This is a genomic window from Curtobacterium sp. MCPF17_046, assembly GCF_003224295.1.
In the GTDB taxonomy this organism is placed as follows: Bacteria; Actinomycetota; Actinomycetes; order Actinomycetales; family Microbacteriaceae; genus Curtobacterium.
The window spans coordinates 1-55,720 of sequence record NZ_QKLB01000015.1 but is presented as its reverse complement, the minus strand read 5'-3'; the positions used below and the strand labels follow the sequence as shown (position 1 = coordinate 55,720).

The window sequence follows — 55,720 nt, the reverse complement described above, 5'->3', positions numbered from 1 at the left end:
ACTCGTCGATCCGCTTCGCCAACGTCTACAAGGTGCTCGTGGTCATCCCCGTGGTGGTCGCGCCGGCCACCCTCGCGCCGGCGCAGCTGCAGGTCTGGCAGAGCGACGGCACCGTCAACCACGTCCTCGGATGGCTCGGCCTCTCCGGGCTCGAGCAGTCGTGGGTCGGTCAGTCGACCACGTCCCTGGTCGTCGTCGTCCTCGTCGGCTGCTGGGGCGCGGTGGGGTACGGCTTCATCCTGCTCTACGCGGGGATGGCGCAGGTCGACCCGGAGCTCGTCGAGGCCGGTCGACTGGACGGTGCGGGGAACCTCCGCGTCCTCTTCTCGATCGTCATGCCGAGCCTCCGACCCGTGATCGTGTCCCTCGCCATCCTCAACTTCATCACCGCCTTGAAGTTGTTCGACAACCCCTGGCTCATCACGCAGGGCGGACCGGCGCACTCGTCGGAGTTCCTCGGCACGATGATCTACGCCGAGACCGCGAGCAGCGACCGGAACCTCGGGTTCGCCTCCGCCCTGTCGATCCTCGTCCTCGTGATCGCCGTCGCGGTGTCCGTCCTCATGCAGATGCGCGGACGCGAACGCGTCGCGCGACCCGTGCGCCGTCGCAAGGAGACCTCCGGTGTTTGAGACCCGTTCCCGACGATCCAGGATCGTCCTCCAACTCGTCCTGACGCTCGCCGTCGTGCCGTTCGTGGTGCCCCTCATCGCGATGCTGCAGACGAGCTTCGAAGGCGCCGGCTGGCGGAACTACCTCGCCGTCGTGCAGGTCCCCGGCTTCCCGAAGTTCTTCCTCAACACGATCGTCATCGCCGCCGCGTCGATGGTGATCGTCTACCTCGCCACCCTCATGGCGGCGTTCGGCTTCTCGAAGTTGCGGGTCCGTGGCAAGGAGGTCTACTTCTGGCTCATGATGGCGGCGCTCACGTTGCCCGAGGTCGTCCTGATCGCTCCGCTCTACACGACGGCAGTACGGCTCGGGCTGTTGGGCACGTACTGGTCGGTGATCCTGCCGATCGCCGCGCTGCAGATCCCGTTCACGGTGCTCATCGCCCGTGGGTACGTCGACGGGATCCCGGACGCACTGTTCGAGGCGGCGCGGATCGACGGCGCGAGCACCTGGCGCGTGTTCTGGTCCATCCTCGTCCCGCTGTCCCGACCGATGGCGGTGGCACTGATGATGCTGGTGCTCATCTACGCCTGGAACTCGTACCTGCTGCCGAAGGTCTTCCTCGTCGACGACGGGCTGGGGGTGGTCACGCAGCTGCCCGAGTTCTTCCGACGGCAGTACAACGACGACACCCCGAAGATCCTCGCTGCGTCCGTGATCACCGCGATCCCGACGATCGTCGCCTACATCGCGCTCCAGCGGCAGTTCGAACGGGGGATGGCGGCCGGTGCGCTCAAGTAGGCGCACTCGTGCGCGCCTCGAGCCGGTGCACGATCCGGCAGACTGCTGTCCTGCGGTGCCGTCCCCGGTGCCCACGCATCGGACCGGACGACGGGAGGGACCCGCATGAGCCACCAGGGAGCCTCCATCGGGCTCGTCATCCGGGAGGGGCACGACCGTGACCCGGTCGCCGGAGCGGTCGTCCGAGCCATCGCCGGCCCGCTCGTCGCCGCGGGGAAGCGCTTCGTGACCCGGTCCGTGGCGGACGAGGACGCGGAGCTCCGGGCCTACCGCCTCTGGGCGCGGACCGGAGGGGTCGCCGGTGTGATCCTGCTCGAGGTGTCGCGCGACGACCCCCGTCCGGCGCTCCTCCGGCAGATCGACATGCCCTTCGTGGCGCTCGCTCCGTCGACGCTCCCGGTCGACTTCCCGGCGGTGGTCGTCGACCGTGCAGCGTCGTCCGCGGCCCTCGCGGCGTACCTCGACGGCTACCCCGCCGAGCGCCGCGTCTCGGTGACGGGCACGGCACCCGCCGAACCGTTCGGGGACGAGCTCGGACCGGACGACACCGTCACCGAGGTCGTCCGGACGGACGACGTCGTCGGGACCTGCCTCCGGATCGGCGCAGAAGCCGACGGGAGCAGTCGGACGGTCCTCGTCGTCGACGGCGACCACGACGCGGTCGCGGTGCTCACCGGTCTCCGGGAGGCGGGCATCCGCGTCCCGGAGGACGTCGCGCTCATCTGCCGGAGCGACTCGCTCGTCTGTCAGAGTGCGAGCCTTCCGATCACCGCGATCGACCGCCGTGGTCGGGAGATCGGCGCCGTGCTTGGTGAGGCGGCCGTGCGAGCCGTCGACGACGCGGTCCTGCCAGCGGTCGCGATGCCCGCTCCGGTCGTCGTGCCCCGGGAGACGACGTGACCGGCCGGCGGCTCGGGCCGTCCTCGGCGGCCACCCGGAGCGCCGTGCTCGACATGGTGCGCTCGGGCCGGACCGTCACCCGCGCAGAACTCGCAGCACGGTCCGGCTTGACGCCGACGTCCATCACGCGCATCGTGAAGACCCTCCTGGACGAGGGACTCGTCGTGGAGGTCGGTTTCCTCGACTCCACCGGCGGCAAACGGAGCAGCCTGCTCGAGCTCAACACCACCGGACGGTTCGCCGTCGGGGTGTCCCTCGACGCCGGCCGACTGACCTACGTGGTCACGGACCTGGCCGGTGCGGTCGTCGGTCGTCTGGTGTCGCCGGGCATCGAGCAGGACGCGCCCGGTGAGGACGTCGTGCGCATCGCCCGCGAACTCGGGCAGCTCCTCGTGCAGCTGGACATCCCCCTCGAGTCCGTCGTCGGCGTCGGGGTCGCCGGAGCTGGCCTCGACCTCGGCGCCGGAGCGGAACGGCACTCCCTCACGGCGACGGAGTGGGAGTCCTTCGCGTTGCCCGAGGCGCTCGAGCCCCGCATCGGCCTCCCCGTCGTGCGTGACAACGACGCTGCGTGCGCCGCCCTCGGCCAGTACTGGGCCGGGCGGGTGCCGTCCACGCAGGACTTCGCGACGCTCTACATGTCGAACGGCTTCGGTCTCGGCATCATGGTCGGCGGCAGCATCGCCCGGGGAGCGTCGTCGAACGTGGGCGAGATCGGTCACACGATCGTCGACATCGACGGGCCGGAGTGCTGGTGCGGCGCACGCGGGTGTCTCGAGATGCTCGCGGCGCCGCGGGCCGTCGTGGCCGCAGCAGACGCGGACCTCGCCGCGCGCCTCGGCCTGACGGGTGACGCCCAGCGCTTCCGTGTCGACTTCGACCGGATCGCCCAGGCAGCCGCGCAGGGCGACGTCGACTGCCACGCACTGATCCAGCGATCAGCGCGCTACCTCGCTGCGGCGGCGCTGTCGGTCGTGAACGTCCTCGACCTCGACCGCATCGTGCTCGCCGGCCCCGGCTTCGCGGAGGCCGGCGCGATCTACGTCCGGGAGATCCGACAGCAGGTCGAGCGGTTCGCCCGCACCCGGGGCATCCACGGGGTCCTGGTCGAACTCGCCGACCCCGGACTCGACGCCGCCGCTGGCGGCGCTGCGAGCCTGGCCCTGCAACACGCACTCACACCGCACGCGGTCCGGTCCGGCGGCTGGTAGCCAGGGCCACCGCACGACGGACGGGAGGCGCGGTGCCAGCCGGCACCGCGCCTCCCGTCCGTCACCGGACCGAGTCGGTCAGCGACGCCACTTGTCGAGGATGCCGGCCTTCGACCGCTGCTGCTCCCCCTGCTGCGCACCCATGACGAGGAGCACGGCGGTGAGGGCCGGGGTCGCCCACTGCAGGATCTTCTGCTGCCGCTGCGCCGCCTTGAGCGTGCCCGACGCGTCGGCGCTCGGCTCGGTGGTGCCCTCGGCGCCCTCGCGGGCGTGCTCGGCCATCTTCTTGCCGACCGAGGCCGACCAGAAGGTCGTGACGAGGGCCGCACCGGTCAGCACGAGCTTGATGCCCGTGTTCGTGCGCGCGCCCTGCTGCACGCCGAGGCGGTCGCGGTTGGCGACGATGAGGCCGATGCCGCCGATGCCGTGCACCGCGAGCGCGGCGAGCTGCACCGGTGCCCACTTGCCCCAGCCGACGCTCGACAGGGTGAGGCGCTCGACGGGGTCCTTCGCGCCGGCGGCGGCGCCGTTCAGCCCGGTGGCACCCATGAGGTTGCCGCCGAACCAGGCGGCGAGGCCGAGGTCGTGCATGCTGCGGATGAGGGTGTTGTTCTGGGACATGGGAGTCGCTTCCTGGTCGGTGGCGCTGGCGCGGCGAGGCGGTCGGCCGCGCGGGGGCGGGCAGCAGCGCGAGGCCGTGCCCGCGGCGGGGTCCGGGTGCAGATCGCGTTCCGGGTCGCTCCGTCGTGTGTCCGCGACGGTACGCGTCGGCGGTCCGGTGTCGGCTCAGGTCCGCGGCGTGCGTGGCCGGTTCACGACGGACGGGAGGCACGGTGCCGGCCCGCCATCGAGCCTCCCGTCCTGATGCGGCAGCCGGTCAGGCGCCGTGTGCCGCTTCGGCGACGGGCTGCCACTCGCGCCACGTCGCGAGGCGCGACTCGTAGTCACGCTCCGCGATGCCGAGCGGGGCCTTGCCGAAGAACACCCGGAGCGGGGGCTGCTCGGCGTCGACGACCTTCAGGATCGCGGCTCGCGTGGCCTCCGGCTTGCCCGGGTCGGCCGCCGAGGGGCGCTTCGCCGCGGCCTCGCGGACCTCGGCGTAGGCCGGGTTCTCCTCGCTGTGCTTCGACGACGGGCCGGACCAGTCGGTGGAGAACCCGCCGGGCTCGATGAGGGTGACGGAGATGCCGAAGCCCGCGACCTCCTGGGCGAGCGACTGCGACAGGCCCTCGAGTGCCCACTTCGACGCGTGGTAGGCGCCGACCGTCGGGAACGCGCTGATGCCGCCGATGCTCGACACCTGGATGACGTGCCCGGAGCCCTGCTCGCGCATGATCGGCAGTGCCGCCTGGGTGACCCACACGGCGCCGAACAGGTTGGTCTCGAGCTGGGCGCGGAGCTCGTCCTCGCTGAGTTCCTCGACCATGCCGAAGTGGCCGAAGCCGGCGTTGTTGACGACGACGTCGAGCGACCCGAAGTGCTCCGCGGCACGGGCGACGGCATCGCGGTCGGCGTCCCGGTCGGTCACGTCGAGCCGGAGCGCGAGGAACGTGTCCGGGTACTGGTCGACGAGGTCCTGCACGTCGTCGAGGTTGCGGGCCGTGCCGGTGACGGAGTCGCCGCGTTCGAGTGCTGCTTCCGCCCACTCGCGGCCGAAGCCCTTGGATGCTCCGGTGATGAACCAGGTCTTGCTCATGTGTCCTCCAGTCGTGTGACCGGGCCAGTCAACGCCGTGGCCGGTCGGTGCGCGTCGATGTCCGGATCCGGATGCAGTGTGCGCGGCGTCAGACCGACGCCTCGGTGCCGTGTCGCTTCCCGACGACCACGTCGACGATCCCGGCGACCAGCGCCACCGCGACGAACCCGAGCGACACCGCGAGCCCGAGCGGCAGGCCCTGCGCGTAGTCGCCGCGCGAACTCGCGAGCGTGGAGTAGAACACGCTGCCGACCGCCGCGATGCCGATCGCGGAGCCGACGCGGGCGCCGACCTGGATCAGCCCGCCCGCCGATCCGCCCTGCTCGACCGGCACCTCGGAGAGCGTGAGGGTCTGGTTCGGCGAGATGGTGAGACCGGACCCGATGCCGGCGACGAGCAGCGGCAGGACGAGCCACCACCCCAGGTCCGACTCGAAGTGGTTCGCGACCACCCAGACGACCGCACCGAGCCCGATGAGGACGAGGATCGTCCCGATGACGATGAGCTGCCGACCGAAGCGGTGCACGACGCGGCCGCCGACGGTCGAGGCGATGCCCGAGCCGATGGCGAACGGGATCGACGCCAGTCCGGCCATCAGCGCGGAGTAGTGCAGGCCGGACTGCAGCGCGAGCGTCAGGACGAAGAACAGCGGGGTGAAACCGGCGAAGTACACCGTCGCCAGACCGACGCCGAGCGAGAACGACCGGCGGCGGAACAGCCGCAGGTCGACCACGGGCTCCTTCGTCCGCCCGTAGTGCCGCTCCCACAGGACGAACAGCACGCCGAACACGACGGCGACGACGATGAGCCACCACTTCGCGTTCCCCTTCCACTCCTGCGACTGCACGAACGGCAGCAGCAGGGCGACCACGGCGGCGCCGAGGAGCACGATGCCGACGGGGTCGAAGTCGTGCTTCTTCCCCCGCTCTTCCCCGTTCGGTGCGGGCAGGTACCGGAAGGCCAGGAGGATCGTGACGAGTCCGACGGGCAGGTTCACGAAGAAGACGAACCGCCAGCCGTTCTCGGTGCCGAACGCCGTGATGAGCAGACCGCCGATCAGGGGGCCGATCGCGGTCGCGATGCCGACGGTGGCGCCGAAGAGTCCGAACGCGGTGCCGCGCTCCTTGCCGCGGAACAGCTGCTGGATGAGCGCGGTGACCTGCGGCGTGAGCAGGCCGCCGGCCAGGCCCTGCAGCAGACGGGCGACGACCAGGACGATGCCGTTCGGTGCGAAGCCGCAGAGGGCGCTCGCCAGGGTGAACAGGCCGACCCCGATGACGAACATCCGACGTCGGCCGGTGGCGTCACCGAGTCGTCCACCGGGCACGAGCAGCAGGCCGAAGGACAGCGCGTACCCGGACAGGATCCACTGGACCGCCTCGGGCGTGGTGCCGGGCAACCCCGTCGAGATGGACTGCAGCGCGACGTTGACGATCGAGACGTCGAGTAGGACGATGCCCCCGCCGAGCAGGCAGATGACGAGCGCCTTCCAGCGGTTCGGGTCCGGCTGGTCGCCGGAGCTGCGGTCGTCGGTCTGCGCGGGCTTCGACGCATCAGCGGGCGCAGCGTGGTGCGCCGTGTGGTGGGCGACGGACGGAGCCGCATCGGGCTCGGCGGGTCTGCGGTGTTCGGCTGTCATGACGCCCTCACGGTAGGCGCGTCACGGTGCGGGGTCCGCAGGGAGGACGTTTCCTGTCCACACCCCGGCGCTGTCACAGCCGTCCGTGAACGAGCGCTCAGCCCCACCGGTGTGACGACGGGCGGGAAGCGCCCCCCAATGGCCGCTTCCGCGCGATCCTGACGAGCAGTTCCGAGCTCCGGCGTGTCGGTGCCGTCACGGTGGTGCTGCCGAGGTTGCTGTTCGGTCTCGTTCCGGCGGATCGCGGCCGATCCGCGGGCGCTGCACCGCAGAGTGAGGTGCATGGACACCTGGGACGTCCGCGACACCGTCGGACTCATCGGCCGGAGCTTCCTCTGGATGGCCGCGGTGACCGTCCCTGTCGGCACAGCGGCCGTCCCCGCGATCGTCGCCGTCACCAGTGGCACCGCTCCCGACGCTCTCTCATGGGTGTGGTGGAGCCTCCTGTTCGTCGTCGTCACCGACGCGCTGGCTCTCCTCGGCGCCGTCCTGTCCGCGCCGTTCACGCACCTGCTCGGCCGGGCACTGCAGCGGGTGCGCTCCCGCGCGGTCCACACGGCAGCACACGCAGCACTGGCCGGCGTGCTCGGCGCGGTGACGTCGTCGCTCGCCATGGCGTGGTGGATGTCGGGCGCCGACCCGTCGCTCTCCCTCGGCATCGCGATCGCTGCCGGAGCCGCTGCAGCGATCGCGACGTGGCGTCGGATCGGGCCGCGTCGCGACCGGTCCGTCGACGACACCGACGCCCTCGCCGACGCGCACGCGGTGGTGGTCGACCGATGACGACACGTGTGGACGCGCATCGGAGGCAACCCGACGTCGGCGCGCTGATCGCGATCCTCCTGGTCGTCGCATGGTGTGCCGTCCTCGTCACCACCGGCGCCCTCGGCCCGCAGCGCGACACCCCGCCGTCCCCGTTCGACCAGGCCGGCGGGCAGCTGTCGACAGCGGCGGCCGGCGCCAGCGCGACCCTGCAGGCCCTCGTGTTGATCGGCTCGCTGCCCGTCTCCGTCGTCGCACTGTGGATCTCGGGGCGATCGCTGCGGAGGTGGAGGCAGCCGGTGACGGCCGTCGTCGCGACCGGCGTCTCGAGCCTCGCGACCCTGGTCGGCATCGGTCTCGCGTGGATCGGGTTCGGGACGGTCGCCTTCTCCTCGTGACGCTGTCCGGCGCCGAGCCCGCCCCGGTCCCCCGCTAGCCTCGGCGCATGGCTCCGAGGAACACCGAACTGACGCTGACGACCGCCCGCCTGAGCATCGAGCCGCTCGCGGAACGTGACATCGACGCCTTCACGGAGTACCGACGCGACCCCGATGTGGCTCGGTTCCAGTCGTGGGACACCGACTACTCCCGGGCGGACGCCGAGCGCCTGGTCGCCGACCAGCCCGACGGGCGGCTCCCGTCGTCCGGGTCCTGGCTGCAGCTCGCCGTCCGCGAGACCGGGTCCGACGTGCTCCTCGGCGACCTCGCGCTGCACCGCCTCGAGGAACAGCCGGACACCTTCGAGGTCGGCGTGACCCTGGCACGGTTATCGCAGGGCCGCGGGATTGCAACCGAAGCACTGGCGGCTCTGCTCGACCACCTCTTCGACGACGAGCACGCCCACCGGGTCGTCGCGTTCTGCGATCTGCGCAACGACGCGGTCGCACGGCTGTTGACCCACTCGGGATTCCGACAGGAGTCGAGGCAGGTCGACGCCGACTGGTTCAAGGGCGCGTGGACCACGCTCGACGGCTACGCGCTGCTCGCCCGCGAGCGCAGCGGGGTGGCACGGAGCGGCACCCGCCCCTGAGGGGCGCTGGCCCCGCCTGCCGCACCCGCGCCTCCCGGCCGAGCACCCCGTCTCACGGTGGCCTGCTCCAGCGCGGCCTCCGCGCGCTCCTCACTGCCCGCCGCCAGCCCGCGGTCGATCCGGCCGCGCGACGCCAGCCAGATGCCGACCCCGGCCAGGAAGACCAGGACCTCGGTGCGGGTCAGCGCCCACATGATGCCCGCGAGTCCGAACCACAGGTCGCCGAGCAGGACGATCGGGACGAACAGGATCCCCTGCGCCATCGACAGTGCGATCGCCGGGGTCACGAGTCCGGCGGCCTGGAACAGCGAGGTGAACAGCCCGGTGAACCCGTTCACCACGGTCGCGACGAGCTGGGCGACCAGGACCGTCAGACCGATGGCCGGCACCGATCCGTGAGGTCCCGTGGCTGCGAGGACCCACATGCGCAACCCGTGGTCCCACGGATGTCCCCGGATCGTCCCGATGTGAGACTGCTCCTCCTGCCACCGAACACGATCGAGGGAACCCGATGCCCACCGAACCCCGCGCCACCGCCCTCGGCGGCCCTGTCCGGCACGGGCGGCAGCGCCGCCGTCGTCTCGTCCTGCCGACCATCGGTGGTGCCCTCACGATGGCGCTGCTCCTGACCGGTGGCTACGCGGCGTGGTCGTACGAACAGCTCGACTCGAGTCTCACCAAGGTGCACGTCGCGCAGTCCGCTCCCGACGGCTCCACGGGCGAGGACGCGGCCAACGACGCCGACGGGAAGGCCCAGAACATCCTGCTCATCGGGGACGACCACCGCCCGGCCGATGCCACGCCCCAGGAACTCGCCGAGCTCAGCACCCAGCTCGACGACGGCGCGACCAACACCGACACCATGATCGTGCTGCACATCCCCGCGGACGGTGGCAGCGCGACGATGATCTCGTTCCCCCGCGACTCCTGGGTCCCCATCCCCGGCCACGGCACCTTCAAGCTGAACAGCGCGTTCTCCGACGGAGCCGCGGACGGCGGCGGTGACGCCGGCGGGATGAAGCTCCTCATCCAGACCATCGAGAACACCAGCGGCCTCACCATCGACCACTTCGTGCGGGTGTCGCTCCTGGGCTTCTACCAGCTCGTCAAGGCGCTGGGGCCGATCGACGTCTGTCTGAACCAGGCAGCCCACGACACGAACTCCGGCGTCGACCTGCCCGCGGGACGATCGACCCTGAACGCGTCCCAGGCCCTGTCCTTCGTCCGGCAGCGTGACGGGCTGCCGCGCGGTGACCTGGACCGCGAGGTCCGACAGCAGTACTTCCTCTCCCAGGAGGCCCGGGAGGCGTTGTCGGCGCGCACGCTCCTGAACCCGGTGAAGGTCGCGGACCTGCTGCACGGCGTCGGCGACGCGGTGCAGGTCGACGACACACTGAGCATCCCCGACCTGGTCTCGACGTTCAGCCACATCGACCTGTCCGCCATCCGCTCGACCACGATCCCCACGGCCGGCACCCCGACGATCGACGGGTACGCGACGGTGGCCGTCGACTTCGCCGCCATGCCCGCCTTCATCCAGGACATCGTCGGGCCGCCTGCCGCGTACACCGCGGCGTCGGCAGCTGACCCCTCGACCGTGCACGTCTCCGTCCTGAACGGCGCCGGGACCCCGGGCGGTGCCACGACGGCGTCGAACGCGCTGACCGCGAAGGGGTTCGTCGTCGGAGCGCCCGGCGACGCCCCGAGCACCACCACGACCGTCGTCGAGTACCCCGCGGGAGCGGAAGCGCAGGCGAAAGCGGTCGCAGCGGTCGCGCCCGGCGCCACGCCGGTCGTGTCGACGACGGTGAGCGGGGTGACGCTCGTCCTCGGCACCGACGGGCACACCGTCTCGACACCTGCACCGGCACCGGCTGGCGGAGCGAGCAGCGCGCCGGCAGCAGCACCCTCCGCTGCGAGCCACGCAGCCGAACCCGCACCCGCACCGTCGAAGCCGGTCGGCGACGCGTACGGGGCGAAGGGCACCTGCATCAACTGACCGGCACGGGTCGACGCGGAGGGACCACCGCCTCCCGTCCGGCCGTTCCTCGGCGCCGGCCGTTCCTCGGTGCCGGCCGTTCCTCGGTGCCGGCCGTTCCTGGGTGCCGGGCGTTCCTGGGCTCCGGCCGGGGTCGGCCGGGCAGGATCGGCACCGGCGCGGTAGGAGCCGCGCCGCGTTCGCGACCCGACAGGAGCAGCACCATGGCCGACGGATCCCCCGCCTCCGGGACACCAGCCGACGACAGCGACGCGGTCCTCGTCGTCGGGGCCGGCGGCGTCGTCGGGCGCAGCGTCGTGGAGCACTTCGCCCGCAGTGGTGTCCGCACGCGAGGTGCCAGTCGCCGCGCTCCGCAGGGCCCCGTGTCCGGCTGGGACCACCTGCCCGTCGACCTGTCCGACGCGGACGCAGCGGTCGACGGACTCCGGCTGGCCGCCGACACCACGCGCCTCGCGTTCGCCGCCTACGTGGAGCACGCCGACCTCGCCGAGCAGATCGCCCCGAACGTCGCGCTCCTCGAGAACACGCTCGACGCCCTGGATCGGCTCGATGCACCACTCCGCCACGTCACCCTCTACCAGGGCATGAAGTACTACGGCGCACACCTCGGCCGGTTCAGGACACCGGCGAAGGAGGACGACCCGCGACTCATGGTCCCGAACTTCTACTACGACCAGGAGGACCTGCTCCGCGAGCGCGCGGCGTCCCGAGGGTTCGCGATGACCGTGCTCCGCCCCGAGGCCGTGATCGGGTACGCGCAGGGCACGCCCATGAACCTGCTCATGGCGATCGGGACGTACGTCAGCATGACGAAGGAACTCGGGCTGCCGCTGCGGTTCCCCGGTGCCCGCACCACGTACGACGGCATCTTCTACCAGATGACCGACGCCGAGCTCCTCGCTCGTGCCACCGACTGGGCAGGGACGTCCCCCGTCGCGGCCGGGGAGGCGTTCAACGTCACGAACGGCGACGTGGTGCGCTGGAGCCACCTGTTCGAGCGCCTCGCCGAGCACCACGGCCTCGACCTGGCCGAACCCCAGTCGATGGAGCTCGCGCAGGTGATGCCCTCCCGCGAGGACCTGTGGCAGCGCATGGTGGAGCGCCACGGACTCGTCGCCACCCCGTACGCCGACCTGGTCGACTGGCGGTTCGCGGACATGATCCTCAATTCGACGTGGGACAACGTCTCGTCCCTGATCAAGATCCGGCAGGCAGGGTTCGCGGAGTGCCACGACTCGGCGGACCGGCTCGTCGAGCTGCTGAACGACCTCGGCCGGCGGCGGATCCTGCCCGTTCCCGAGTGAGGCCGGACCGAGCTCACCGGCCCTCGGGGCCTCGACGACGAGGCCCGGCGAGAGCACCAGCGTCATCGACCGCCCCACCGGAACTCGACACGCTTGCCCTGCAGCTACGTCCTGACCCGTCCGTCGGAGAGCGACCGGCTTCACACGGCAGAGGTCAGCGCCGCAGCGATGCGCTCTGCCATCGTGCTCTGCACGATGATCGTGCCACGGGTCGTCTCGACCCGGACCCCTCGACCCGCGGACATCGCGAGCACGCGTGCACCTCGGGAACGTCGGATCCCCACACCGCCGAGGCGTACGGGATCGATCCTCACGACGGTCGCACGCCGTACCTGCGCGAGGTCGTACGCGACCCTGAGGAACGGGAAGAACGAGAACCGGATCGTTCCGCCGGTCAGAGTGATCGTGATCCGCGCGAACACCGCAGACAGCCCGGCCAGGAGACCGACCAGCGTGGCAACGAAGGTTTCGGCGTCGAAGCCGGTGACCGCATTGGTGATGATGATCGCCCCAGCAAGAGCGCCAACCGCACTCCCAAGTGCGCGCACAGCCAGCGGTGCTGGGACTTGATCACGTAACTCGGTAGGCGTGCTTTCGAGTGACAAACCAGTCTCGCTTTCTCGGGAAGATCTCGTCGTAGGTGGCGTTGACAGGAGTCAGATGCAGGAGGAGCGCGGCCGCCATCACCAGTGAGAACGAGGTGATGCCCATGAAGATCGCGATGGCACCGTGGAGGATCAGCCCGAGCACGAGAAGGAAGCGCCGCACTCGGGGAGTCAAGAGCGGTCCTATGGCGAGAGCGAACTCGAGTGCGATGGTCGAGAACGTCGCGAGCGCTGTGATGAGTGGTGCGGTGGTCATTGTCTGGACCATCGGAGCGAGCAGCGGTCCCGGCCCGAAGGTCGGACTGCGGAGCCAGTAGTAGAGGGCAGTTCCGTTCGCCCACTCCGGTACCGCGAGCTTCCCGACGGACGCCTCGAGATAGACGACGAAGATCTGCACCCGGATGAGCGCCCAACCAACGAACGCCAAGCTGCCGCGTACTGAAGCGCACCGATCAGAGGTCCGGTCCGACCACGAGCTTCGGCGCCAGTCGGTGCAGCTGAGCGGGATCAGCAGAAGACCGAGGATCCCGTACAGCTGGTCACCACCATCACCCAACGTCATCGTCACGCTGGCGCTGAGGATGAGGTAGGCGGCGGGTAGGGCCGTGAGCCAGGGAAGGGCTCCGCTGGCGAAGACCAGCAGGACTGACCCGGCCAGTATGCGCGCGGTATCGAGGTGTTGACCGAGGAGGCAGAAGAACGCCCAGCCGTTGTACGCGTCGCAGAGCGGTGCCTCCTGCTGAACAGCGCTGGTCGTGAACAGAACCCATGCAGGATTCGTCAGCAGAGTCAGAGCCATGCCGGCGTAGAGCACACTCCGGGCAACACCGAGCCCCGCTCCCCACGGGTACGCGATCATCGACCCGCCGCGATCAGCCATTCCGGCAACTCACCTCGAGCGCGATCGCCTCACCGACGTAGGTGCGGTCGCGAGACAGATGCCGCCACTCCCAGGGAGTCGGCTTCGTCGCTGCCAGAAGAACGTCGCCGCAGAGCGTGGGATGCGGAAGCGGGTTCACGACGAAGCGCCGTCGCTGATCGCTCACACAACGCGCAACGTCCCCGCCGTGGCACTTCCGCCACGCTCCCCTCGGGATCCCGGCGAGGACGGACGCCATCTCCACCCCTTGCCGACGCCCCTCCCGGCTCAGGCCGCCGAGGAAGCGGAATTGCGCGTTCGAGAGTCCCGCGACCTGGATCCACCGGCCGCCATGCTGGACGTACGCGGTCGGGGTCGCGGAGCGAGCGGGTTTCGTGAAGAAGGCCCATCCCTGCGGAGCGACCCGGGAGAGCACCGCTCCGACGTCCCCCTGTCCGGGCAACTGCACGGCAGCGGTCCCGCCAAGCCGATCGGCCAGTGAGTAGCTCGCGAACACAACCGCGAGCAAGAGACCACAGACCGTTACAGCCGGAGAAGCTCTCCAACTACGGCCTCGTTCACCGGCCACGGAACGCTTCGATCGCCTTGGCGGTCAGCAGAGCTTTGAGAGCCCGCCCGGTCGATCCTGTGGCTCGTCGGATCGCGTTCTCGCCGGCGATCTTCGTCGACCCCACGGCCACAGTCGACGCGAGTGCCAGGACGCCGACGCCCACAGCCGCGACCGTGACCACGAGCACCGCGCCAGCGACCACCCAGACCAGCACGCCGCAATCTGTTCCGATCTCACCGGGTACGTACGTCGACGCGGAGGGTGAGGCATGCGCCCGCAGCCGCTGCAACGTCGGCGTGCGTGGCACTTCCGCTCCGAGCTCCGACATCGCCGCCTGAACAGCGATCGGATCACTCGCTTGCAAGTCTCTCATCAGGGCCGCCGTCTGCCCTGGCACCCGTTGCTCCAACTCCGAGACCACAGAATGAGCGACCGCGGCGGCATCGGGGTCGGCCAAGGCTTCCCGAAGGGCGGAGGACTGCTCAGTCGAGAGCGGCCCGAGCGCCCCACGGCGAAGCAAGTCCTCGCCGAAGTCGCCCTGCATGAAGAGCAGCCCCTCGAGCACTTCTGTTTCCGACCAGGCCGGAGCAGTTGTCGAAGCAACAGCGGGAGCATCGTGAACGGGAGGCGCTACAAGTGCCGTCACACCCGTGCTGAGAGCCCCGACGACCACAGCAGCGGTTCCCAGGTGAGCAAGTCCGGAATGCAGTCTCATGCCGCTGACATATTAGTACCTGGTCACTTGTCAAGGTCACGATGCATGCCTGCGTCAGCAGAGACGTCTCCGACCCACTCGGCCGTGTACCGCTGACACCGACCTCGCAGACGGTCATTTCTTCGACCGACAACCGGTACCAGCACCGGCGACTGCCGATCAGCGACCGCGTCGAGAGGTCCCTGTCCCGGCGAGACCGACGCTGCAGGGGCTGCCTCAGCCGCTTCCATCGCGCTACGCTCCGCACGTGGGGAGTCGGGGCATCTACGTCGAGATGGTCATCGACGCGCCACTCGAGCGGGTCTGGGACGCCACGCAGGACCCGGAACAGCATGTCCGGTGGGACGTCCGCTTCTCGGAGATCCTGCCCGAGCCCGCCGACCACGAGGGCGTGACGCGGTTCACCTACGTCCGCGAGTCCGCTCTGCATGATGTGCACGGCACCGGCGTCAGCCTCGGCGAGCGCCGCCGACCCGACGGCTCGCGCACGTCCGCCCTCCGCTTCGCGACCGTCGACCGCCTCTCCCCGATCCGCTCCGGCCGGGGCTACTGGCGGTACGTCCCCACCACGGACGGACGGACACGCTTCCTCACCGGGTACGACTACGACTCCGGCTGGGGCGTCCTCGACGTCCTCGTGCGGCCGCTCCTCGGCTGGGCGACCGCCTGGAGCTTCGACCGTCTCCGCATCTGGCTCGAGGGCGGGCCCGAACCGGAGGCCTGGCCGCTCACGAGCGCCCTGCAGGTCTGGCGGCCGGACCGGCCACGGGCCTCCAGGACGCTCCGCGCGCCCGTCGGCGGCAGCCGACGCGACGACCACCTGCAGGATGCGCCAGCCACCGTGGCGGCCCTGCCCGAGCCAGGAGGCCCGGCATGACGTCCGTCTTCGAGGAAGCGCTGGGTGCCGACTTCCGTCGCCTGCACCCGATGATGCAGCGCCGCTTCGGTGTCGGCCTCGACGCCGCGGAGGCCTGTGTTGGCCGGGGCAGGATGACCATCCGCCGCGGGCCGTGGTGGACCGTGCCGTTCCTGCAGATCGGGCGGCTGCGGAACATCCTCGTGCCCGACGTCGGCACCGACGTGCCGTTCACGATCGAGAACTACCCCTACCGGGACGCCCTCGGGCGGGAGACGGTGACGTTCGTCCGCACCTACGCCACCCGCCCCGGCCGACCGGCACGGTTCGACGCGACGATGGTCCTGTCGGAGGGCCGCGTCCTCGACTACCTCGGGACGCACCAGCACCTCGCGGTCGACCTCGACCTGCGGGTGGACGAGCGCGGCGGGCTCGTGCTGACCTCCGACGAGCAACGCTTCCACGAGGGGCCGGTCTCGTTCCGCTTCCCGATGCTGTTCAGCGGCCGCGCGGCCCTGCATGAATGGTGGTCGGAGGACGACGGCGCCTTCCACGTCGACCTCGCGGTGCGCAACCGGGTGTTCGGCTTCCTGTTCGGCTACCGCGGCACGTTCACGTGCGAGTGGGTGCCAGCGAGCGATGCCCCCGAGCGGTTGAAGCCGCGGCGGACGGAAGCGCGGACCTGACGCCTGGAGCGATCCGGTGGGTGGTCAGGCGGGTGGTCCGGCGGTCTGCCTACCCGAGCGGCTCCACGCCGTAGCTGGTGACCACGGCCCGCAGCTCCTCCAGGTACGTCTGCGCCTGCACGGTGAGCGGGACCGAGGCGTGCGCGATCCACCCGATCTCGATGCGTTCGTCGACGTCGAGGGGGATGGCGACGATCTCGGGGTCGAGGTCGTCACTGATGAGTCCCGTCGAGATCGTGTACCCGCCGAGGCCGATCATGAGGTTGAAGATCGTCGCACGGTCCGAGACGCGGATCTCCCGCTTGCTCGACATCGTCGACAGGATCTCCTCCGCCAGGTAGAAGGAGTTGTTCGCGCCCTGGTCGAACGTGAGCCGAGGGAGCTCCGCGAGGTCGGCGAGGGTCGCCCGCTCCTGGGACGCCAACGGGTTCCGCCGGGCGACGAAGATGTGCGGCTGCGCGACGAACAGCGGCGTGAACACGACCCCGGCGTCCCGCATCAGCTTGCCGAGGACCTGCCGGTTGAAGTCGTTGCGGTAGAGGATGCCCACCTCACTGCGCAGCGTGCGGACGTCCTCGATGATGTCCCACGTGCGGGTCTCCCGGAGCGAGAACTCGTACTCCTCCGCGTCGGCCCCCTCGACCATGCGGACGAAGGCCTCGACCGCGAACGAGTAGTGCTGCGCCGACACCCCGAGCAGTCGGCGTGACGCCTGCCGCCCGACGTAGCGCTGCTCGAGGAGGGAGACCTGCTCGACGACCTGTCGCGCGTACCCGAGGAACTCGACGCCGTCGACGGTGAGCACGACACCGCGCGCGGATCGGGTGAACAGCGGTCGGCCGATCCGTGTCTCGAGGTCCTTCATCGCGGCCGACATCGTCGGCTGCGAGACGTAGAGCAGGTCGGCGGCGGCACTGATCGATCCTTCGGACGCGACCTCGATGAAGTACCGGAGTTGCTGCAGGGTGATGTCGTTCGAGACGCGCGCCATAGCCGCAGGCTATACCCGCGCATAGTGATTCCGGATTACCTGATGACCCGTGCCCCGCGTCATGATCGAGCAACACCTCCCATAGTGCCGCCAGGCGCTCGACGTACGGACTACCGACCATGGCGAACGACCTCACCTTCAGCATCACCAGGACCCGCTTCAACGAGGACTACTCCCCCGCGGAGAGCTCCCGGCTGACCACGAACTTCGCCAACCTGGCACGCGGCGAGCGCCGCCAGCAGAACCTCCGCAACGCGCTCGCCATGATCAACGCGCGCTGCAACGACCTCACGGGCGAAGCGGGCAACGCCGACGGCGGTCGGTACCGCCTCGAACTCGACATCGTCTCGGTCACGCTGCACTTCGAGGACGGCGGTCGCGCCGAGCAGTTCCCGCTGATCGAGGTGCTCGACGTCGCGATCCTCGATCAGCACACCGGGGAACGGCACCAGGGGATCCCGGGCAACAACTTCTCCTCGTACCTCCGGGACTACGACTTCGCGGTCCTGCTGCCGTCCCTGGACAAGAGCGTCGGCATCCCCGACGACTTCGGCCAGCTCCACGGGGCGCTGTTCCAGCGGTTCCTGGAGTCGGACGCGTACCGCGACCACTTCGCCGCCGAGCCCGTCGTCTGCATCAGCGTCTCCACGAGCCAGACGTACCGGCAGACGGGGTACGTCCACCCCGTGCTCGGCGCCGAGTACGAGCACGAGCACTCCTCGCTCACGGACGACTACTTCGGCCGGATGGGCATGCAGGTCCGCTACTTCATGCCGCCGGGTGCGAAGGCGCCGCTCGCGTTCTACACGCGCGGTGACCTCACCGGCGACTACTCGGACCTCCAGCTCATCGGCACGATCAGCACCATGGAGACGTTCCAGAAGATCTACCGACCGGAGATCTACAACGCGAACACGGTCGCCCCGAGCACGTACCGCCCGACCCTCGAACACACGGACTTCTCGACGCCTCCCGTCACGTACGACCGGGAGGAGCGCAGCCGCCTCGGAGTCACACAGGGGCGGTACACGGAGGAGCACCTCGTCCAGCCGCACCGAGCACTCCTCGAGCGCTGGGCCTCCAGTCACACCGCTCTGACGCACTGACCTTCTGGCCCGCTGGACCCCTGCCCCGCCGCCCGCCTGCCCCACCGACCGACAGGAACCACCCGCGCATGACCACCCTCCTGCCCACCGCGATCGTCGGCAGCCTGCCGAAGCCGTCCTGGCTCGCCGAGCCCGAGCGGCTCTGGTCCCCCTGGCTCCTGCAGGGCGACGCACTGACCGAGGGCAAGCAGGACGCGCTCCGGTCCGCCGTCCACGAGCAGGAGCACCGCGGCATCGACATCGTCAGCGACGGTGAGCAGACCCGGCAGCACTTCGTGACGACGTTCATCGAGCACCTCGACGGCATCGACCAGGAGCGCAAGGAGACCGTCCGCATCCGCGACCGGTACGACGCCGCCGTGCCGACCGTCATCGGTGCTGTGAGCCGTCCCTCCCCGGTGTTCGTCGACGACGCGAAGTTCCTCCGGGCCCAGACCGACCGCCCGATCAAGTGGGCGCTCCCCGGCCCGATGACCATGATCGACACCCTCTCCGACCAGCACTACAAGAGCCGCGAGAAGCTGGCGTGGGAGTTCGCCACGATCCTCAACCAGGAGGCTCGGGAGCTGCAGGACGCCGGCGTCGATGTCATCCAGTTCGACGAGCCCGCCTTCACCGTCTTCCACGACGAGGTGCAGGACTGGGGCGTCGCCGCACTCGAGCGCGCTGCCGAGGGCCTGCACGCCGAGACCGCCGTGCACATCTGTTACGGCTACGGCATCGAGGCGAACAACCGGTGGAAGGAGACGCTCGGCGCCGAGTGGCGCCAGTACGAGCAGTCCTTCCCGCTCCTGCAGCAGTCGTCGATCGACATCGTCTCGCTGGAGTGCATCCACTCGCACGTGCCGCTCGAACTCGTCGAGCTCATCCGCGGGAAGAAGGTCATGCTCGGAGCGATCGACGTCGCGACCGAGACCGTCGAGACGCCGGACGAAGTCGCCGCGGTCCTGCGTCGGGCGCTCGAGTTCGTCGACGCTGACAAGCTCATCCCGAGCACCAACTGCGGGATGGCCCCGCTGGCACGCGGCGCAGCGCTGGACAAGCTCGGCGCGTTGACAGCGGGAGCGGACATCGTCCGAGCCGAGCTCGCCAACGTCGCCGTGCCGGCAGCGCGCTAGTTGTACCCGGCCGCACACACCTTGTCCGCCGTAGAAGCGAACGCCGTCCGGAAGCACTACGGACTGTCCCCCACCGGCAGCGCGACCGGCGACGTGGGCGACCCGCACGAGAACCTCAACCAGGCCGGTACCGGTCCTGCGGGCGCAGACGACACCGAGGGCGCGGGCACGACGCCGCCGGCGTGAGCGGATCTGGAGCGACGACGTTCGCGTCCCGTCCCTTCGGAGACCACGCTGAAACATTGCCGTTCCCCTCCTGGAACACTACCGTCGTCGGTATGGACGGAGCGATGGTGTTCTCGATGGCACTCGAGGTCGGCGCAGCCGCCCTCGTCACCTGGTTGACCTGGAGGGCCGCCAGCGGATCGCTGCCACGGAACAGCCTCGCCGGCGTCAGGACGTCTGTCACCCTGTCAAGCGACGCGGCTTGGCGGATCGGCCATCGCGCGGCGCTGCGTCCGACGATCATCTCCGGGATCGCCACGGTGTCGTGGTGCACCGTCAGCATCGGTGTCGCGCCACTCCGCACTCCGATCGCCGTGCTCGTGGCCGCGGGCCTCCTCGTCGGCGGTGCGCTCCTGTCCATCCCGGCCGCCCACCGCGCCGTACGTCGATCGTTGCATGAGTCATGATCCGACCGACTCGCAAGAGCGGATCCCGTCGACAGCCTGATGTCCGTGACACCGCGGCCGCGTGCCCTCGTCACGCTCGGAGGCGTCGCGGCCACGGCGGGCGCGATCGCATTGTTCGGTGTCGTGCCAGCAGGCATGCTGACACTCGCCACCCTCTAGTTCGCAGCCTCCGGCCCTGGCGTCATCGGCATGCCCCTCCCCGCGTCGGGTATCACCGACGTCGACCCGAAGGCAGTCCGCCGACACCGAGAGGACACCCGGAAACCACCATCAGCGAGGCCGTGGCAGCTGTCCTCCGCCGGTGAGTGTGGTCCCGTCAACGCTCATCCAGTTGGGCATGAGGAACGCCCCGCCGGCCGAAGCCAGCGGGGCGCCCCCACGAGTCAGACCAGGATCAGAAGTCCCAGTCCTCGTCCTCCGTGTTCACGGCCTTGCCGATGACGTACGACGACCCCGACCCCGAGAAGAAGTCGTGGTTCTCGTCCGCGTTCGGCGACAGGGCGGACAGGATCGCCGGGTTCACGTCGGTGATGTTCTTCGGGAACATCGCCTCGTAGCCCAGGTTCATCAGCGCCTTGTTGGCGTTGTAGTGCAGGAACTTCTTGACGTCCTCGGTCAGCCCGACCTCGTCGTAGAGGTCCTGCGTGTACTGCGCCTCGTTGTCGTAGAGCTCGTAGAGCAGCGAGAACGTGTAGTCCTTGAGCTCGTCGCGCTCCTGCTGCGTGACGCGCTCCAGGCCCTTCTGGAACTTGTAGCCGATGTAGTACCCGTGCACGGCTTCGTCGCGGATGATGAGTCGGATCAGGTCGGCGGTGTTCGTGAGCTTCGCGCGGCTGGACCAGTGCATCGGCAGGTAGAAGCCGGAGTAGAACAGGAACGACTCGAGCAGCGTCGACGCGATCTTGCGCTTCAGCGGGTTGTCGCCCTGGTAGTAGTCCATCACGATGGACGCCTTCTTCTGCAGGTTCGGGTTCTCCTCGGACCAGCGGAAGGCCTCGTCGATCTCCGGCGTCGATGCGAGGGTCGAGAAGATCGACGAGTACGACTTCGCGTGCACCGACTCCATGAACGCGATGTTCGTGTAGACGGCTTCCTCGTGCGGGGTGATCGCGTCCGGGATGAGCGAGACGGCGCCGACGGTGCCCTGGATGGTGTCCAGGAGCGTCAGGCCGGTGAACACGCGCATGGTCAGCTTCTGCTCGGCCGGCGTGAGCGTGTTCCACGACTGCACGTCGTTCGACAGCGGCACCTTCTCGGGCAGCCAGAAGTTGTTGACGAGACGGTTCCAGACCTCGACGTCCTTGTCGTCCTGGATTCGGTTCCAGTTGATTGCCTGGACCCGATCGATGAGCTTGAGCTTCTCGACCAACGTGTGTTCCTCGTTCAGCAGTAGATGGTGACCAGTGATGCGGACTGGAGGCGCGGTGCGGGATGGCACCGCGCCTCCAGTCCGGTGGGCAGTCGCGTCAGCGACCGGCCGCTACAGCATGCAGCTGACGCAGCCCTCGACCTCGGTGCCCTCGAGCGCGAGCTGGCGGAGACGGATGTAGTAGATCGTCTTGATGCCCTTGCGCCATGCGTAGATCTGCGCCTTGTTGATGTCGCGCGTGGTTGCGGTGTCCTTGAAGAACAGCGTCAGCGACAGGCCCTGGTCGACGTGCTGGGTGGCAGCGGCGTAGGTGTCGATGATCTTCTCGGGGCCGATCTCGTACGCGTCCTGGTAGTAGTCCAGGTTGTCGTTCGTCATGAACGGCGCCGGGTAGTAGACGCGGCCGAGCTTGCCTTCCTTGCGGATCTCGATCTTCGACGCGATCGGGTGGATCGACGACGTCGAGTGGTTGATGTACGAGATCGAACCGGTCGGCGGGACGGCCTGCAGGTTCTGGTTGTAGATGCCGTGCTGCTGGATGGACGCCTTCAGCGCCTTCCAGTCGTCCTGCGTCGGGATGGTGATGTTCGCGTTGTCGAACAGCGACGCGACGCGGGGGGTGGCCGGCGTCCAGACCTGGTCGGTGTACTTGTCGAAGAACTCACCCGACGCGTACTTCGAGTCGCGGAAGCCGTCGAAGGTCTCCCCGGTCTCGATCGCGATGTTGTTCGAGGCGCGCAGGGCGTGGAACAGCACCGTGTAGAAGTAGATGTTCGTGAAGTCGATGCCCTCTTCGGAGCCGTAGTACACGCGCTCACGAGCGAGGTAGCCGTGCAGGTTCATCTGGCCGAGGCCGATGGCGTGCGACTTGTCGTTGCCGTCCTCGACCGAGCGGACCGACGAGATGTGCGACATCTGCGAGACCGAGGTCAGGCCGCGGATGGCGGTCTCGATGGTCTTGCCGAAGTCCGGCGAGTCCATCGTCAGCGCGATGTTCAGCGAGCCGAGGTTGCAGGAGATGTCCTTGCCGATCTCCTTGTAGGACAGGTCCTCGTTGAAGGTGGTCGGGGTGTTGACCTGCAGGATCTCCGAGCACAGGTTGGACATGTTGATCCGACCCTTGATCGGGTTCGCCTTGTTCACCGTGTCCTCGAACACGATGTACGGGTAGCCCGACTCGAACTGGATCTCGGCGATGGTCGTGAAGAAGTCACGCGCCTTGATCTTCGTCTTCTTGATACGCGAGTCGTCGACCATCGCGCGGTAGTTCTCGGAGATCGGGACGTCACCGAACGGAACGCCGTAGACCTTCTCGACGTCGTACGGCGAGAACAGGTACATGTCCTCGTTGTTCTTCGCGAGCTCGAACGTGATGTCCGGCACGACGACACCGAGCGACAGCGTCTTGATGCGGATCTTCTCGTCCGCGTTCTCGCGCTTGGTGTCGAGGAACTTCATGATGTCGGGGTGGTGGGCCGACAGGTAGACGGCACCGGCACCCTGACGCGCACCGAGCTGGTTCGCGTAGGAGAACGAGTCTTCCAGCAGCTTCATCACGGGGATGATGCCCGAGGACTGGTTCTCGATCTGCTTGATCGGGGCGCCGGCCTCGCGGATGTTCGACAGGAGCAGGGCCACGCCGCCGCCGCGCTTCGAGAGCTGCAGCGAGGAGTTGATGCCGCGCGAGATCGACTCCATGTTGTCCTCGATGCGGAGGAGGAAGCAGGAGACGAGCTCGCCGCGCTGGGCCTTCGCGGTGTTGAGGAACGTCGGGGTGGCGGGCTGGAAGCGGCCGGCGATGATCTCCTCGACGAGGTCGATCGCGAGCTGCTCGTTGCCCTGCGCCAGGCCGAGCGCGGTCATCACGACACGGTCCTCGAAGCGCTCGAGGTAGCGCTTGCCGTCGAACGTCTTGAGCGTGTAGCTCGTGTAGTACTTGAACGCGCCGAGGAACGTCTGGAACCGGAACTTCTTCGAGTACGCCAGGTCGTTGAGCTTCTGGATGAACTCGAGCGAGTACTGGTCGATCGTCGCCTGCTCGTAGTACTCGTTCTCGACCAGGTAGTCCAGCCGCTCCTTCAGGTTGTGGAAGAAGACGGTGTTCTGGTTGACGTGCTGCAGGAAGAACTGCTTGGCCGCCTCACGATCCTTGTCGAACTGGATGTTCCCGTCCGCGTCGTAGAGGTTGAGCATCGCGTTGAGGGAGTGGTAGTCCATCCCCGTCTGCGGCGACGTCAGATCGACGTCTGCAACTGCTGCGTCCAAAATGCTTCCAATCCTGAGTTGACCGCCGACACGTCGTCAGGGGTCCCGAAGAGTTCGAATCTGTAGAGAACGGGCACGTGGCACTTCTGTGCGATCACGTCGCCCGCGAGACCGTAGGCCTCGCCGAAGTTCGTGTTGCCGGCGGCGATCACGCCCCGGATCAGTGCCCGGTTGTGTTCGTCGTTGAGGAACTTGATGACCTGCTTGGGGACCGCTCCGTGGCCGTTGCCGCCGCCGTAGGTGGGCAGGACGAGCACGTACGGGCCGTCCGCGTGGAGGAACGGCTCGCTCGGGAGGAGCGGGATCCGGTCGGCGTCCTGGCCGAGCTTCTCCACGAACCGGGCGGTGTTGCCCGAGACACTCGAGAAGTAGACGAGGCGGCTCATGGTGCGCTCCCTGGCGAGGTGCGGACTGCGGACCGGAGGGGTGTGGCGGGGGCGGGACGAGCCTCCAGGCTGTCTGCCCGCCACCGGGCGACGCGGGCCGGACGGCCCGCGCGGCGTCAGGCCAGTTCGGCGCTGAGGGTGGCGATCTTGTCGGGGCGGAAGCCCGACCAGTGGTCGTCGTCGGTCACGACGACGGGGGCCTGCATGTAGCCGAGGCTCTTGACGTGCTCGAGTGCGGCTTCGTCCGTGGAGACGTCGTGCACCTCGTACTGGATGCCCTTGTTGTCGAGGGCGCGGTACGTCGCAGTGCACTGGACGCAGGACGGCTTGGTGTACACGGTGACGGCCATGATCTCCCCTGGTTCTGGGCCCGGTGGGGGCCCGACGTTCTGGTGCTGTGTTGTGGACGACGCTACTACATGTAGTGCCCGATGGCCGGTTGGACCACTAGAGGAAGTGTTACACCCCTGTAGTTCTCCACAACGCCCTCCACAGACTGTGGATTCCCGCGAGGCCCGGTTTTCCGCCACTCTCGCACCCACCACCGACACTTCCCACACCCCGTTGAGGGGCCCTCTCCACGGGTGTGGAAACCGTCGGACGCACCTGCCACTCGGCGTGTCTGAGAACGCTGCGCGGACAGCCACCGATCGTCCTTCCCCCGGACAGGGGACACGGTCCTCCACAGCCCCTGCGGGGCGGTCCGTCCGGTCCGTACACTCGTCACGTGAGCGCGTACGGGTCCCTGTTGAAGACGCCCGGTGTCGGCCGGGTCATCGCCGCGCAGCTGACCGCTCGCTTCCCGTTCGGCATGCTGTCGCTGGCCTACCTGCTGCACGTCGAGCACATCTTCCACTCCTACGGCGCCGCCGGACTCGTGCTCGCGACCACCAGCGTCGGACAGGCCCTCGCCGGGCCGCTGACGAGCCGGTGGATGGGCAGCTGGGGCATGCGCCCCGTCCTGGTCCTCACGAGCATCGTGGCGTTCGTCACCATGGGCGTCATCGCCTTCTTCGTGATGCCGCTCTGGGCGTACGTGGTCATCGGGTTCGTCGGCGGCCTGGCCGTCCCGCCCGTGCAGCCCGCGGTGCGCACCATCTACCCGAAGATGGTGACGTCGAAGCAGCTCACCCCGCTCTTCTCCCTCGACGCCAGTGCGCAGGAGCTCATCTGGGTCGCCGGCCCGGTCATCACGACGTTCGTCGCGACGCAGATCGGCACGGTCGAGGCGATCGTCGTCGCGATGGCGTTCCTGCTCGTCGGCGGCGCGTGGTTCATCGCCTCCCCCGAGCTCGGCCGCGTCCGGATCCCCCGCTCGAAGCGCGCCTTCGGTGTCGTCATGAAGCGTCCGTCGGTCGTCGTGGCGACCCTGACCGGTCTGCTCCTGATCGGGGCGTGCGCCGCGGTCGAGGCCAGCGTCACGAGCGTCTTCGGCGAGGGCAGCCCGAACGCCGGCATCGTCCTCGCGGTCTTCGCCATCGGGTCGCTCATCGGCGGCCTCGCGCTCGGCCACCGCCCGATCTCGAAGAACACGCTCTGGTTGCGGATGACGATCGTCTTCGTCGGCCTGGTCCTCGCCGTGGGCAACCCGACGTTCTGGTGGCTCTGCATCGCCCTCGTCATCGCCGGCGCCGGCATCGCGCCTGCCCTCGCGGTCATGTTCGGGTCGGTGTCGGCGACGGTCAAGTTCTCCGACACCGCCGAGGCGTACGGCTGGATGGGCACCGGTCAGCTCATCGGTGCCGCTGGTGGGTCCGCGGTCGCGGGCTTCCTCATCGACAGCAACGGCCCGAGCGGCGGGCTCATGGTCGGTGCGGTGATGGCCGCGGCCGGCGTCGTGCTGCCGCTGGCGATGCGGAGCTGGCTGCCCGACCTCCGCGGTCGCGACGTCAGCCCCATCCCGGACACCGAGCCGGTCAGGATCCCCAGCTGACCTCGGTGGCGGCGCCTCTGCACAGCGCCGCTCGAGATGCCGGTCCGGGAGGCCCGGGGCGGCAGGATGGGGGCATGGTCACCACGATCCCCCTCCGCGACGGCCGGAGCATCCCCGCCGTCGGCTTCGGCGTCTACAAGGTCGACGACGCGGAGGCCGAGACGGCCGTCGGCCTGGCGCTCGACGCCGGGTACCGCCACGTCGACACCGCCGAGATGTACGGGAACGAGCGCGGCGTCGGGAAGGCGATCCGGGCCTCCCGGCTCGACCGCGACGAGGTGTTCGTGACCACCAAGGTGTGGAACGACCACCAGGGGCGTGACGCGACCCTGCGCGCCTTCGACGCCAGCCTCGACCGACTGGGACTCGACGCCGTCGACCTGTACCTCATCCACTGGCCCGCCGCGGCGAACGACCGCTACGTCGAGACGTGGCGCACGCTCGTCGAGCTGCGCGAGTCCGGCCGCGCGCGGAGCGTGGGGGTGTCGAACTTCCAGGTCCCCCACCTCGAGCGGATCATCGCCGAGACCGGCGAGGTGCCGGCACTCAACCAGGTCGAGCGGCACCCGTGGTTGCCACAGCGCGAGCTCATCGCCTTCCACGCGCAGCACGACATCGTCACCGGGGCGTGGTCGCCTCTCGGCCGTGGACGCCTCGTCGAGGACCCGGTCCTCACCGGCATCGCCGCCGCGTACGGGGTGAGCGTCGCCCAGGTGCTCGTGCGGTGGAACGTGCAGCAGGGCATCGTCGTCCTGCCGAAGTCGGTCACGCCGGCGCGCATCCGGTCGAACCTCGACGTCGACGGGTTCGTGCTGGGCGACGAGGAACTCGCCGCCATCGCCGGCCTCGAGTCCGGGCAGCGGACGGGCTCCCACCCGGACTCGGTGTCCTGAGGGACGGACCCGGGTCCTGACGGGCCGGCTCACATCCTGAGGGACCGGCCGATGGTCAGCCCTGGCGGTCCTCCTCGGACTGCCACGGCAGGTTGAGGTCGCCCGGCTCCGGCTCGACGTCACCGGCGTCGTCGGCGCCACCGGTCCCCGGAGCAGCGACGACCCGCGACGGGTCGATGCCGTCCTCGCGCAGGTCGTCGTCGTCACGCTGCTCGGTCTGGGACGCGTCCATCTCCCGCTCACTCGAGGGGCTGTACGAGGTGTCGGCGGCCCGCTGTTCGCTGCCGCTGACACCGTCGACGTCGCCGCTGTGCGCGGCCGAGGTCAGGGCGTCCGAGCGGTCCCGGTCGTCGGAGTGCTCGGGGCCTGCGATGTCGTTGCTCATGGTGGTTCCTCCCGTTTCCCCGAACGGTAGGCGGCGGAGGGTGGCCGGCTCCCAGGGCGTCGGCCCGATCGGGGCACAACGGCGCCGTGCCCGCGTCGGTACCGTCGAAGGGTGATCGGTCCTCGTGCCCTGGCTTCCGACGAGCTCCGCCCCGGCGAGCACCTGCTGTGGGTGGGGCAGAGCGAGCCGGGCCGCCTGTTCGGCGGGCGTGACGCCTTCCTCGTGCCGTTCAGCCTCCTGTGGGGCGGCTTCGCGATCTCCTGGGAGGTCGGCGTCCTCACCAGCGGAGCGCCGTGGTTCTTCGCCCTGTTCGGCAGCGTCTTCGCCCTCATCGGGCTGCATCTGATCGTGGGCCGGTTCTTCGTGAAGCGCCACCGGAAGCGCACGGAGGCCTTCGCCGTGACAGACAAGCGGGCCTTCATCACGAACGGCCGCAGCAGCCGCGAGACCGATGTCCGACGGATGGACCGGAGCATCACCTGGACGCGCGGTCGTACCCACTGCTCGGTCGAATGGGGCGGATCGGGCGGCGGCCTGTTCTCCGGTGGCGGCGTGCAGCACGTGTACGCGAACACCGGGATGGACGGCTTGTTCGGCCCCCGTCAAATGGCGTTCTTCGACGTCGCCGACGGCACGGCCATGGTCCAGGCGCTCGATGACGCAGCAGGACGCTGAGGGCGGGAGCGACGCCCTCGTCGCCGCACTCCGCCAGGTGAGCGGCCGCTGACCCGCGATCCGGTCGCGCCCCGCGGCGGACGACGCGCCCCGTCGCGACAGGGTGCGATGAGCGCAGCTGGGCGCGACCCCGGCGCCGTCCCCCGCCGACGGCCGGGAGGCACACCCCGCCCGACAGGTCCGTTACGCTCGTCGGGCACTCGCCACCACCAGGAGGTCCCACCGTGACGATCGTCGCCGCCGCAGACGGCTCAGCCCTCGGCAACCCCGGCCCGGCCGGCTGGGCCTGGTACGTGGACGACGACCGGTGGGCAGCCGGCGGATGGCCCCGCGGAACGAACAACCAGGGCGAACTGACCGCGGTCCTGCAGCTGCTCCGTGCGACCAAGGACACCGGCGAACCCCTGCACATCCTCTGCGACAGCCAGTACGCCATCAAGGCCTGCACCGAGTGGCTCGCCGGGTGGAAGCGGAAGGGCTGGCGGAAGGCCGACGGCAAGCCCGTGCTGAACGTCGAGATCATCAAGGAGCTCGACGCCGAGCTGCAGGGCCGCAAGGTCACCTTCGAGTGGGTCCGGGGACACATGGGCCACGAGATGAACGAGGCCGCCGACGTCCGGGCCCGGGGCGCCGCGACCGCGTACCAGAACCGCACCGAGGTGCCGACGGGGCCGGGCTGGCCGGGCGTCGACGTCCCGGAGCCGGAAGCGCTGCCCGAGGCCGTCCCGCCCGCGACGCTCTTCTGAGCCGAGCACGCAGCCGCACACACCACCCGGGCACACGACGAGGGCGGGACCGACCGGTCCCGCCCTCGTCGTTCGCGCTTGCGGTGTCAGTAGGTGCCGTCGCGGCGGTCCTGCCGCGTGATCTGCTCACCGGAGGTCGGGTCGACCCCGGAACGGGTCGTGGTGGTGGTCCGACGCCCGCCGAAGCCGACCGCCAGGCTGATGATGAGCAGGATGACCCCCGCTGCGATGAGGATGTAGCCGATGAGCTTCAGGTCGATGCCCGCGACCTGGAAGTCGACCGCGAACGCGACGATTGCGCCGATCACGATCAGGGCGATGCTGGAGCCGATACGCATGGGCGTTCCTTCCGTGGGAACCCCGACCGTACCGGACGGTGCCCGCTCGTGTTCCGCCCTCGGTCGATCCGCCCTCGGTCGATCCACCCTCAGTCGACGTCGACCTCGGCCCACCCGTCGAACCGGCCGATCTCGGTGACCCGGACGACGGCCTCCCCCGCCTCGTCGGACGCGTCGAGGTCGATCGTGGCGGAGAAGCCGAAGTCCTTGTCGCCCTCCGGGTCGGCGAAGATCTGCCGTGCGCGCCAGGTCCGGCCTTCCTCGGTGAGGACGAGGTACTGCATGGACCGGGCCTCGGCGTCGATGCCGACGGTGTCGTGCTCGTCGTAGTACTCCTCGAGCACGGTGTCCCACGCGGACCGGTCGAACCCCTGCTGCGCGTCGAGTTCACCGAGCCCGTCGATGTCGTCGCGAGCGGCGAGCAGCACGCGCTGGAACAGGGCGTTCCGCACGAGCACCCGGAAGGCCCGCACGTTGCCGGTGAGGCGGGCGGGCTGCGGCGGGGCGATCTCCTCGTGTTCGGCCTCGGCGAGCGCGATGTCCCCGTTCAGCAGGGCCTCCCACTCGTCGACGAGCGAGGAGTCGACCTGGCGCACGAGTTCGCCGAGCCACTCGATGACGTCGTCGAGCTCCTGCGTCCGGTGCTCGTCGGCGATGGTCTGCCGCATGGTCCGGTACGCGTCCGACAGGTACCGGAGGACGAGCCCTTCGGACCGGGTGAGCTGGTAGTACCGCACGTAGTCACCGAAGGTCATCGCCCGCTCGTACATGTCGCGGACCACGGACTTCGGCGAGAGGGTGAAGTCGAGCACCCAGGGCTGCTCGTCCGCGTAGCTCTCGTACGCGGCGGTCAGGAGCTCGTCGAGCGGCTTCGGCCAGGTCACTTCTTCGAGCAGCTCCATGCGCTCCTCGTACTCGATGCCCTCCTGCTTCATCCGGGCGACCGCTTCCCCACGCTCCTTGAACTGCTGCTGCGACAGGATCGCGCGCGGGTCGTCGAGGGTCGCCTCGACGATGGAGACCATGTCGAGCGCGAAGGTCGGGGAGTCGGGGTCGAGCAGCTCGAAGGCGGCGAGTGCGAAGGGTGACAGCGGCTGGTTCAGCGCGAAGTTCGCCTGCAGGTCGACGGTGAGGCGGTAGCGCCCGTCGACCTTCTCGATCACCCGCGCGTTGATCAGGGTCCGGGCGATGGTGAGCGCCCGCCTGGCCATCGCGAGCTGACGCGCTCGGGGTTCGTGGTTGTCGAACACCAGAGAGCGGACGTCCTGGAACGCGTCTCCCCCGCGCGCGACGACGGAGAGCACCATCGCGTGCGTGATGCGCATGCGCGACACCATCGGCTCGGGCTCGGCGGCGATCAGGCGCTCGAAGGACGCCTGGCCCCAGGACACGAAGCCCTCGGGCGCCTTCTTCCGCTTGATCTTGTTCTTCTTCTTCGGGTCGTCCCCGGCCTTGGCGACGGCCCGCGCGTTCTCGATGTCGTGCTCGGGGGCCTCCGCCACGACGTCGCCCTCGGTGTCGTAGCCGGCGCGACCGGCACGGCCGGCGATCTGGTGGAACTCGCGCGCGGAGAGCTGCCGCATCTTCGTGCCGTCGAACTTCGTCAGCCCGGTGAAGAGCACCGCTCGGATGGGGACGTTGATGCCGACGCCCAGGGTGTCGGTCCCGCAGATCACGGGCAGGAGCCCGCGTTGCGCGAGCTGTTCGACGAGCCGCCGGTACTTCGGCAGCATGCCAGCGTGGTGCACCCCGATGCCGGCACGGATGAGCCGGGACAGCGTCTGCCCGAACCCGGCGCTGAAGCGGAAGCCGGCGATGGCCTCCGCGATCTCGTCGCGGCGCTCCCGGCTGGCGACCTTGGCGGACATGAGCGACTGCGCCCGTTCGAGCGCCGCTGCCTGGGCGAAGTGGACGATGTAGACCGGCGCCTTGCGCTCTTCGAGCAGGCGCTCCACCGTCTCCTGCACGGGCGTCATGACGTACTCGTACGCGAGCGGGACGGGCCGCGAGACGCCGGTCACCCGTGCGGTGGCGCGGCCGGTCCGTCGGGAGAGGTCGTCCGCGATCGTGGTGACGTCGCCGAGGGTCGCCGACATGAGCAGGAACTGCGCCCGCTCGAGCACGAGCAGCGGCACCTGCCACGCCCACCCGCGGTCGGCGTCGCCGTAGAAGTGGAACTCGTCCATCACGACGACGTCCACGTCGGCGTCGGGGCCCTGGCGGAGCGCGAGGTTCGCGAGGATCTCTGCGGTGCAGCAGACGATCGGGGCATCCGCGTTGACGGCCGAGTCGCCCGTGACCATGCCGACGTTCTGCGCGCCGAACAGGTCGACGAGCTGGAAGAACTTCTCCGAGACGAGCGCCTTGATCGGTGCCGTGTAGTAGCTCCGCTTGCCCTCGGCGAGCGCGGCGAAGTGCGCGCCGGCCGCGACGAGCGACTTGCCGGTGCCGGTCGGGGTGCTCAGGACGACGTTGGCGCCGGAGACGAGTTCGATGAGCGCTTCGTCCTGCGCCGGGTAGAGCGGGCGACCGCCGGAAGCGGCCCACTCCGCGAAGGCGAGGTAGACGGCGTCGGGATCGACGACAACGCCCTCTGCCGCCGGCAGTGCGGCGACGAGCGGAGGGACGGTGGTGACATCGGTCATGTCCCCATCCTCCCAGCACCACGCGTCACCGGTCCCGGGAGGCCCGGATCCGTGGACAGGTCCCGCACCTTCCACAGATCCATACGCCCGCATAGACTGCCTCCGTGCGCGAACTCGGCTTCCTCTCCTTCGTCCCGAACCACGGTGGCACCCCCGGCGCCGCGAGCGCGCTCGAGGACGGCCTCCGGCTGTTCGAGGCCGCCGAGGCGCTCGGCTACGGCACCGGATGGGTGCGCGGCCGCCACTTCGAGCCCTTCCTGACGAGCCCGATGACCTTCTTCGCCGCCGCCGCCCAGCGGACGAGCACGATCGGCTTCGGCACCGCCGTCCTCGGGATGCGGTACGAGGACCCGGTCCGGCTCGCCGAGGACGCCAGCACGGTCGACCTGCTCAGCGGCGGTCGGGTGCAACTCGGCATCAGCACCGGGATCGCCGGCTACGGCCCGATCCTCGACCCCGTGTTCGGCACCTCCGAGCGCTCGTTCCGCGACGAGGCCGAGGCCCGTGCCGCCCGCCTGCTCGAGGTCCTGCGCGGCGACGCCCTCGGTTCCGCCGGAACGGGCTACGAGTCCATCCCCGCCGGCGCCGAACTCACCCTGCAGCCGCAGAGCCCCGACCTGCTCGACCGGGTCTGGTGGGGCGGCGGCAGCATGGGCACCGCGGTGAAGACGGCCGAGAAGGGCCTGCTGCTGCACTGCTCGACGCTGAACACCGAGGACACCGGCGCCCCGTTCGCCGAGGCCCAGGCCGACCAGATCGCCGCGTACCGCTCCCGGTTCGCCGAACTGCACCCCGAGCGCACGCCGAAGGTCGCCGTCGGGCGGATCATCGTCCCGCTCCTCGACGACTCCGACCGCGCCGTGCACGAGGAGTTCCTCACCGGGTACGCGTCCGGCATGGACGACGAGGGCCGGCCGCTCTCCGGCCCGCCGTTCCGCTTCAGCCGCGTGCTCTCCGGCGAACCGGCCGCCATCGTCGACGCGCTGCTCGCGGACCCGGCGGTGGCGGTGACCGACGAACTCGTCGTGACCCTCCCGGCCAACGGGGACCGCGCCTCCCACGAGCGGATCCTGCGGACCGTCGCCGAGGAGATCGCACCGGCGGTGCGCACGGTCTGAACCGGCGGAGCGGACAGACGTCCGGCGGGGCCCACGGTGTGGTGAGTACCGAGGGCCCTCCCGCCGGACGACCATCCCGTCCCTGATCCACACGGGATGGTGTACCCATCGTTCCACCACCTGGGTGGTTTGTCACACCGGTCACGGACACGAGGATGCGCCCCCGCACGGAGTGCGGGGGCGCATCGGGACGCATCCGGCCCGGCGGGGCGCCGACGACCGGATCAGGAGGCCGCGGCGCACGCTCGACGGACCGTCGGTGATGCGCGCGTCGCCGGTAACCAGCCGGCTGACGCATCACCGATCGTACTTGCCCGCCGTTGCCCGGTGCGGAAACCGGACGGGTCGAGCGGGCAACGGGTTCACGCCAGTTCGACCGACACCCGTCCGGCCTCGTCGACCACGGACGCGCCGACGTGCAGGGTGAACCGCCCGTGCTCGTACGCCCAGTTCCCGTCGCGCCCGCCGTCCCAGTGCGCGAACGCGCGGGCCGGGACCTCGATCGCGACCTCGGTCGACGCACCCGCGTCGAGCCGCACCGGGGCGAAGCCGACGAGCCAGCGCACCGGCCGGTCCACCGAGGACCTCGCACGGGACGCGTAGACCTGCACGACGTGCTTGCCCGCGCGGTCCCCGGTGTTCGCGACGGTCGCGGTCACGATGACGGCGTCGCCCTCGGTGACCGTCGGGGTCGCCGCGACGCCGTCGATCGACCACGTGGTGTAGCCGAGCCCGTGCCCGAACGGGTAGGCCGGCTCGGTGCCGGCGCGGAGCCATGCACGGTACCCGATGTGCACGCCCTCGTCGTAGGTGACCGCGCCGTCGACCGGGGTGACGTCGAGCACCGGGACGTCGGACATCACGGCCGGCCAGGTGGTCGGGAGCCGGCCGCCCGGCTCCCGCGCACCGGTGAGCACGTCGGCGAGTGCGTTCCCGTACTCCTGGCCGCCGAACCAGGTGAGCAGGACCGCGGCGACCTCGTCCCGCCAGGGCATCTCGATGGGCGAGCCGGCGTTCACGACGACGACCGTGGCCGGGTTGGCCGCGGCGACCGCACGGACCAGGTCGTCCTGGTGCCCGGGCAGTGCGAGGGACCTCCGGTCGTGGCCCTCCGACTCGACCCGGCTGTTCGTCCCGACGACCACGACGGCGACGTCGGCCCGCGACGCGGCGGACACGGCCGCGGCGACCAGGTCGGCCGGGTCGTCGTCCGAGGGCTCGGTGCCGAACTGGTAGGCGAGGACCCCGCCGAGCGTCTCGTCCTGCACGACGTCGTGTTCGATGCGGATCGCGAGCCGCTGCCCGGCCGTCACCGGGACGGGGACCGAGCGCGCCGGCGGGTCGAGGAATGCGGCGCCGAGCTGGTCGCCCGCGAACGGCACGTCCTCGTCGAGCAGGAGGGCGCCGTCGACCCACATCCGGGAGCGTCCCGCGGCACCGATCCCGATCCGCACGGTGCCGTCCTGCTGCGCCGTGTAGGTGGTCGTGATGTCCAGCCGGTCGGCCTCGCGGGTGGGAGCGTCCCCGCCGAACCAGAACAGCGCGGTGGCGCGACGGTCCTCCGTGTACAGCTCCGCCCCGTCACGCACGAAGGCGACCCGCGCACCGGGCTCCCCGGTGACCGGGTTCGTGATGGTGTCGAGGGGGAACTCGGCGATGCCCTCCTGGACGACGGCACCGATCGCGTACTCGACCGACGCGGCCGGGAACGCGGCACGGATGCCGTCGAGCGGGGAGACGACCGACTCGGGCACGACGGTGGCGGAACCGCCGCCCTGCGTCCGGGCCTGGTCGGCGTTGTGCCCGATGACCGCGATGCGGGACACCGCGGCGGGGTCCAGGGGCAGGACCCCGGTGTTGCGGGCGAGGACCGTGCCCTCCGCCTCGGCCTCGCGCACGAAGGCGACGCCGTCCTCGACCGAGGGAATCCGTGCCGGCGCGGCGCCAGCGGCAGCAGCACCGGCCGGCCCCGCGGCGTCCACCCCGGACAGCGCCCCCACCCGGGCGGCGAGCAGCAGGATCCGACGCACCTTCCGGTCGATGGCCGCCATCGGCACAGCCCCGGACTCGACCGCGGCCAGCAGCGGCCCCTCGCTCCACCACGGGTTCGGCCCGGGCATCGCGAGGTCCTGCGACGCCGTCGCCGCCTCGACGGAGCGGACCCCGGTCCAGTCGGACACGACGACGCCGTCGAAGCCCCACTCGGCGTTGAGCGGCGTCTCGAGCAGGTCGTTCTCCGACGCGGTCACGCCGTTGACGGCGTTGTAGGACGACATCACGGCCCACGCGTGCGCCTCGGTCACGGCCTTCTCGAACGCCAGCAGGTACAGCTCGCGCAGGGCACGCTCGGACACCTCGGTGGACGCGGTGAAGCGGTCGGTCTCGTAGTCGTTCGCGATGTAGTGCTTCGGGGTCGCCGCGACGCCGTGCTCCTGCACGCCGGCGACGTAGGAGGCCGCCAGGTCGCCGGTGAGCACCGGGTCCTCGCTGAACGCCTCGAAGTGGCGACCGCCGAGCGGTGAGCGGTGCAGGTTGATCGTCGGACCGAGGACGACGTCGACGCCCTTGCGACGGGCCTCCACGGCGGCCACCCCGCCGTAGCGCTTCGCGATCGCGCGGTCCCACGACGCGCTCAGCGCGGTCGCGGACGGCAGGTTGAGCGACGGCTCGCGCTCGTCCCAGACCTCGCCGCGCACGCCGGACGGCCCGTCGGACATGAGCACGCGACGGAGCCCGATCTCCTCGATCGGCCAGGTGGTCCAGAAGTCCCGGCCGGTGAGCAGTTGCACCTTCTGCTCGGTGGAGAGCCGGTCGAGGAGCGCGTCGATGCGCTCGCCGAGCCGATCGGTGTCTGCGGGGGTCGCGGTCACGGGGGTCGTTCCTTCCGTCGGAGACGTACCGCCGAGCGCCGTCGTCGGCAGTGCCCTCACGCTAGCACCAATCCCTACCGCTACTTGGTTTCTGCCCGGGCCAGCGAGCGGTACTCTCTCGCCATGGCACGACGGGGTTCGTACGCGAAGGGCATCGCCAAGCGCGAGGAGATCCTGTCCGTCGCGCTCGAGCTCGTCGCCACGCAGGGGTTCCGACGCACGAGCATCAAGGACATCGCCGACGCCGTGGGCCTCACGCAGGCCGGGCTCCTGCACTACTTCGACTCGAAGGACGAGCTCTGGGTCGCGATCCTCCGCCGCCGTGACGACCTGGACAACGCCGCACAGTGGGACGCCCCGGACTTCGCCGCACTCCTCGCCGCGGTCGTCCGGCACAACGCCGAGGTCCCGGGCCTCGTGCAGATGTTCGTCAACCTGTCGGCAGCGGCGGCGACCGACCCGGACCACCCCGCGCACGCCTACTTCCGCGAGCGCTACGAGACCACGCGCGCCCGCATGACGGACGACTTCCGCCGGATGCAGCAGGACGGCCGGCTCCGCACCGACCTCGACCCGGAGGAACTGGCCAGCGTCCTGCTCGCCACCTCGGACGGCATGCAGATCCAGTGGTTGTACGACCCGACCCGGGACATGGCCGAGCACGTCGAGCTCGTCACTCGCCTCGCGATGGCGCAGGTCACGACCGGCTCCTGACGTCCGGCCAGGAGGCCCGCCCCGCGCCCCGGCACAGGCACCGCCCGTCCCTGGTCGCGTCCACCACCCGCGGTGCAGGATGGACGCGACCCGACCCGGGGTCTCGACGACGAGGTGGAGTGACGCGATGACGCGTGTAGTGGTGACCGGTGGCAGCGGCAAGCTCGGACGGGCGGTCGTCCGCGACCTCGACGAACACGGCTACGACGTCGTGCTGATCGACCGGGTGCCCTCGCCGGACAAGCCCGAGCGCGTGCAGTTCGTCCGCACCGACCTGACCGACTACGGCCAGGTCCTCAACACCCTGATCGGCGTCGACGACCGCTACGACTCGGTCGACGCCGTCGTGCACCTCGGTGCGGTGCCGGCGCCGGGCCAGGTGCCGGACGTCGCACTCATCACGAACAACGTGACCGCGTCCATCAACGTGTTCCACGCTGCCCGCGCAGCCCGCATCCGCAACGTCGTGTGGGCCTCCAGTGAGACGCTCCTGGGGATCCCGATGGGCGAGCACCACCCGCCCTACCTGCCGGTCGACGAGGAGTTCGCGGTGCGGCCGCAGTCCTCGTACTCGCTCGGCAAGGCCGTCGAGGAGGAAATGGCGCGTCACTTCACCCGCTGGGACCCGCAGCTGAAGATGATCGGGCTGCGCTTCTCGAACGTGATGGACGAGACGGACTACCCGGCGTTCCCGTGGGACGCGACCCCGGAGGCGAAGACCTTCAACCTGTGGTCGTACATCGACTCCCGTGACGGCGCCCAGGCGGTGCGCAAGGCCGTCGAGAGTGAGCTGACCGGCTTCGAGGCGTTCATCATCGCCAGCCCGGACACGGTCATGGACACCCCGACGCTCGAGCTCGTCGAGCAGTACCTGCCGGACATCGAGCGCCGGGCGGACATCGACGGCGTCAGCTCACTGTTGTCCTCCGACAAGGCCCGCGAGCTCCTCGGCTACGCCCCGGAGCACACCTGGCGCCGCTGACCGCCGGGGTCAGGCGGGGAGCAGCAGGCCGTCGAGCACCAGGTCCCGGAGGCGCGGCACGAGGTCGGCGCTGAGCGCCGCCTCGTCCACGCCGGTGAGCTGGGCGATCGCCCCGACGATCTGGCCGACGGCCAGCTCCCCGTCGGCCGCACCGACGAACGCGGCCAGGGCGGTGTCGGCGTCGACCCGGCGGCCGAACCCGCCGCCCTGCACGAGCGCCATCACCGTGGGGTCGTCGTTGCCCGGCCAGTAGTGGCGCTCCTCGGTGACGTCCCCGGCGACACGGAGGTGTGCGTCCGCGAAGGCCCGGTCGTCGTGGGCGGCGAGCCAGCTGACGGCGTCGAGGGCCCGTGCCACGGTCGCGCCGAGGCCCGCCGGGTTCGAGCCGAGCACCTGCGGGAGTCGTTCGAAGCGCCGGAGCGGTGCCGGGCTGCTCCCCCGGGGACCGGACGGCGAGCGGACCACGACGTAGCCGAAGCCGACCCCGGTGACGTGCCGGTCGCGGAAGTCGTCGAGCCAGGCGTCCACCAGGTCGTCGAACTCCGGCGAGCCGGGCTTCGTGCCGCCGTCGCGGATCCAGGTCTCGGCGTAGGCGGGCGGGTCCTCGCGCTCGCGTTCGACCACCCACACGTCCAGGTCGGTGTCCGCGAACCAGGACGCGACGCGGTCGAGGCCGTCCGTGCCCCAGCGGTGCTCCCAGTTGCCGAGCAACTGCGCCGTCCCGCCGGGCTCGAGGTGGTCTGCGAGACCCCGGAGCACGGTCTCGACCAGGGCGTCACCGACCATCCCGCCGTCGCGGTACTCGTAGGCGGGGACGCCCTCGCGGCGGGGCGTGATGACGAACGGCGGGTTCGAGACGATCCGGTCGAACCGCTCCCCCGCGACCGGCTCGAACAGGGAGCCGAGGCGGAAGTCGATGCCGTCGACGCCGTTGAGGAGGGCGTTGAACCGGGCGATGGCGAGCGCCCGTGACGAGATGTCGGTGGCGACGACCTCGTCCGCGAAGCGGCGGGCGTGCATGGCCTGGACGCCGCACCCGGTGCCGAGGTCGAGCACGCGGCGGACGGGCACGGGCAGCTGCAGGCCGCTCAGCGTCGTGGTGGCCCCGCCGATGCCGAGGACGTGCTCCTCGCTGATCGCGTGCCCGAGAGCGAGTTCGCCGAGGTCGGACGCGATCCACCAGCTGCCGGCGCCGAGGTCGTCCACGAAGGCGTACGGCCGGAGGTCCAGGGCGGGCGCGACACGGTCCGCGTCGGTCCGGAGCACCCCGGCGCTCACGAGCGCGTCGACGCCGGTGGTCGGGAACCCGCGGTCGGCGTCGGCGCGCGACACCGGCAGTCCGAGCACGAACAGCGTCGCGACGGTCGACAGCGGCGTGGTCGGACGCGCCGCGAGTGCGCGGAGGGCCGCGACCCGGGTGCCGCGGTGCAGCGCTGCCGCGGCTTCGGTCCCCCAGAGCGCGTCGACGCCCTCCACCGTGTAGCCGGCCGCGGCCAGGTCCGCGGCGAGCGCCGACGTCACGCGGGGGTCGGCGACGACGGCGGGCAGCCGGTGCTGCGCGGTCCCCTCGCTCACGCGGCGGCCTCGGCGCGCACGAGCCCGGCCGGGACCTGCCAGTCGAGCACGAGGTCGAGCAGGCCGGGGAAGCGCTGCTGGACGTCTTCGGTACGGACGCGGCTGACGCGGGTCAGGCCCTCGAGGTGCTGCTCGAGGAGCCCGGCTTCGCGGAGGACCCGGAAGTGGTGCGTGAGGGTGGACTTCGGGCGGTCGATGCCGACCCATCCGCAGGAGCGCTCCCCGCCGGCCGCGTCGACGAGGTACCGGTGCAGGATCGACAGCCGGATCGGGTCGGACAGGGCGTCCATCACCACGGGCAGGTCCATCTCGGCCGGCGACGGCTGGGGCAGCCGTTCGGGGGCATCGTCGCGCTCGGGCATGGACGGGACGCTACCACCGTTCCCCTCCCTGTACGACTTGCGTCGTACAGCCACGATGCGGTACCAATGCGGTACCACCCGGTACGACTCCGTCCGTACTGGTCCATCACGACGGGAGGGACACCATGCAGTCCACACGCTCGGTCGCCGGGTTCTGGATCATCGCCGCCATGCTGCTCGTGGCGTTGGCGTCGTCGGCGGTCCCCTCCCCGATCTACCCCGTCTACGCGGCCGAGTGGCACCTGACGCCGCTCATGCTCACCGCCGTGTTCGCCGTCTACGTCGCCGGGCTGCTGGTGAGCCTGCTCGTCGCCGGCCGGCTGTCCGACCACGTCGGCCGGAAGCCCGTGCTCGTCGCCGGCGGGATCGGCCTCACCGTCTCGCTCGGGCTCTTCGTGGTCGCCGACGGCTTCGGTGCCCTCGTCCTCGACCGCGTCGTGCAGGGCGTGTCCGTCGGCCTGCTCATCGGTGCCCTCGGTGCCGCGCTCATCGACAACTCCCTCGAGCGGCACCCCGCCCTCGCCGGTGTGCTGAACGGGGCCGTCCCGCCGATCGCGCTCGCTACCGGCGCACTGTCGAGCGGCGCCCTGGTCGAGTGGGGTCCGGCACCCGAGCAGTTCGTCTACCTGCTCTTCGGCGCGCTCCTCGTGCTCATGCTCGTCGCGCTGGCCGTCGTGCCCGAGCGGGTCACCCGCCGGCCGGGAGCCCTGCGGTCCCTCCGCCCGACGATCGCCGTACCGCGGTCCTCGCGCCGACTGTTCCGGGGCGTCGCCGGTTCGCTCATCGCGAGCTGGGCCCTGGGCGGGCTCTTCCTGTCCCTCGTCCCCTCGGCGCTCGGCGCGGTCTTCGGCATCGACAACCACTTCGCCGCCGGAGCCCTCATCGCCGTCGTCACCGGGGTCGGCGCGGCCACCGGCATCGCCACGCAGCGGCTCGACGCCCGCGTCGGCGTGCTCATCGGTCTCGTCGCGCTCGTCCTCGGACCCGTCGTCACGATCGGGTTCGTGTTCGCCCAGTCCCTGCCGGGCCTCGTCGTCGGCAGCGCGATCGCCGGCGTCGGCTTCGGAGCCGGCTTCCAGGCGCCGCTGCGGATGCTGCTCGCGACCGCCGCGCCGACCCACCGTGCGGGACTGCTCTCCACCATCTACGTCGTCAGCTACCTGGCGTTCGGCGTGCCCGCCGTCATCGGTGGGCTGCTCGAGCCGACGGTCGGCCTCGTGCCGGTGCTCGCCGGCTACGGCGCGTTCATCGTCGTCGCAGCGGGCATCGCCCTCGTGCTGCAGCTCACGTCGAAGGACACCGTCGCGGTCGAGGAGTCGGCCGCCGAGGCCGTCGAGCGGACGGCGACGGGCACGGTCCGCACGGTCTGACGCGGGCGGCGCGTCGCGACGGGCTCGCTAGAGACCGGGTCGCGCGGTCCGACCGCGGGGGCGCGGGACGCCGACGTTCCGGTGCGCCTCGGCGTGGGCCGCGTCGACGTCCGCCTTGCCCTTGTCCGCCGCGTCCCGCATCCGCTTCGACGGGGCGTGGTGCTTCGCCCAGTCCCAGAACCGGTGCAGCTTCGCCCGCAGCCAGGTGATGATCCGGTGGAAGAAGTGGAACTCGCTCGCCAGGACCGTCAGGCCGATGAAGACGACCAGCCACCCGGGACCGGGCAACGGCACCAGGGCGAGCCCGACCACGACGATGAGCCCGCCGACGATCCCGACCAGGACCTTGTAGAAGAGGTGCACGTGCGGCCGGGCGTGGATCCAGGTCCGCAGGTCTCGGAACCACTGGAAGCGCTGACGACCGCCGTCGGCCTGCTCGGTACGGCCGGACGCAGCGCGGTCCGCGTCGGGTCCGCCCACGTCGGGGCCGGCACTCCGGGGAGGCTCAGTCGGGTCGCCGTGCATGTCCGCACGCTAGGGCGCGCGGCTGGGAAACCGCGGCGCATCGGGTCCGCACCAGGTGGGTGTCGGGAGCCGACGCGGCGGACGTCGTCCGGGCCTCCAGGCCGGCCGGGAGGCCCGTCACGCGTGCGCGACGCAGGTCGCCGCCCACGGGACCGCGGCCAGGCGAGCCTCCGGGATGGGCTCCCCGCCGACCGCGCAGCGCCCGTACGTCCCCGCGTCGAGACGGCCGAGGGCCGCGTCGACCTGCTCGATGCGGCGTCGGGCGTCGTCACGCACCGCGCCGAGGGACCCGCGCTCCCAGGCCAGGGTCGCCCCCTCCGGGTCGTGCTCGTCGTCGGTGTTCGCGCCGTCCCGGGCGTCGCTGACGTCCCGCATGCTGCGTTCGACGTCGGCGAGGAGCTTCGTCGCCCGGACGCGTTCCCCGTCCAGGGCAGCGCGCGGGTCGAGGTCCATGGGGACGACCGTAGTCCGGCGGAATGGGCCGCCGCACGGATGCGTTCGCATGGGCATGACGAAGATCGGGTTCCTGTCCTTCGGGCACTGGCGCGACGTCCCCGGGTCGAAGGTCCGCAGTGGCCGTGAGGCCCTCGTGCAGGCGATCGACCTCGCCGTGGCCGCCGAGGAGGCCGGCGTCGACGGCGCGTACTTCCGCGTGCACCACTTCGCACCGCAGCAGGCCGCACCATTCCCGCTGCTCTCCGCGATCGCCGCCAGGACCAGCCGGATCGAGATCGGCACCGGCGTGATCGACATGCGCTACGAGAACCCGCTGTACATGGCGGAGGAGGCCGCGGCGACGGACCTCATCTCCGGCGGCCGACTCCAGCTCGGCGTGAGCCGGGGGTCACCCGAGACCGCACTCGCCGGCTACCGCTCGTTCGGCTACGTGCCCGAGTCGGGCGACGAGAACGGCGCCGACCTGGCCCGCGACCACACCGCGGTTTTCCGGCGTGCGATCGCCGGCGAGCCGATGGCGAACGCGAACCCGCAGATGACCGGCTCCGTCGGGTCCCTCGCGGTCACGCCGCAGTCCGACACCCTGTCCGAGCGCATCTGGTGGGGTGCCGGCACCCGGGCCACAGCCGAGTGGACCGCCGAGCAGGGCATGAACCTCATGTCCTCGACCCTGCTCACCGAGGACACCGGCGTGCCGTTCGACGAACTGCAGGCGGAGCAGATCGAGCGCTTCCGGTCGACCTGGGCCGACATGCGCGCTGGAGCTGAGGCGGCGCGCCAGCGACGCGCGACGCCAGCGCCGACGGAGCCTGCGGAGTCGGGCCTCTGGGAGCGCTCACCCCGCGTCAGCGTCAGCCGGAGCATCATCCCGATCATCGACGACGAGTCGCGCCACTACTTCGGGGTCCGCGCGCAGGTCGAGGGGCAGGACCAGGTCGGTCACCTCGACGGGGGCCTCGCCCGGTTCGGCCGCTCGTACATCGGCGAGCCGGAACAACTCGTCGCGGAGCTCGCGGCGGACCGTGCCGTCCGCGAGGCCGACACCGTGCTCGTCACCGTCCCGAACCAACTCGGGGTGGACTTCAACGCGCGGTTGCTCGCCGCCGTGAAGGACGTCTTCACCGAGGTCGACGCGGCGCCGGCAGCGGTCTGACGGGGCGGTCCCCCCTTCTGCCGACACCCGGTCTGGGGCTGCGGTGCGGGATCGTGGCGGGTAGCGTCGAATCGCACTGATGACACCCCACAGACCCCAGGAGTTCCCGTGACGCTGCCGGCCGCCGGCTGGTTCCCGGACCCGCGCGACACCGCTCGACTGCGGTGGTGGGACGGTCACGCCTGGGGCGAGACCACCCGGGTGCTGCCCCGCGTCGTCCCGGAGCCGGCGCTGCAGGCGCTCGCGGTGTCGAGCGGTCCGGCGTTCTCGGTCGATGCCTCGGGTCGCCCGGCCGACGTGCAGTCCTGGGCCTACGGCAGCACCGAGCGGCGGTTCTGCGTCTTCGCGGTCCTCGCCGTGCTGTCCGCCGTCGTGTCCCTCGTGCTGAACCCGTGGGGCGTGTGCAGCCTCCTCGCCGTGGTGACCGGCGTCGTCGCACTCGTGCGCCCCGGCGCGACCGGAGCATGGCGGGTCGTCGGGCAGAGCGTCGGTACCTCGGCGCTCGTGCTCGCCGTCGCGACGGGCGTCGTCGCGCTGAACACCCACCTGCACCTGTTCTGACGCCACCGCCGCGCCGCCTCGACGATCAGTCGTCAGACGGACGACGACGGTGCTGCTTCGTCACGGACCGCTGCTGCTTGGTCGCGAGACGCCGGCGCTGGGAGCCGCGCGTCGGCCGGGTCGCCCGCCGCGGTGGGCCGGGCGGGGCGAGTGCCTCCCGCAGGAGCTCGCGGAGTGCGTCGAGGGCGGCCTCGCGGTTGCGCAGCTGGGACCGTCGCTCGGACACCGTCACGGTGATCGTGCCCGCGACCGTCCGCCGGCCGAGCCGCTCGAGGACGCGTGTCCGCTGCTCCTCGGTGAGCGCCGCCGACGCCACGACGTCCCAGGTGAGCTGGACGCGGCTGTCGGAGGTGTTCACGTGCTGGCCCCCGGGGCCGGACGACCGCGAGAACCGCCAGCGCAGTTCGGCCTCGGGGACGGTGAGCCCCGGCCCCACCTCGAGGTCCATGCGCCAAGGGTTGCACGATCTCCGCGCGGCCGGCTCGCTCCCGCTACCGCCGCGCCCGCGGGTGCGCCGTCTGGTAGACGTCCCGCAGCATGTCGGCCGTCACGAGCGTGTAGATCTGCGTCGTCGCGACGCTCGCGTGCCCGAGGAGCTCCTGCACGACACGGACGTCCGCCCCGCCCTCGAGCAGGTGCGTCGCGAAGGAGTGCCGGAAGGTGTGCGGGGAGACGTGGTCGGCGAGCCCGGCACGTTCGGCCGCGGCCTGGATGACGAGCCAGGCGCTCTGCCGGGACAGCCGGGCGCCGCGTGCCCCGAGGAACAGCGCCGGGGTGCCGCTCCCGCGAGCGGCGAACACCGGCCGCGCCCGCACCAGGTAGGCGTCGACCGCCGCGCGTGCATAGCTGCCGAGCGGCACGATCCGCTGCTTGTTCCCCTTGCCGGTGACCCGCACGACCGAGACATCGGTGTCCTCGTCCGGGACCCCGTCGACACCGGCGAGCGTCGTCACGTCGTCGACGGAGAGCCCGACCGCCTCGGAGACGCGCGCGCCGGTCGCGTACAGCAGTTCCAGGAGGGCTCGGTCGCGGAGCTGTGCCGGTTCGTCGCCGACCACCGCGCCGAGCAACCGCTCCATGTCGTGCACGGAGATCGCCTTCGGGAGCCGCATGGGCGCCTTCGGCGGACGCACGGAGGCGCCGGGGTCGAGCGGCAGCCAGCCCTCCGCCGCCGCGAACGCACTGAACGACCGCACCGAGCTGAGCATCCGGGCGACCGACCGCGGTGCGAGCGGCCCGTCCGGCCTCGTGGCGAGGTGCTGCACGAACCCGGCGAGGTCCGCGCGCGCGAGCCGCCCGACGTCGTCGAGGACCGCCGCACCACCGGCCCGGTCGGCACCGGCGGAATCGACGACCGGCTGCGTGCCGACCCAGTCACCGAAGGTCGAGAGGTCGCGCCGGTAGGCGGACAGGGTGTGCTGCGACAGGCCTCGCTCGATCGCGATGTGCCGCAGGTAGTCCTGCACGGCACGCTCGAACGGCATCACCCGACGAGGCTACCGGGACGCGGGCTCCGGCCCGGAGGAGCTACTCCGCCGAGGACGCACCGTCGCCGGACGCCGCCGGGGCCGGCGCCTCCGTCGGGGCCGGCGCGTCCGCCGCGTCCGCGGCGTCCGCCGCGAGGGCCTTCCGACGCTGCACGACCTGCACCGCGATCGCGACCGGCACCGCGGCCAGGGCGACGGCGCGGAGCCACGGCCGGTCGAGGGCGTGCCGGGTCGCGTGGTCGAGCGACACGGGGCCTGGGCCGCCGAGGGCGAACATCGCCGCCGAGAAGCCGAGGAACGCCGGCAGTTCCAGGCCGCCGTCCGCGTTGAAGAAGCCGTTCGGCGTGTGCACGCTGGAGGCCACCCCCATGGTCGTGGCGGCACCGGCGCCGGCGATCGGGGTGGCGAGGCCGAGCGCGAGGGCGGCACCGGACCCGGCCTCGCCGATGCCGGCCAGGACGGCGTTGCGGCGGCCGGGCCGGAAGCCCATCGCGTGCATGCCCTGCGCGGTGCCGTCGATGCCACCGCCACCGAACGCGCCGAAGAGCTTCTGGGCGCCGTGCGAGACGAGCACCGCTCCGAGTGCGATGCGGAGCAGGGTCGTCGCGGTGACGGCTGCGGTGGTGGTGCGCGAGCTCATGGGGGTCCTCCCGGTCGTCGGTGTCCGGCCACCCGTCGACGCGGGTGAGCACGGTGCCGCCGACAGTACGCCGTGTCAGCCCTGCGAGCGGCGCTCGATGGCGTCGACCGCGAGCGTCGCGACGATGAGCGCCGAGTTGTGCAGCCGACCCGCGAGGATCCCCTCCAGCAGTTCGGCGCGCGGCACCCAGCGGATGACGATGTCGGCTTCCTCGGCCTCGCGCTCGAAGGCGGACTCGGTCGCACGCACGCCGGTCGCGCGGTACACCTCGATGAACTCGTTGCTGCCACCCGACGAGGTGTTGTAGCGCACGAGGTGCTGCCACTCGTCGGCCTCGACGTCGGCCTCCTCCGCGAGCTCGCGCTTCGCGGCGGTGAGGTGGTCCTCGCCCTCCTGGTCGAGCAGCCCGGCGGGCAGCTCCCAGTCGCGCAGCTGGACCGGGTGCCGGTACTGCTGGATGACGAGGACGCGGCCTTCGTCGTCCTCCGCGTACACGGCGACGGCGCCGGTGTGGTCCACGTACTCACGGACCATGTCGGAGCCGTTGTAGTCGATGTGGTCACGGGTGATGTCCCACACCGCGCCCTCGAACACCCGCTCGGAGGCGGTGACGTGGTGGGAGGCGGTCTCGTCGGCGATCGGTGCGTCAGTCACCTCGCCATCCTGCCCCACCCGGCCCGGGCGGGCCCACGGGCTGTGGACAGACGGACGGGAGGCTCCCCACCAGCTGGTGGTGGGCCCACGCCGGCCGGTTCCGGACCGACGCGCCAGCGGCGGTCCGGCCGTGCCCGGTGGGGAGCCTCCCGTTCGTCGTCCGGTCGCGACCGCGACCCGACCCACTAGGCGACCGCTTCGGTCTCCGGGTCGAAGAGCCGCGTCGACTCGTTGCGCTCGATCGCCGCACCGACGAGGCCCGCGAAGAGCGGGTGCGCGCGGTTCGGACGCGACCGGAGCTCCGGGTGCGCCTGGGTGCCGATGTAGAACGGGTGCTCCGCACGGTCCAACTCGACGTACTCGACGAGCGTGCCGTCCGGCGAGGTACCCGAGAAGCGCAGGCCGGCGTCCGCGATCTGCTCGCGGTAGTGGTTGTTCACCTCGTAGCGGTGACGGTGACGCTCCGACGCCTCGGTCGCGCCGTACAGCTCAGCCGCCAGGCTGCCGTCGGTGAAGTGCGCCGGGTACATGCCGAGCCGCATCGTGCCGCCCAGGTCACCGCCCGCGATGATGTCGACCTGCTCCGCCATGGTCGCGATGACCGGCGTCGAGGTCTCGGGGTCGAACTCGGTGCTCGACGCGTCGAGCAGACCGGCCTCGTGGCGGGCGTACTCGATGACCATGCACTGCAGGCCGAGGCACAGCCCGAGCGTGGGGATGTTCTGCTCACGCGCGAACTTCAGCGCGCCGAGCTTGCCCTCGATGCCGCGGATGCCGAACCCACCGGGGATGCAGATGCCGTCGACGTCGCCGAGGTTCTTCGCGGCGCCCTCGGGGGTGATGCACTCGTCGGACGCGACCCACTTCAGCGTGACCTTGGCGGTGTGGGCGAAGCCGCCCGCGCGCAGGGCCTCGGTGACGGACAGGTACGCGTCCGGCAGGTCGATGTACTTGCCGACCAGGGCGATCGTGACGGCCTTCTTGGGCTCGTGCACCGCGGTCAGCACGCCGTTCCAACGCGACCAGTCGACGTCGTGCGCCTCGAGGCGGAGGGCGTCGATGATGACCTGGTCGAGGCCCTGGTCGTGCAGCATCGTCGGGATGTCGTAGATCGAGGGGACGTCCACGGCGTTCACCACGGCGTCCTCGTCGACGTCGCACATCAGGGCGATCTTGCGCTTGTTCGCGTCCGAGACGGGGCGGTCCGAGCGGAGCACGAGGGCGTCGGGCTGGATGCCGATCGAGCGGAGCTGCGCGACCGAGTGCTGCGTCGGCTTCGTCTTCTGCTCGCCGGAGGCGTTCATGAACGGCACGAGCGAGACGTGCACGAAGAAGACGTTGTTCCGGCCGAGCTCGTGGCGCACCTGGCGGGCCGCCTCGATGAACGGCTGCGACTCGATGTCACCGACCGTGCCGCCGACCTCGGTGATGATGACATCGGGCTGCGGGTCGTTCTCCGCCTGCTCACGCATCCGCCGCTTGATCTCGTCGGTGATGTGCGGGATGACCTGCACGGTGTCACCGAGGTACTCGCCGCGACGCTCCTTGGCGATGACCGTCGAGTAGACCTGGCCGGTCGTGACGTTCGCCGACTGGGCGAGGTCGATGTCGAGGAAGCGCTCGTAGTGGCCGATGTCCAGGTCGGTCTCGGCGCCGTCGTCGGTCACGAAGACCTCGCCGTGCTGGAACGGGTTCATCGTGCCCGGGTCCACGTTGAGGTACGGGTCGAGCTTCTGCATGACGACCTTGAGGCCGCGTGCCGTGAGGAGGTTGCCGAGGCTGGCCGCCGTCAGGCCCTTGCCGAGAGACGAGACGACCCCGCCGGTCACGAAGATCTGCTTCGTCACCTTCGGGGTCTTGCTGTCGATGCGCGCTGTGCTTGCCTGGGTACCGCTGCTGAGAGTGTCCGCCACGGGATTCCATCGTACGTCAGAAGTGCCGGGAGGCGCGACCCGCGTTCGCCGGGCGCGTTGCGTCCGGAGCGTGGTCGCCGACGCGGGGCGGGCCTCCCGGCCGTCAGGCGGACCGACCGGCGACCTCGAGGAGTTCGCGCGCGTGCTCCATGCCGCTGGCGCTGTCGCCGAGACCGGAGAGCAGCCGTGCCATCTCCTGCAGGCGGTCGTCGCCCTCGAGGCGCCGCACGCTCGACGAGGTGACCGCGCCGCTGGCGTCCTTGACGACGTTGAGGTGGTTGTTCGCGAACGCGGCGACCTGTGCGAGGTGCGTGACCACGATGACCTGCGTTCGCTCGGCGAGCGCCGCCAGGCGTCGGCCGATCTCGATCGCAGCAGCGCCGCCGACGCCCGCGTCGACCTCGTCGAACACGAACGTCGGGACCGTGGTGCTCCCGGCCATGACGACCTCGATCGCGAGCATCACGCGGGAGAGCTCACCGCCGGAGGCACCCTTGCCGATCGGTCGGGGGTAGGTGCCCGAGTGCGGCTGCAGGAGGATCGCCACCTGGTCCCGCCCGTGGCGACGGAACTCGCCCGCGTCGGTGACCTCGACCACGAGGGTCGCGCCGGCCATCGCGAGGCTCTTCAATTCGGCCGTGACCCGCTTGGCGAGGTCCGTCGCCGCCTTGCTCCGCACCTTGGTGAGGGTGGCGGCGGCGGCCTCGAGGGCGACCAGGTCCGCCTCGACGGCCTGCTGGAGTCCGACGATCCGGTCGTCGTCGCCGTCGAGTTCGAGCAGCCGGTCGGAGGCACGCTGGCCGTAGGCGATGACGTCCTCGACGGTGTCCCCGTACTTCCGGGTCAGTCCGGCGAGCAGGGCGCGGCGCTCGTTGACGAGTTCGAGGTCGTGGCCCGCTTCCGGCTCGAGCGAGCCGATGTAGCTCGACAGCGACGCCGAGGACTCACTCGCCTGGATCCCGAGCTCGGTGAGCTGTTCCAGCACCGGCTGCAGGGCCTGGTCGACGTTCGCCACCCGTTCGATCGCACGCCGTGCGGACTCGACGAGGCCGATGACGTCGGGCCCGTCGAGCGACTCGCTCGAGACGGCCTCGTGCGCGAGCCCTGCAGACAGTCGGAGCTCCTCGAGGTTCCCCAGCCGCTCGGCGCGTTCGGCGAGCTCGGTGTCCTCGCCCGGCTGCGGGTCGGCTGCCTCGATCTCCTCGGACGCCTCGCGGAGCCGCGCGGCCTCGGCGAGCCGTTCGTCCCGGTCCCGCGTGAGCGTCTCGAGGTCCCCGGCGTGCTGCTGCCAGGCGTCGTACACGGCGACGTACTTCGCGAGGGCCTTCTCGATCGCGCCGGCGCCGAACCCGTCGAGCGCGGCCCGCTGCGCCGACGCCGAGGTCAGCCGGATCTGGTCGGACTGGCCGTGCACGGTGACGAGCTGGTCGGCCAGTTCGCCGAGCACGGCGACGGGCGCGCTGCGGCCCCCGACCGTGGCGCGGCTGCGACCCTCGGCGGAGACCGTCCTGGTGAGGATGAGCTCGCCGTCCTCCACCGTCCCGCCGGCGTCCTCGACCCGCTCGGCCACGGCCGCGTGGTCCGGCAGGTCCCAGCGTCCCTCGACGACCGCGCTGGACGCCCCGCGACGGACGGAGCCGGCGTCCGCCCGGGCGCCGAGGAGCAGGCCGAGTGCGGTGACGATCATCGTCTTGCCGGCTCCGGTCTCACCGGTCACGACGGTGAAGCCCGGGCCGAGCTCGAGCGTGGCGTCGCCGATCACGCCGAGGTCGGAGATGCGGATTTCCTCGATCACTGGATGTGCTCCTGCTGCTGGTTCACGTCGTGGTGCCGGTGGTCGTGCTCGTGTTCGTCGTCCGGGCGGCCGGCTGGGTCGCTGACAGGTCAGGCCGGACCGGCGCGGTGGTCGCACGAGGGCGTCACTGGACGTCCTCGTCGTCGCGCTGCGGGCCGCGCCAGCCCGCGACCGGCAGGCGGAACTTCGCCACCAGCCGGTCGGCGAACGGAGCGTCCTTGAGCCGCGCCACCCGCACCGGATCCGGCGACCGGCGCACCTCGACCCGCGCTCCGGGAGGCAGGTCGTGCGTCCGGCGTCCGTCACACCACAGCACGCCCACGCCGCTCGTGCGCCGCAGGACCTCGACCGCGAGGACACGGTCCGGACCGACCACGATCGGCCGGGAGAACAGGGCGTGCGCGCTCAGCGGGACCATGAGGATGGCGTCGACGTCGGGCCACACGACGGGGCCGCCCCCGGAGAAGGAGTAGGCGGTGGACCCGGTCGGCGTGGAGAACACCACGCCGTCGCACCCGAAGGAGGACAGCGGTCGGCCGTCGACCTCGGTCACGACCTCGAGCATGCGCTCCCGCGAGGCCTTCTCGACCGTCGCCTCGTTGAGCGCCCAGCTGGAGTAGACGATCTCGTTGCCGACCACCACGTCGACCTGCAGGGCGACGCGCTCCTCGACCTTGTACTCGCCGGTCAGCGCGCGTTCGACCGTCTCGGCGAGTCCGTCACGCTCGCTCTCGGCGAGGAAGCCCACGTGGCCGAGGTTGACCCCGACGATCGGTGCGGAGGTGCCCCGGGCCAGTTCGGCAGCGCGGAGGATCGTGCCGTCCCCGCCGAGGACGATCACGATCTCGATCTCGTCCGGGCGCACGTCGACGCCGAGGATGTCGACCTGTCCGACCGACGCTTCCGCTCGGCGGACGTCGGCGTACTCGTCGAAGGGCATCACCGGGGTGAGGCCGGCGGCGTGGAGGATGTCACAGACCTCGACGGCGGCGTCGATCGAGTCGCGCCGCCCGGTGTGCGAGACGAGCAGGATGTGTCGTTCGTCGCTCATGGAGCTCCCTCCGCCAGTTCCGTCGCCCGGACGATCCATTCTGTCGGGTTCTCCCCGCGACCCCGCTGGAGACGCGCGAGGTACTCCTGGTTGCCGTGCGTGCCGACGATCGGCGACGGCGCCAACCCGGCCGTCCCGAAGCCCAGGTCCCACGCTGCCCAGAGGACGTTCATGAGGGCGTCCTGCCGCAGCGACGCGTCGCGGACGATGCCCTCGCGGATCCCGGTGCGGCCCACCTCGAACTGCGGCTTCACGAGGAGGACGAAGTCGTCGGCGGGCACGGCCTCGACCAGTGCCGGCAGGACCATGCGGAGGCTGATGAACGACAGGTCACCGACCACCAGGCTGGTGTCCGCCGCGGCCGGGTCGAGGGCGAGGTAGTCGCTGCTCGTGAGGTTCCGGGCGTTCACCCCCTCCACCACCGCCACACGGTCGTCGAGGGCGATCTCGGGGGCGAGCTGGCCGTGTCCGACGTCGAGGGCGACCACACGGGCAGCGCCTCGCGACAGCAACACCTGGGTGAACCCGCCCGTGGAGGCGCCGACGTCGAGCACGGTCCGCCCGCTCGGGTCGACGTCGAACGCGTCGAGTGCGGCGACGAGCTTGAGCGCAGCGCGGGAGACCCATTCGTCCTCGGCGTCCACCGTGACGTCGGACGCAGCGGTCACCGGCGCCGACGCCTTCACCACCGGCACACCGTCGACCGTGACACGTCCGGCCTGGATCAGGGCAGCGGCGGCCGTGCGGGAGCGAGCGAGGCCCCTGGCAGCGACGGCCGCGTCGAGGCGTTGCGTGGAGGCGCGGTCGCCCGTCGCTGGCCTGTCACCGGTCGCTGCTGTGTTGCCGGTCTGTGCTGCGTTGCCGGTCTGTGCTGCGTCGCCGGTCTGTGCTGCGTCGCCGGTCTGTGCTGCGTTGCCGGTCTGTGCTGCGTCGCTGGTCTGTGCCGCGTCGCTGGTCACTGCCGTGGCATGCTCTCCGGGGCGGGGCGTCGACGACGTGAGCGGCGCCCCCTGGTCACGGGCTGTGCCGCGGTCAGGCACGTGCGGCCCCGCCCTGCTCGAGCCGGGTCCGGAGGTCGTCGTGCAGGGCTGTGAAGGCGTCCGCACGCTCCGCGAGTGGCATGGCCTCCACGGCCTCGGCACGCCGTCGGAGGTCGCCGCCGAGGTCGCCAGATCCGCCAGCTGCACGCACGGCACCGTCCGCTGCAGGATCGTCGTCGCCGGTCGGCGTGCTGCTCGCCGCGCCGTTCTGCGATCCCATCCCCAGCGGCTCGTTGAGCGCCTCCGCGCCCAGCGCGTCCGTGTCCAGCGCCTCCGTGTCCAGCGCCTCCGTGTCGTTCGTCGGAGCGACAGGTCGCGGCGGACCGGGCACTGCACGCGGAGCTACCGGAACGGCCCGCGGGGGTCCTGGGACGGCCCGTGCAGTCGGGAGGACCGGCTCGGCAACGTCGTCGGTCCGGGCCTGTTCCACGCCCGTCACGCTACTCGCCGCCGTACAGCTTCGGGTCCACGTCCAGCCCGTAGATCGCCAGTCCGGAGTCCCAGATCGCTGTCGCGCCGGCACGCAACAGGTCCATGTCGTCCGGTCCGACTCGTTCGGCGCGGACGACGTGACCTCGCATGCTCACCGTCGACTCGCCGACCGTGACCCGGCGCGTGCCGTCCCGGTCCTCGTGCCGGATGGTCACCGGGTACGGCTCGTGCAGACCCCGGAGGTCTCGGAGCACGTACGTCGGTCGCGACCGCTGGTCCGCTGCGAGCACCTGCTTGGGCTGATCGATGCCGGTGAGCACGAGCACGCTCGGGATGCCGGCGTCGTTCGCGCCCTTGATGTCGGTGTCCAGTCGGTCACCGATGAAGAGCGGGCTCGCACCACCGAACCGAGCGAGGGCGGCGTCGAAGATCGGCCGCTCGGGCTTGCCCGCGACCACCGGCATCCTGCCGACGGCCTGGTGCACGGCCGCCACGAGCGTGCCGTTACCGGGCGCGATGCCGCGCTCGACGGGGATCGACCAGTCCATGTTGGTGGCCACCCACGGTACGGAGGCGTCCGCCAGCGCGAAGGACGCCTCGGCGAGCTGCTTCCAGCCGAGCTCCGGGGCGAAGCCCTGGATGACGGCAGCCGGGTGGTCCTCCGCGCTGTCGGTGACGACGAAGCCGGCCTGTTCGACGATCGTCGTCAGGCCGAGCCCACCGATCACGAGCACGGTGGAACCCGCCGGAACCAGCGTCGCGAGGAGCCGCGCACCGGCCTGGGAGGACGTCACCACGTCGTCGGCGGTGACCTGCAGACCGTACTGCTCGAGGTGTTCCGCGACGTCCACCGGGCGCCGCGACGCGTTGTTCGTGATGTAGCCGACACGCGCCGTCGAGGCGGCCCGGGTCAGGGCCTCCACGGCGTGCGGAACAGCGTTCCGTCCACGGTAGACGACGCCGTCGAGGTCGGTGAGGACCACGTCGACGCCGTCCACCGGCGGCCGAGGGGTCTCAGCCTGCTGCGGAGCCGTCGATGTCCCGCGGGTTGTCCTCGTCGCGCTCTCCGAGGTCGTCCCCGGCGACGCCGTCGGATTCGTCGTTCCCGAGGGTGCTGACGTACCCGTTGCCGGGCTCGGCGTCCCCGAGCTCTGCGTCGTCGAGCTCGCCGTCCTCGAGTCCGGAGTCGTCGGACTCGTCGCGTCCGGGCTCGCTGTCGAACCCGTCGTCTTCGAGCGCTTCCTCGACCACATCCACTGTCTCCCAAGCATCGTCTTCAGCGGCCTCGGCGAGAGCCTCGGCCGCACGGTCGACACGGGCCCACCATTCGTCGGCCTCGTCCTGGCGGCCGAGCTCCTCGAGCGTGGCCGCGTAAGCACTGTAGAGCGCCGGTGACCAGCTGTAGGCCGTAGACGGGTCGAGCTGTGGAATCTCGAGTTCGCCCAGCGCGGCTGTGGGGTTCCCGAGGTCGAGCCGGGCTCCGGACATCGCGATCGCGAGTTCCACCTGCACCGGCGTCTCCAGGGCGGCGCGGTCGACCGAGCGACCCAGCTCGAGCGCACGCTCGGGTCGGCCGAGGCCGCGCTCACAGTCGACCATCATCGGCAACTGGTCGTTCCGGCCGGAGATGCGTCGGTACGTCCGGAGTTCCCGGAGCGCCGTCGCGAAGTCACCGAGCCGGTACGCCGTGATCGCAGCCGTCTCGCGGACGACGGCGACGCGGCCGGCACGACGAGCCGCGCTGAGGGCGTGCTGGTTCGCCAGCTCCGGGTCGGTGTCCACGAGCATCGCGGCGGTGACGAGGTGCCGGGCAACCCAGTCGGCGTTGTCCTTGCTCAGCGTCTTCAGCTCGGCACGCGCGGCGGGGTGCAGGTCACGCGCCTGGATCTCCTCGGGGATCTCCGGGTCGTCGTGTCGCGGCCGGATCGACCGGGTGCCGTACGGGTCGCGGTCTTCCCAGTCGTCGCGGGCCGCCTCGCCGAACCGTGCGCCGGCCGAGCGCGTGCCGTCTCCGAACCGCTTCCGGTCGGCGCCGTCGCGGCCCGGACGGTCGTCGTCACGGCGCGGACGCCCTCCGTCGCGGAACGGACGATCGCTGTCACGCCGGGGCCGGTCGTCGTCACGGCGCGGACGCCCTCCGTCGCGGAACGGACGATCGCTGTCACGCCGGGGCCGGTCGTCACCGCCGCGGAAGGGACGGTCCGGACCACCGGAACGAACCGGCCGGTCTCCGTCACGGCGCGGACGGTCATCGCCGCCACGGAAGGGGCGGTCACCGTCACGACGCGGGCGGTCATCGCCACCACGGAAGGGGCGGTCAGACCCGCCGGAGCGGTAGGGGCGGTCACCATCGCGACGCGGCCGGTCATCGCCACCACGGAACGGGCGGTCAGACCCACTGGAGCGGTAGGGGCGGTCACCGTCACGACGCGGCCGGTCGTCGCCACTCCGGAACGGGCGGTCACCGTCACGACGCGGCCGGTCATCGCCACTCCGGAACGGGCGGTCACCGTCACGACGGGGACGGTCATCGCCACCACGGAACGGACGGTCCCCGTCACGGCGGGGGCGATCGTCACCACCGCGGAACGGACGGTCTCCGTCTCGACGCGGCCGGTCGTCGCCACCGCGGAACGGACGATCCGAGCCCCCGGAGCGAACCGGGCGGTCACCGTCACGACGGGGTCGGTCGTCGCGACCACGGAAGGGACGGTCACCATCACGACGCGGACGGTCGGACGAAGCGCGGTCCGATCGCCACGAGGGGCGGTCCGAGCGCGCTCCACCCTCACGGAAGTCACGACCAGCCGGCCGCCGATCCGTCGACTCGTCGGAGGGACGACCGGCGCCGCGACGGTCGTCGCCACGCTGCCCCTCGCGGCGTTCGAAGTCGCGAGGTCCGGACGACCACCCACCGCGGTCACCGCTCCGCTGCGGACCGCCGTCGCGTCGAGGCCGGTCCTGACGGTCGCCGTCGCGCCCGTCTCGTCGCTGTTCGTCGTCGTTCGCCACCGTAGCTCCTCGTTGCGTGCCGAGATCAGATGTCCCGACGGTCGTCCGCTGTGTCGTTGTGTGTGGGCTGTGCAGCTCGCCCTGCGTCAAGTCCATCACGAACCCAGCGCAGAGTCGACCTGTGGAGCACCCTGAGAAAGAGAAATGGCCACCGACCCTCCCGAGAGCTCTCGCTCTCGATGGAGGGCCGATGGCCACATCTGTGAAAAGAAGTCCGGCGGCGTCCTACTCTCCCACAAGGTCCCCCTTGCAGTACCATCGGCGCTGAGAGGCTTAGCTTCC

57 protein-coding genes (1 of these 57 cut by a window edge) are annotated in these 55,720 nt (G+C 70.8%); 25 read left to right on the top strand and 32 right to left on the bottom strand.

Going from position 1 to position 55,720, the window contains the following annotated elements; translation table 11 throughout:
- The 4 genes from DEJ32_RS12880 to DEJ32_RS12865 form a co-directional block, all read left to right on the top strand.
- Positions 1 to 632: the 3' portion of a carbohydrate ABC transporter permease gene (locus DEJ32_RS12880; protein WP_110890889.1), read on the top strand. It extends 352 nt beyond the left edge of the window; 632 of the gene's 984 nt are visible here — the last part of the coding sequence; its start codon lies off the left edge, out of view; the stop codon is at positions 630 to 632.
- Positions 625 to 1,413: a carbohydrate ABC transporter permease gene (locus DEJ32_RS12875; RefSeq protein ID WP_110901553.1), complete on the top strand. Its 789-nt coding sequence runs from the start codon at positions 625 to 627 to the stop codon at positions 1,411 to 1,413. The genes DEJ32_RS12880 and DEJ32_RS12875 overlap by 8 nt, the downstream gene beginning before the upstream one ends.
- A 105-nt stretch (positions 1,414 to 1,518) precedes the next feature.
- Positions 1,519 to 2,313, top strand: a complete 795-nt coding sequence (locus DEJ32_RS12870) for a substrate-binding domain-containing protein (RefSeq protein WP_110901552.1) — start codon at positions 1,519 to 1,521, stop codon at positions 2,311 to 2,313.
- A complete protein-coding gene (locus DEJ32_RS12865; protein WP_258367602.1) occupies positions 2,310 to 3,524 on the top strand; it encodes an ROK family transcriptional regulator in 1,215 nt (404 codons plus the stop codon). Before DEJ32_RS12870 ends, DEJ32_RS12865 begins: the two co-directional genes overlap by 4 nt.
- 78 nt (positions 3,525 to 3,602) lie before the next feature.
- Here the strand turns inward: DEJ32_RS12865 and DEJ32_RS12860 are convergent, their stop codons facing one another.
- The 3 genes from DEJ32_RS12860 to DEJ32_RS12850 form a co-directional block, all read right to left on the bottom strand.
- Positions 3,603 to 4,145: a hypothetical protein gene (locus DEJ32_RS12860; RefSeq protein ID WP_110901551.1), complete on the bottom strand. Its 543-nt coding sequence runs from the start codon at positions 4,143 to 4,145 to the stop codon at positions 3,603 to 3,605.
- A gap of 256 nt (positions 4,146 to 4,401) precedes the next feature.
- A complete protein-coding gene (locus DEJ32_RS12855) occupies positions 4,402 to 5,220 on the bottom strand; it encodes an SDR family oxidoreductase (RefSeq protein WP_110901550.1) in 819 nt (272 codons plus the stop codon).
- An 88-nt stretch (positions 5,221 to 5,308) separates the two neighbouring features.
- Positions 5,309 to 6,859 (bottom strand): MFS transporter, encoded by a 1,551-nt coding sequence (locus DEJ32_RS12850; protein WP_110901549.1) that lies wholly within the window; start codon positions 6,857 to 6,859, stop codon positions 5,309 to 5,311.
- 282 nt (positions 6,860 to 7,141) lie between these two features.
- Here DEJ32_RS12850 and DEJ32_RS12845 point away from each other — a divergent pair, with 282 nt between their 5' ends.
- The 3 genes from DEJ32_RS12845 to DEJ32_RS12835 are packed head-to-tail and all read left to right on the top strand — an operon-like array spanning position 7,142 to position 8,651.
- Positions 7,142 to 7,642 (top strand): hypothetical protein, encoded by a 501-nt coding sequence (locus DEJ32_RS12845; protein ID WP_110901548.1) that lies wholly within the window; start codon positions 7,142 to 7,144, stop codon positions 7,640 to 7,642.
- Positions 7,639 to 8,019 (top strand): hypothetical protein, encoded by a 381-nt coding sequence (locus DEJ32_RS12840; RefSeq protein ID WP_146234155.1) that lies wholly within the window; start codon positions 7,639 to 7,641, stop codon positions 8,017 to 8,019. Before DEJ32_RS12845 ends, DEJ32_RS12840 begins: the two co-directional genes overlap by 4 nt.
- 47 nt (positions 8,020 to 8,066) lie before the next feature.
- Positions 8,067 to 8,651, top strand: coding sequence for a GNAT family N-acetyltransferase (locus DEJ32_RS12835; protein WP_110901546.1), 585 nt, complete (start codon positions 8,067 to 8,069; stop codon positions 8,649 to 8,651).
- On the opposite strand, the gene DEJ32_RS12830 is transcribed toward DEJ32_RS12835, so the two are convergent.
- Positions 8,594 to 9,040: a hypothetical protein gene (locus tag DEJ32_RS12830; RefSeq protein ID WP_110911032.1), complete on the bottom strand. Its 447-nt coding sequence runs from the start codon at positions 9,038 to 9,040 to the stop codon at positions 8,594 to 8,596. The genes DEJ32_RS12835 and DEJ32_RS12830 overlap by 58 nt on opposite strands.
- A 122-nt stretch (positions 9,041 to 9,162) precedes the next feature.
- Between DEJ32_RS12830 and DEJ32_RS12825 the strand changes: the two genes are divergently transcribed.
- Positions 9,163 to 10,650, top strand: coding sequence for an LCP family protein (locus DEJ32_RS12825; RefSeq protein ID WP_110901544.1), 1,488 nt, complete (start codon positions 9,163 to 9,165; stop codon positions 10,648 to 10,650).
- A gap of 203 nt (positions 10,651 to 10,853) precedes the next feature.
- Positions 10,854 to 11,954, top strand: a complete 1,101-nt coding sequence (locus DEJ32_RS12820) for an SDR family oxidoreductase (protein ID WP_110901543.1) — start codon at positions 10,854 to 10,856, stop codon at positions 11,952 to 11,954.
- Positions 11,955 to 12,094: 140 nt separating this feature from the next.
- On the opposite strand, the gene DEJ32_RS12815 is transcribed toward DEJ32_RS12820, so the two are convergent.
- The 4 genes from DEJ32_RS12815 to DEJ32_RS12800 form a co-directional block, all read right to left on the bottom strand.
- Positions 12,095 to 12,502 (bottom strand): hypothetical protein, encoded by a 408-nt coding sequence (locus DEJ32_RS12815; protein ID WP_110901542.1) that lies wholly within the window; start codon positions 12,500 to 12,502, stop codon positions 12,095 to 12,097.
- Positions 12,503 to 12,524: 22 nt separating this feature from the next.
- Positions 12,525 to 13,439: a sporulation-delaying protein SdpB family protein gene (locus DEJ32_RS12810; protein WP_110901541.1), complete on the bottom strand. Its 915-nt coding sequence runs from the start codon at positions 13,437 to 13,439 to the stop codon at positions 12,525 to 12,527.
- Positions 13,432 to 13,854, bottom strand: coding sequence for an SdpA family antimicrobial peptide system protein (locus tag DEJ32_RS16680; protein ID WP_375342324.1), 423 nt, complete (start codon positions 13,852 to 13,854; stop codon positions 13,432 to 13,434). Before DEJ32_RS16680 ends, DEJ32_RS12810 begins: the two co-directional genes overlap by 8 nt.
- Positions 13,855 to 13,996: 142 nt before the next feature.
- The gene (locus tag DEJ32_RS12800) at positions 13,997 to 14,554 is read right to left on the bottom strand and encodes a hypothetical protein (protein ID WP_110901539.1); all 558 of its coding nucleotides are present in this window, start codon (positions 14,552 to 14,554) and stop codon (positions 13,997 to 13,999) included.
- 397 nt (positions 14,555 to 14,951) lie between these two features.
- On the opposite strand from DEJ32_RS12800, the gene DEJ32_RS12795 reads away from it, so the two are divergent.
- Positions 14,952 to 15,581, top strand: a complete 630-nt coding sequence (locus tag DEJ32_RS12795) for an SRPBCC family protein (protein ID WP_258368276.1) — start codon at positions 14,952 to 14,954, stop codon at positions 15,579 to 15,581.
- Positions 15,578 to 16,246: a DUF4166 domain-containing protein gene (locus DEJ32_RS12790; protein WP_110901537.1), complete on the top strand. Its 669-nt coding sequence runs from the start codon at positions 15,578 to 15,580 to the stop codon at positions 16,244 to 16,246. Before DEJ32_RS12795 ends, DEJ32_RS12790 begins: the two co-directional genes overlap by 4 nt.
- 49 nt (positions 16,247 to 16,295) lie before the next feature.
- On the opposite strand, the gene DEJ32_RS12785 is transcribed toward DEJ32_RS12790, so the two are convergent.
- Positions 16,296 to 17,237: a LysR family transcriptional regulator gene (locus DEJ32_RS12785; RefSeq protein ID WP_110901536.1), complete on the bottom strand. Its 942-nt coding sequence runs from the start codon at positions 17,235 to 17,237 to the stop codon at positions 16,296 to 16,298.
- A 119-nt stretch (positions 17,238 to 17,356) separates the two neighbouring features.
- Between DEJ32_RS12785 and DEJ32_RS12780 the strand changes: the two genes are divergently transcribed.
- The 4 genes from DEJ32_RS12780 to DEJ32_RS12765 all read left to right on the top strand — a co-directional run bounded on the left by DEJ32_RS12780 (position 17,357) and on the right by DEJ32_RS12765 (position 20,093).
- Entirely contained in the window at positions 17,357 to 18,343 is a 987-nt protein-coding gene (locus DEJ32_RS12780) for a putative oxygenase MesX (protein ID WP_110901535.1), read from the top strand.
- A gap of 68 nt (positions 18,344 to 18,411) precedes the next feature.
- Entirely contained in the window at positions 18,412 to 19,461 is a 1,050-nt protein-coding gene (locus DEJ32_RS12775) for a methionine synthase (protein ID WP_110901534.1), read from the top strand.
- 21 nt (positions 19,462 to 19,482) lie between these two features.
- Positions 19,483 to 19,647, top strand: coding sequence for a hypothetical protein (locus tag DEJ32_RS16305; protein ID WP_181420670.1), 165 nt, complete (start codon positions 19,483 to 19,485; stop codon positions 19,645 to 19,647).
- A 92-nt stretch (positions 19,648 to 19,739) separates the two neighbouring features.
- Positions 19,740 to 20,093: an SdpI family protein gene (locus DEJ32_RS12765; protein WP_110901532.1), complete on the top strand. Its 354-nt coding sequence runs from the start codon at positions 19,740 to 19,742 to the stop codon at positions 20,091 to 20,093.
- Positions 20,094 to 20,487: 394 nt separating this feature from the next.
- On the opposite strand, the gene nrdF is transcribed toward DEJ32_RS12765, so the two are convergent.
- The 4 genes from nrdF to nrdH all read right to left on the bottom strand — a co-directional run bounded on the left by nrdF (position 20,488) and on the right by nrdH (position 24,463).
- Positions 20,488 to 21,462, bottom strand: coding sequence for a class 1b ribonucleoside-diphosphate reductase subunit beta (gene nrdF, locus DEJ32_RS12760; RefSeq protein ID WP_110825849.1), 975 nt, complete (start codon positions 21,460 to 21,462; stop codon positions 20,488 to 20,490).
- A 111-nt stretch (positions 21,463 to 21,573) separates the two neighbouring features.
- Entirely contained in the window at positions 21,574 to 23,679 is a 2,106-nt protein-coding gene (gene nrdE / locus DEJ32_RS12755; RefSeq protein WP_110825848.1) for a class 1b ribonucleoside-diphosphate reductase subunit alpha, read from the bottom strand.
- A gap of 17 nt (positions 23,680 to 23,696) precedes the next feature.
- Positions 23,697 to 24,113, bottom strand: coding sequence for a class Ib ribonucleoside-diphosphate reductase assembly flavoprotein NrdI (gene nrdI / locus DEJ32_RS12750; protein ID WP_110825847.1), 417 nt, complete (start codon positions 24,111 to 24,113; stop codon positions 23,697 to 23,699).
- 116 nt (positions 24,114 to 24,229) lie between these two features.
- The gene (gene nrdH, locus DEJ32_RS12745; RefSeq protein WP_058769310.1) at positions 24,230 to 24,463 is read right to left on the bottom strand and encodes a glutaredoxin-like protein NrdH; all 234 of its coding nucleotides are present in this window, start codon (positions 24,461 to 24,463) and stop codon (positions 24,230 to 24,232) included.
- A gap of 377 nt (positions 24,464 to 24,840) precedes the next feature.
- Between nrdH and DEJ32_RS12740 the strand changes: the two genes are divergently transcribed.
- Positions 24,841 to 26,046, top strand: coding sequence for an MFS transporter (locus tag DEJ32_RS12740; RefSeq protein WP_110901531.1), 1,206 nt, complete (start codon positions 24,841 to 24,843; stop codon positions 26,044 to 26,046).
- Positions 26,047 to 26,120: 74 nt separating this feature from the next.
- Entirely contained in the window at positions 26,121 to 26,939 is an 819-nt protein-coding gene (locus DEJ32_RS12735; protein WP_110901530.1) for an aldo/keto reductase, read from the top strand.
- 55 nt (positions 26,940 to 26,994) lie between these two features.
- Here DEJ32_RS12735 and DEJ32_RS12730 read toward each other — a convergent pair whose 3' ends face one another.
- Complete coding sequence (locus tag DEJ32_RS12730; protein ID WP_110901529.1) at positions 26,995 to 27,324, bottom strand: hypothetical protein; 330 nt, start codon at positions 27,322 to 27,324, stop codon at positions 26,995 to 26,997.
- 111 nt (positions 27,325 to 27,435) lie between these two features.
- On the opposite strand from DEJ32_RS12730, the gene DEJ32_RS12725 reads away from it, so the two are divergent.
- A complete protein-coding gene (locus DEJ32_RS12725; RefSeq protein ID WP_110901528.1) occupies positions 27,436 to 27,999 on the top strand; it encodes a hypothetical protein in 564 nt (187 codons plus the stop codon).
- A 224-nt stretch (positions 28,000 to 28,223) separates the two neighbouring features.
- The gene (locus DEJ32_RS12720) at positions 28,224 to 28,745 is read left to right on the top strand and encodes a ribonuclease H (RefSeq protein WP_110825842.1); all 522 of its coding nucleotides are present in this window, start codon (positions 28,224 to 28,226) and stop codon (positions 28,743 to 28,745) included.
- A gap of 86 nt (positions 28,746 to 28,831) precedes the next feature.
- Here DEJ32_RS12720 and DEJ32_RS12715 read toward each other — a convergent pair whose 3' ends face one another.
- Together DEJ32_RS12715 and DEJ32_RS12710 are read right to left on the bottom strand one after the other, a co-directional pair.
- Complete coding sequence (locus DEJ32_RS12715; RefSeq protein ID WP_110901527.1) at positions 28,832 to 29,083, bottom strand: DUF6458 family protein; 252 nt, start codon at positions 29,081 to 29,083, stop codon at positions 28,832 to 28,834.
- A gap of 89 nt (positions 29,084 to 29,172) precedes the next feature.
- The gene (locus DEJ32_RS12710; RefSeq protein ID WP_110901526.1) at positions 29,173 to 31,728 is read right to left on the bottom strand and encodes an RNA helicase; all 2,556 of its coding nucleotides are present in this window, start codon (positions 31,726 to 31,728) and stop codon (positions 29,173 to 29,175) included.
- 104 nt (positions 31,729 to 31,832) lie between these two features.
- On the opposite strand from DEJ32_RS12710, the gene DEJ32_RS12705 reads away from it, so the two are divergent.
- Positions 31,833 to 32,846 (top strand): LLM class flavin-dependent oxidoreductase, encoded by a 1,014-nt coding sequence (locus tag DEJ32_RS12705; protein ID WP_110901525.1) that lies wholly within the window; start codon positions 31,833 to 31,835, stop codon positions 32,844 to 32,846.
- A gap of 362 nt (positions 32,847 to 33,208) precedes the next feature.
- Here the strand turns inward: DEJ32_RS12705 and DEJ32_RS12700 are convergent, their stop codons facing one another.
- Entirely contained in the window at positions 33,209 to 35,716 is a 2,508-nt protein-coding gene (locus DEJ32_RS12700) for a glycoside hydrolase family 3 protein (RefSeq protein WP_110901524.1), read from the bottom strand.
- A gap of 123 nt (positions 35,717 to 35,839) precedes the next feature.
- Here DEJ32_RS12700 and DEJ32_RS12695 point away from each other — a divergent pair, with 123 nt between their 5' ends.
- Both DEJ32_RS12695 and DEJ32_RS12690 read left to right on the top strand, forming a co-directional pair.
- Entirely contained in the window at positions 35,840 to 36,430 is a 591-nt protein-coding gene (locus tag DEJ32_RS12695; RefSeq protein WP_110825838.1) for a TetR/AcrR family transcriptional regulator, read from the top strand.
- 127 nt (positions 36,431 to 36,557) lie between these two features.
- Positions 36,558 to 37,412, top strand: coding sequence for an NAD(P)-dependent oxidoreductase (locus DEJ32_RS12690; RefSeq protein ID WP_181419612.1), 855 nt, complete (start codon positions 36,558 to 36,560; stop codon positions 37,410 to 37,412).
- Positions 37,413 to 37,421: 9 nt separating this feature from the next.
- On the opposite strand, the gene DEJ32_RS12685 is transcribed toward DEJ32_RS12690, so the two are convergent.
- Both DEJ32_RS12685 and DEJ32_RS12680 read right to left on the bottom strand, forming a co-directional pair.
- Positions 37,422 to 38,987: a class I SAM-dependent methyltransferase gene (locus DEJ32_RS12685; protein WP_258368278.1), complete on the bottom strand. Its 1,566-nt coding sequence runs from the start codon at positions 38,985 to 38,987 to the stop codon at positions 37,422 to 37,424.
- Positions 38,984 to 39,349, bottom strand: a complete 366-nt coding sequence (locus tag DEJ32_RS12680; RefSeq protein WP_110825836.1) for a helix-turn-helix transcriptional regulator — start codon at positions 39,347 to 39,349, stop codon at positions 38,984 to 38,986. Before DEJ32_RS12680 ends, DEJ32_RS12685 begins: the two co-directional genes overlap by 4 nt.
- A gap of 125 nt (positions 39,350 to 39,474) precedes the next feature.
- Here DEJ32_RS12680 and DEJ32_RS12675 point away from each other — a divergent pair, with 125 nt between their 5' ends.
- Positions 39,475 to 40,719: an MFS transporter gene (locus tag DEJ32_RS12675; protein WP_110901523.1), complete on the top strand. Its 1,245-nt coding sequence runs from the start codon at positions 39,475 to 39,477 to the stop codon at positions 40,717 to 40,719.
- Positions 40,720 to 40,746: 27 nt separating this feature from the next.
- On the opposite strand, the gene DEJ32_RS12670 is transcribed toward DEJ32_RS12675, so the two are convergent.
- Positions 40,747 to 41,244 carry a TIGR02611 family protein gene (locus tag DEJ32_RS12670; RefSeq protein ID WP_110825834.1) on the bottom strand — a complete coding sequence of 166 codons (498 nt, stop codon included), beginning with the start codon at positions 41,242 to 41,244 and terminating at the stop codon, positions 40,747 to 40,749.
- Between the two features lie 117 nt (positions 41,245 to 41,361).
- Positions 41,362 to 41,697, bottom strand: coding sequence for a TraR/DksA C4-type zinc finger protein (locus DEJ32_RS12665; protein WP_110825833.1), 336 nt, complete (start codon positions 41,695 to 41,697; stop codon positions 41,362 to 41,364).
- A 49-nt stretch (positions 41,698 to 41,746) separates the two neighbouring features.
- Here DEJ32_RS12665 and DEJ32_RS12660 point away from each other — a divergent pair, with 49 nt between their 5' ends.
- Positions 41,747 to 42,853, top strand: a complete 1,107-nt coding sequence (locus DEJ32_RS12660; RefSeq protein WP_110901522.1) for an LLM class flavin-dependent oxidoreductase — start codon at positions 41,747 to 41,749, stop codon at positions 42,851 to 42,853.
- 108 nt (positions 42,854 to 42,961) lie between these two features.
- A complete protein-coding gene (locus tag DEJ32_RS12655; protein ID WP_110825831.1) occupies positions 42,962 to 43,414 on the top strand; it encodes a DUF2510 domain-containing protein in 453 nt (150 codons plus the stop codon).
- A 25-nt stretch (positions 43,415 to 43,439) separates the two neighbouring features.
- On the opposite strand, the gene arfB is transcribed toward DEJ32_RS12655, so the two are convergent.
- The 11 genes from arfB to DEJ32_RS16540 all read right to left on the bottom strand — a co-directional run bounded on the left by arfB (position 43,440) and on the right by DEJ32_RS16540 (position 54,214).
- Positions 43,440 to 43,862, bottom strand: coding sequence for an alternative ribosome rescue aminoacyl-tRNA hydrolase ArfB (arfB, locus tag DEJ32_RS12650; protein ID WP_110901521.1), 423 nt, complete (start codon positions 43,860 to 43,862; stop codon positions 43,440 to 43,442).
- A gap of 43 nt (positions 43,863 to 43,905) precedes the next feature.
- Complete coding sequence (locus DEJ32_RS12645) at positions 43,906 to 44,898, bottom strand: site-specific tyrosine recombinase XerD (protein ID WP_110825829.1); 993 nt, start codon at positions 44,896 to 44,898, stop codon at positions 43,906 to 43,908.
- Between the two features lie 43 nt (positions 44,899 to 44,941).
- A complete protein-coding gene (locus tag DEJ32_RS12640) occupies positions 44,942 to 45,541 on the bottom strand; it encodes a DoxX family protein (RefSeq protein ID WP_110901520.1) in 600 nt (199 codons plus the stop codon).
- A 75-nt stretch (positions 45,542 to 45,616) separates the two neighbouring features.
- Positions 45,617 to 46,195, bottom strand: a complete 579-nt coding sequence (locus tag DEJ32_RS12635) for an NUDIX domain-containing protein (protein ID WP_110825827.1) — start codon at positions 46,193 to 46,195, stop codon at positions 45,617 to 45,619.
- A 185-nt stretch (positions 46,196 to 46,380) separates the two neighbouring features.
- Positions 46,381 to 48,108, bottom strand: a complete 1,728-nt coding sequence (locus DEJ32_RS12630; RefSeq protein WP_375342323.1) for a CTP synthase — start codon at positions 48,106 to 48,108, stop codon at positions 46,381 to 46,383.
- Positions 48,109 to 48,211: 103 nt separating this feature from the next.
- On the bottom strand, positions 48,212 to 49,903 hold the full coding sequence (gene recN / locus DEJ32_RS12625; RefSeq protein WP_110901519.1) for a DNA repair protein RecN: 1,692 nt from the start codon (positions 49,901 to 49,903) through the stop codon (positions 48,212 to 48,214).
- Positions 49,904 to 50,027: 124 nt separating this feature from the next.
- Positions 50,028 to 50,954, bottom strand: coding sequence for an NAD kinase (locus DEJ32_RS12620; protein ID WP_110825825.1), 927 nt, complete (start codon positions 50,952 to 50,954; stop codon positions 50,028 to 50,030).
- Positions 50,951 to 51,913 (bottom strand): TlyA family RNA methyltransferase, encoded by a 963-nt coding sequence (locus DEJ32_RS12615; RefSeq protein ID WP_110901518.1) that lies wholly within the window; start codon positions 51,911 to 51,913, stop codon positions 50,951 to 50,953. Before DEJ32_RS12615 ends, DEJ32_RS12620 begins: the two co-directional genes overlap by 4 nt.
- A 73-nt stretch (positions 51,914 to 51,986) precedes the next feature.
- The gene (locus DEJ32_RS12610; protein WP_146234154.1) at positions 51,987 to 52,214 is read right to left on the bottom strand and encodes a hypothetical protein; all 228 of its coding nucleotides are present in this window, start codon (positions 52,212 to 52,214) and stop codon (positions 51,987 to 51,989) included.
- 220 nt (positions 52,215 to 52,434) lie between these two features.
- Complete coding sequence (locus tag DEJ32_RS12605; RefSeq protein ID WP_258365994.1) at positions 52,435 to 53,424, bottom strand: HAD-IIA family hydrolase; 990 nt, start codon at positions 53,422 to 53,424, stop codon at positions 52,435 to 52,437.
- A 16-nt stretch (positions 53,425 to 53,440) separates the two neighbouring features.
- Positions 53,441 to 54,214: a hypothetical protein gene (locus DEJ32_RS16540; protein ID WP_258368280.1), complete on the bottom strand. Its 774-nt coding sequence runs from the start codon at positions 54,212 to 54,214 to the stop codon at positions 53,441 to 53,443.
- Positions 54,215 to 55,720: the final 1,506 nt, after the last annotated feature.

Bases quoted from the DNA above. Each gene is read 5' to 3' on its own strand.
- DEJ32_RS12775 (WP_110901534.1), top strand. From the start codon at position 18,412: ATGACCACCCTCCTGCCCACCGCGATCGTCGGCAGCCTGCCGAAGCCG.
- DEJ32_RS12860 (WP_110901551.1), bottom strand. From the start codon at position 4,145: ATGTCCCAGAACAACACCCTCATCCGCAGCATGCACGACCTCGGCCTC.
- DEJ32_RS12785 (WP_110901536.1), bottom strand. From the start codon at position 17,237: ATGGCGCGCGTCTCGAACGACATCACCCTGCAGCAACTCCGGTACTTC.
- DEJ32_RS12620 (WP_110825825.1), bottom strand. From the start codon at position 50,954: ATGAGCGACGAACGACACATCCTGCTCGTCTCGCACACCGGGCGGCGC.
- DEJ32_RS12780 (WP_110901535.1), top strand. From the start codon at position 17,357: ATGGCGAACGACCTCACCTTCAGCATCACCAGGACCCGCTTCAACGAG.
- DEJ32_RS12710 (WP_110901526.1), bottom strand. From the start codon at position 31,728: ATGACCGATGTCACCACCGTCCCTCCGCTCGTCGCCGCACTGCCGGCG.
- DEJ32_RS12645 (WP_110825829.1), bottom strand. From the start codon at position 44,898: ATGCCGTTCGAGCGTGCCGTGCAGGACTACCTGCGGCACATCGCGATC.
- arfB (WP_110901521.1), bottom strand. From the start codon at position 43,862: ATGGACCTCGAGGTGGGGCCGGGGCTCACCGTCCCCGAGGCCGAACTG.
- nrdH (WP_058769310.1), bottom strand. From the start codon at position 24,463: ATGGCCGTCACCGTGTACACCAAGCCGTCCTGCGTCCAGTGCACTGCG.
- DEJ32_RS12820 (WP_110901543.1), top strand. From the start codon at position 10,854: ATGGCCGACGGATCCCCCGCCTCCGGGACACCAGCCGACGACAGCGAC.
- DEJ32_RS12715 (WP_110901527.1), bottom strand. From the start codon at position 29,083: ATGCGTATCGGCTCCAGCATCGCCCTGATCGTGATCGGCGCAATCGTC.
- DEJ32_RS12640 (WP_110901520.1), bottom strand. From the start codon at position 45,541: ATGAGCTCGCGCACCACCACCGCAGCCGTCACCGCGACGACCCTGCTC.
- DEJ32_RS12735 (WP_110901530.1), top strand. From the start codon at position 26,121: ATGGTCACCACGATCCCCCTCCGCGACGGCCGGAGCATCCCCGCCGTC.
- DEJ32_RS12790 (WP_110901537.1), top strand. From the start codon at position 15,578: ATGACGTCCGTCTTCGAGGAAGCGCTGGGTGCCGACTTCCGTCGCCTG.
- DEJ32_RS12825 (WP_110901544.1), top strand. From the start codon at position 9,163: ATGCCCACCGAACCCCGCGCCACCGCCCTCGGCGGCCCTGTCCGGCAC.
- DEJ32_RS12695 (WP_110825838.1), top strand. From the start codon at position 35,840: ATGGCACGACGGGGTTCGTACGCGAAGGGCATCGCCAAGCGCGAGGAG.
- nrdI (WP_110825847.1), bottom strand. From the start codon at position 24,113: ATGAGCCGCCTCGTCTACTTCTCGAGTGTCTCGGGCAACACCGCCCGG.
- DEJ32_RS12840 (WP_146234155.1), top strand. From the start codon at position 7,639: ATGACGACACGTGTGGACGCGCATCGGAGGCAACCCGACGTCGGCGCG.
- DEJ32_RS12850 (WP_110901549.1), bottom strand. From the start codon at position 6,859: ATGACAGCCGAACACCGCAGACCCGCCGAGCCCGATGCGGCTCCGTCC.
- DEJ32_RS12660 (WP_110901522.1), top strand. From the start codon at position 41,747: ATGGGCATGACGAAGATCGGGTTCCTGTCCTTCGGGCACTGGCGCGAC.
- DEJ32_RS12870 (WP_110901552.1), top strand. From the start codon at position 1,519: ATGAGCCACCAGGGAGCCTCCATCGGGCTCGTCATCCGGGAGGGGCAC.
- DEJ32_RS12730 (WP_110901529.1), bottom strand. From the start codon at position 27,324: ATGAGCAACGACATCGCAGGCCCCGAGCACTCCGACGACCGGGACCGC.
- DEJ32_RS12845 (WP_110901548.1), top strand. From the start codon at position 7,142: ATGGACACCTGGGACGTCCGCGACACCGTCGGACTCATCGGCCGGAGC.
- DEJ32_RS12675 (WP_110901523.1), top strand. From the start codon at position 39,475: ATGCAGTCCACACGCTCGGTCGCCGGGTTCTGGATCATCGCCGCCATG.
- DEJ32_RS12690 (WP_181419612.1), top strand. From the start codon at position 36,558: ATGACGCGTGTAGTGGTGACCGGTGGCAGCGGCAAGCTCGGACGGGCG.
- DEJ32_RS12855 (WP_110901550.1), bottom strand. From the start codon at position 5,220: ATGAGCAAGACCTGGTTCATCACCGGAGCATCCAAGGGCTTCGGCCGC.
- DEJ32_RS12835 (WP_110901546.1), top strand. From the start codon at position 8,067: ATGGCTCCGAGGAACACCGAACTGACGCTGACGACCGCCCGCCTGAGC.
- DEJ32_RS12665 (WP_110825833.1), bottom strand. From the start codon at position 41,697: ATGGACCTCGACCCGCGCGCTGCCCTGGACGGGGAACGCGTCCGGGCG.
- DEJ32_RS12670 (WP_110825834.1), bottom strand. From the start codon at position 41,244: ATGCACGGCGACCCGACTGAGCCTCCCCGGAGTGCCGGCCCCGACGTG.
- DEJ32_RS16540 (WP_258368280.1), bottom strand. From the start codon at position 54,214: ATGCTCGTGGACACCGACCCGGAGCTGGCGAACCAGCACGCCCTCAGC.
- DEJ32_RS12610 (WP_146234154.1), bottom strand. From the start codon at position 52,214: ATGGGATCGCAGAACGGCGCGGCGAGCAGCACGCCGACCGGCGACGAC.
- DEJ32_RS12810 (WP_110901541.1), bottom strand. From the start codon at position 13,439: ATGGCTGATCGCGGCGGGTCGATGATCGCGTACCCGTGGGGAGCGGGG.
- DEJ32_RS12680 (WP_110825836.1), bottom strand. From the start codon at position 39,349: ATGCCCGAGCGCGACGATGCCCCCGAACGGCTGCCCCAGCCGTCGCCG.
- DEJ32_RS12765 (WP_110901532.1), top strand. From the start codon at position 19,740: ATGGACGGAGCGATGGTGTTCTCGATGGCACTCGAGGTCGGCGCAGCC.
- nrdE (WP_110825848.1), bottom strand. From the start codon at position 23,679: ATGGACTACCACTCCCTCAACGCGATGCTCAACCTCTACGACGCGGAC.